Genomic DNA, 57,671 nt, shown 5'->3' with positions numbered 1-57,671 from the left:
GGCCAGCAGTGGCAGCGGCAATGGCACAAACAGCCCCAGGGCATTACCCAGCGCTGCCCCAATGAAAAATAAGGGTGTCACCTCGCCTCCCTTGAAACCCGTTCCCAGTGTCAGGGCCGTCAGCAGGAGCTTCAGGGCAAAGGCGTACGGCGGCAAAGGTCCCTGGAAAGCTGCCACAATGGTCGGAACGCCCAGCCCGATATAATCGGTAGTGCCTAGCAGCCATACCAGCACGGCCAGCACGGCCCCACCTACTACCGGCCGCAGGGGCGGCCAGGTAATCCAGCTCTTCGCGGCATTCCCAACCAAGTGCGTGGCGGCGGCAAACGTGCGGGCTACTACCCCGAATACCAACCCAGCCCCCACGGCCAGCAACAGATGCTGCAAAGTCGTAGCCGGGGGCAGCAGTACTGGGTAGGCGGTGTGCCCCACTCCCCAAGCTCGGGTTACCAAATCGGCTCCGGCGGCGGCCAGAAACGCGGGCAGTAGCGCGTGGTACCGGATTCGGCCCAGCAAAAAGACCTCCAGCCCAAACACCGCTCCAGCCAGCGGAGTACCAAATACAGAAGCAAACCCCGCACTGACGCCCGCAATCAGCAGAACCGGCCGTTCCCGGGCACGCAGCCGCAGCCAGCCCGGCAGTTGGTCGGCCAAGGCACCGCCCATTTGCACGGCGGTACCCTCCCGCCCCGCCGATCCACCAAACAAGTGCGTCAGTAGCGTACCCAGTAGCACCAGCGGCACCATCCGCAGCGGCACTTTAACCCGGGGCTGATGAATGGCATCAAGGATGAGGTTGTTGCCGGCTTCCACGCTGCGGCCCTGATAGTAGTACAAACTACCCACCAGCAGCCCGCCCACCGGTAGCAGCGCAATTATCCAGCGGTGCGCCTCCCGCCAGGCAGTTACCCACTCCAGCGCCACCAGAAAACCGGCCGAAGCAGTGCCCGCCAGCACCGCCACCGCAGCGGCCAGGGCTACCCATCGGGCCAGGTACAGCAGCTGTATCCGGTATTCGGCAAGCAATGCCGCTAAGCGAAGCTTCATAGAGAGCAATGACTGATGCGCCGGCCAAAAATACGCGGCGGCGGGTTACCAGGAACTGGCAGCCCAACGGGCACTGTTCAGGCGGAACTTGTATCTTCAAGCAGGACTTTGTTTCGCTTCGGTATGCTGCAGCTGTTCCCACGCTTTCGTACGGTTTTCCTATTGCTACCGACGGCGTTGGCTTGGCTGGCGGGCTGCGGCGACAAAAGCCCCACCGGTGAGCAAAACCCGGTGGTCACCACGCCCTACCCGTTGACGCTGCCGGCCAACCTGCCCCAGAACGCCACGGTGCCTTCTGATAACCCGCTGACGGTCGAGGGCGTGGACCTAGGCCGGAAGTTGTTCTACGAGGTGCAGCTTTCCGGTAATGGCACCCAATCGTGCGGGAGTTGCCACCAGCAGAGCCGGGCTTTTACCGATGCCCAGGTCCGGGCCATCGGGGCCGACGGCCGGCCGCATCCGCGCAATACCATGTCGCTGGTGAACCTGCTCTGGGAGAAAACGCTCACGTGGGACGGCGCAGCTACCTCACTGGAAACCCAGGCCCGCATTCCTATTGAAAACCCCGTGGAAATGCACCAGTCTTTGGCCGATGGTGTGCGCAGGCTGCAGAAAACCGAACTCTACCCTCCTCTGTTTCAAAAGGCCTTTGGCAGTAGCACTATCACGGAGGATAATGTGCTGAAAGCCCTGGCCCAGTTTGAGCGCACCCTCATTTCGGCCAATTCCCGCTACGACCGGTACCTGCGCAAAGAGATTTCCTTGTCGCCAACGGAGCGGGCCGGCGCGGCGCTGTTCAACAACCACCCGGGCGAGGTCAGCGGCATTTACATCCGGGGCGGAGCCTGTCATCACTGCCACATCAGCGAGAACGGCCTGTTCACCTCCCCCGATTTTTTCAACAACGGCCTCGACGCCACCTTTACCGACCTTGGCCGGGGAGGCGTAACCGGCGTGGCGGCCGACCGGGGCAAGTTTAAAGCGCCCAGCCTCCGGAATATTGCTCAAACGGCACCATACATGCACGACGGCCGCTTCCAGACCCTGGAACAGGTACTGGACCACTACAACGAGCATATACAAGTAAGCAGCCCCGGCGTCGACCCCAATGTGCTGTTGTCGAACACTCCTAACGGTACCCGCCTCGACCTCACCACGCAGGAGAAAACCCAGCTCGTTGCTTTCCTGAAAACACTCACCGACTCCACTTTCCTCACCGACAAGCGTTTTTCGGACCCATTCCGGCAGTAGCTTCCAAAAATCAGTAGGTTTGGCGGCTCATCCTTTCGCTACGTGCTGCTTCGTTCTTCTTCTACTTCCCGATTTGGTCCTGCGTCGCCTGCCGCTACGTATTTGCCGGCCTTCACCGGTATACGGGCAGTGGCGGCGTACTTGGTGTACCTGCACCATTTCAATCCCTTCGCCAGCAAGCCGGGTTTGGCTCCTTTGGCGGCACTGGTGATGGAATTTCACGTGGGCGTACCCATCTTCTTTGTGCTGAGTGGCTTCCTGATTACGCTCCGCTACGCCGCACTGCCGCTGATGCAGCCCCGGCAGTGGGTGTGCTACCTGCGCAACCGGTGGGCGCGCATCTACCCCGTCTACCTGTTACTGACGCTGCTCACGTACGCCGTTTCCCGGCAGCAGGGCACGTTTTATCTGCCAGAGCTACTTCAAAGCCTGACGCTTACGCAAGCCTTTTTTGATCAAACCAAGTACATCGGCATTGCGCAGGCTTGGTCCCTCACGGTTGAGGAATGCTTCTACCTGCTGGCTCCGTTGGTCTTTGTGCTAGCCCGGCGGTTTCCCCGGTTAGTGTGGGCGCAGCCGTTCGGTTTGCTGGGGCTGGGCATTGCTCTAGTAGTCGTGTGCGCGCCATACTACACAGCACTGCACGGTCTGTTCGGCAATTTTAAGTTTATGCTGCTGTTCACCTTCCTAGGCCGCTGTTTCGAGTTCTATGCGGGTATCCAGTTAGCGATTCTCTACCAGCAACGGCTGTTACCTACCGGCAGCCACCGGCGCCTGCGTACTCTGTCGGGCTTAGCCATCATGGGAACCTGCGTAGCCGGAATGGTGCTGATAAAAGGCGGCTACACCTACGGACAGGAGCACCCGCTGGGCGTAGTCCTGAACAATGTAGCACTGCCCGGCGGTATACTCGTATTCTTCATGGGCCTGTTAACAGAAGAGACAAGGCTGCGCCAGTTGCTATCTATCCCACTGCTCCAAACGCTTGGCAAAAGCTCGTACGTTTTCTACCTGATCCACATGGGCGTGGTACACAACTGGCTGGCCACTCATATCACCGCCAACGGGTTCCTTCTCTTTGGTCTTCTGATAGTCTTGGCTGTTCTCATTCACTATGGTATTGAAGAACCACTGAACCGCCGGCTACGCTCCTACTCTAACCTCTCCCCTGCCTCATGAAAATCCTAATATCATTCCTACTGGCCTCGTCGTTACTGGCCAGTTGCACCCTGCGTCCTCGTCCTGGCAACGGCCGCACCCTCAGCCCCGACCACGAAGCCGCCAACCCTGACCATTGGCCCCAAGACACCGTTCCGGCCGACTCAGTAGCTCCGTCCGTTCATTAAATATACTCAACAAAAAGCCCCGACGATTTCTCGCCGGGGCTTTTTGTTGAGTAGAACCTCATGAGGAAATTAGTCCACGTTATCGTGCAGGAAACGGTTGTCACCCAGCAATTCGTTGTCGTCGGACAGATTGAAGCGGCTGATGTTTTGCTCCGAGGAGGGCACCACATTTTCCAGTTTCACCTGCCGCCGCAGGTAGGCAGGAGTTTCCAGTTGATCCTTGATAGCATCGTTGCTCAACCCGTTGCTGAGTGCCTGTAGCCGCTGCCGCCGCTCCTCCGCGCGGGCATCCAGCGAAGGCCGCGGCAGGTGGTGCGTGGTAACCGGTTGCTGCGCCGGCGCAGGCTGCTGCGACAGTACGGGCTCCGCGGCCGGCATCGACGGGGCCGACACAACCGAAGGCTCGTAGCTTTGCGGGGCCGGAGCGTCGAGGATGTACTGCGTCACTGGCTGCGGGTCGGCAGCTACCGGTGCAGGCGTGCTAAAAGACGGTACTACCGGAGTGGGTGCAGCATCCTGCCGGTCCTTGTCAAAAATGTTGATCTGAGGATCGGGCTGCGCAATGGCAGTTTCCGGCTCACGGGCCACCACATTAGTAATGTTGTGGGCGTCGCGGGCGAAGCCGGTAGCAATAACCGTTACCCGGATGCTCTGGCCCAGCGTGGGGTCGATGCCGTGACCGAAGATAACTTCGGCATTCTGGCCCGCCTTCTCCTGGATGTACTCCGTAATTTCGGTCAGCTCATCCATTTCCAGCTCGGCCTGGTCACCCGACATGATGCTGAGCAGGATTTTCTGGGCACCGTGAATATCCGTGTTGTTGAGCAGCGGCGAAGCCAGTGCCTCCTCGGCAGCCCGCTGGGCACGGTTCTCGCCCTCCGTGATGCTGCTGCCCATTACGGCCGCTCCCGAGTCCTTCATGACGGTTTTCACGTCTTCAAAGTCCACGTTCACGTCGGCCGTAACGGTAATAATCTCGGCAATGGATTTGGCCGCTGTGCTCAGCACGTTATCCGCTTTGGCAAAAGCCGAGCGGATGGGCAGGTTCCCGAAAATCTCGCGCAGCCGGTCGTTGAGAATAACCAGCACCGTATCACAGTTGTCGCTCAGCTCCTTGATGCCGTGCTCCGCCTGCTGACGCTTCTTCTTCCCCTCAAACATGAAGGGAGCCGTTACGATGCCCACCGTAAGAATACCCAGCTCTTTGGCCACTTTGGCAATTACGGGCGCGGCCCCAGTGCCGGTACCGCCGCCCATACCGGCCGTAATAAACACCATTTTGGTACCGTTGCTGAGCAGTTCGCGGATTTGCTCCCGGCTCTCAATGGCGGCTTGCTTACCACGCTCAGGGTTGGCCCCAGCGCCGAGACCTTCCGTGAGGTCGGCACCGATTTGCAGACGGTTGGGCACTGTCGACGAAGCCAGCGCCTGCTTATCAGTATTACAGATGACAAACTCTACATCCTTAATGCCTTGGCTAAACATGTGGTTGACGGCATTAGAGCCACCACCACCTACGCCAATCACCTTAATGATGGACCGGGACTGCGCCGGAATATCGAAAGTAAAATTCATGTGCTGAGTCAATTAAAAATTAAAAATTATGAATTAAAAATTGAGCGCAATTCACTTGCCGCACGTCCAAAATCAGTGCTCATTTTTAATTTTTAATTCACAATTCTTAATTGACATTTAGTACTGTTTGTCGTCGAAGTCATCAATCAGCAACCCTTTGGTGCGGCTGATGATCTTCTGGAAAAAGTCGCCGGCACCCGACGATTTTTTGGCGGGCTCTGCCGCGGGTTGCGGGGCAGCTTGCTGCGGCTGGGGCGCAACGGGCTGCGGAGCTGCGGGAGCAGCTGCAACCGGGCGCGGCTCAGGCGCAGCCCGGTAGTAGTTCTGTTCCGGCTCGTCGTAGCCACGCTGGTTGTTGCGGTCATCGAGGGAGCGGTAGCCAGCCAGCACCAACCCCACCGTAGTGGCGTACATCGGCGACTTCACAGCCTCAATTTTGCTCTTGCCCAAGTGCTCGTTGGGGTAGCCGATGCGCGTATCCATACCGGTTACGTACTCGGCCAGCTGCACCAGATTTTGGAGCTGAGAACCGCCGCCCGTGAGTACAATACCGGCCGCCAGCTTATCCTGGAAGCCCAGGCGCTGAATTTCGGCGTACACCAGCTCGATGATTTCCTCCATCCGGGCCTCAATGATGTAGGCCAGGTTTTTCAGGCTAATTTCTTTCGGAGCCCGGTCGCGCAGGCCAGGAATGCTTACGATTTCGTATTCGGAGGCTTCCTCCGCAATGGCTTTGCCAAACTTTACCTTAAGCTGCTCGGCTTGGTTTTGCATCACCAGGCAGCCCTGCTTGATGTCGGAGGTAATGATATTGCCACCGAAGGGCAGCACTGCTGCATGACGAATGATGCCATCCTTGAACACGGCCAAGTCGGTAGTGCCGCCGCCAATATCAATCAGGGCCACACCTGCTTCCTTCTCCTCATCAGACAGCACCGACATGCTAGAAGCCAACGGCTCCAGAATCAGATTGTCGATTTCCAGCCCGGCTTTCGTCACACACTTGTATATGTTGTTGATAGCCGTGCTCTGCGCCGTGATGATGTGGAAATTGCCCTCCAGCCGCACACCCGACATCCCTACGGGGTCGAGAATCCCTTCCTCATAGTCAACCTTGTAATCCTGCGGCATTACGTGGATGATCTGGGAGCCGGGGGGCGTTACCAAGCGGTACATGTCGCTGGTGAGACGCTCCACATCAGCCTGGGTGATTTCGTTGTCCACCGAAGCGCGCGTGATGCTGCCGTTGTGTTGCAGGCTCTTGATGTGCTGGCCTGCAATACCCACGTTCACCACGCCAATATTGATGCCTGACTGTTCCTCCGCCTGCCGAATAGCCTTCTTGATGGCATCCACAGTTTTGTCGATGTTCGACACGATACCGCGCACCACGCCTTCCGACACAGCTTTGCCCATGCCCAGAATTTCGAGTTTGCCAAACTCATTTTTGCGTCCAACCAGTACGCAAATTTTGGTGGTACCAATGTCGAGGCCGACTACAATTTTATCGTGTTGCATGGGAGGAGGGGCGAGAGAGTTGCGGTTGGTTGCAGGAAAGGGTTGTCTAAGGCGCTTTAAGTTAGCGTTTTAGACGAATATTTTTATTCGCAGATTATCTGATCTTTGAACTCGACGTTGACGCGGTGGTACGTGTCCCACCCGAGTACCGGGGGAATTTGACGGTAAAATACCATCAGTTTCGCAAATTTTTCCGAAATATTCTCAGGAAAGCCAAATTCTACTCGTTGGTCGCCCACTTGCTGGGTGAAGGATATCTTACCCGCAGGGCTTACAAATACCTCCGCAACTTGGGCGCGCCAAAATGGTTTTTCGTCGATGTAGCGCAAAAACTCCAAGTACTGAGCTCCGGCGCTGTCCTGAAAAAAGCCTGCTGACAGTGGCTGCCCGCCCACGCGAGAAATAGGCACCACCCGGGCCGTGAACAGGGGCGAGAGGGGCAACTTATGACCTTCAGCGTCCAAATAGCTGTCCTGGCGGGAGTCGGCGTGTACGAGGCGGGCAATGGGCCGGTTCTGGCGCACGTCGGCGTGCAGATTACCGGCCAGGTCGCGGTACACCTGGGCATCTTTCACAAAGCTGTGGGCTTTCAGGCGGCCTTCCAGTTCCTTCAGGTTGATATCGGCTGGGTTGGCGCCTTCCAACTGGTCTTGGCCGTGGCGGGTGAGCAGGCTGGTTACTTCCCGCTCACTGATAAAGAAGTTATTGAACTCGTTGCTGATGGACACGGAAACCCCTCCTACCGGCCGGTTGGCCTGCCGGAAAGCGGCAAATGCACCCAGGCCCACCAGCACCAGCAGGCAGCCCGTAGCAAAAAGTAGGTTGTTGGCTTTACGCTTCAGCTCCATTCCAGCGAATATCCAAAATATTCTTTAAACGAGGAACAAGTTGGTCGATGTCCCCGGCACCCACGGTGGCTAATACGTCAAAATTCGGATTGGTTTCGGCATTCCGCAAAATTTCTTCTTTCGTCTGCAGAGATTTTTCTGGCGCTGTGATTTGGGATAAAATCAATTCCGACGTAACGCCGGGCATGGGTATCTCGCGGGCCGGGTAGATATCAAGCAACACCACTTCGTCAGCAAGACTCAGACTTTCAGCAAATCCCGGAGCAAAGTCGCGGGTGCGGCTGAACAGGTGGGGCTGGAAAAGCACCCGCAGCCGGCGGCCCGGATACAGGGCGCGCAGAGAACGAAGAAAGGCTTCAATTTCGCGTGGGTGGTGCGCATAATCATCCACGTACACCTTAGGCGCCGCGGGCGTGCCAGCGGTAAGCACAAACTCAAACCGGCGCTTTACGCCCTGGTAGGCCGCCACCGCCGCGCGCAGCTGCCCGGCTGAGAGGCCGTAAAGCTGGGCCACGCAGGCGGCGGCCAGCATGTTCTCCACGTTGTGGTAGCCGGGCACGGCCAGCGTCAGCCCTTCGACTGCCCCCTGCGGGCCGTGCAGGCTGAACCGAAACTGGTGGCCCTGGGCGGTAATATCGTCGGCGTACAGCTCGGGCCCCTGCTCTGGCGAAAGGCCGTAACGGATGACGCGCACTCCGGCCGGCACGGCGGCAGCCACGCTGGGGTCGGCGGTGTGGTTGATGATGAGCGTGCCGCCGAGCTGAATCTGGCCCACAAACTGCCGGAACGACTCCACTAGGGCATCCTTATGGCCGTAGATGTCGAGGTGGTCAGCATCGGTGCTGGTGACGATGGCCACCGTGGGGAACAGCGTCAGAAAGCTCCGGTCGTACTCGTCAGCTTCCACTACCACGGGGATGTCAGTGGCTGGTTGTTCGTTGCTCGTTGTTGGTTGTTCGGGCAACAGCAGGTTGGAGCCCAGGTTCACGCTGATGCCACCCAGAAAGGCGGCGCAGGGCACACCGGCGTGGTGTAGCAGGTGGGCCACCATGCTGCTGGTGGTGGTTTTGCCGTGGGTGCCGGCCACGGCAATGGTGGGCCGGCCCTGGGTGAGCACACCCAGTACCTGGCTGCGCTTCTGAATGTCATAGCCCTGCTCCCGCAGCCAAGCCCACTCCTGGTGGTCTTTCGGAATGGCAGGCGTCAGGACTACCAGCGTCTGCTCGCGGTTCTCGCGCACGGCCAGCGGAATATTCTCCACGGCATCCTCGTAGTGCACGGCAATGCCTTCGGCGGCCAGCTTTTCGGTGAGGGGCGTGGCCGTTTTATCGTAGCCGCTTACCTCATAGCCGTTGGCCCGGAACCACCGCGCCAGCGCCGACATACCGATGCCACCAATACCGAGGAAGAAGACGTATTTTTTCAAGGAGCCAGAAGCTTAGGAGTTAGAAGTCAGGAGCGGGCGGGCAGCAGCCGGAGCAGCTCGTCCACGATGGTAGCCGTGGCCCGGGGGTAGGCCAGCTGGCGAATGTTGGCGGCCAGTTGCTGCTGGCGGGCGGGGTTCTGCAGCAACGCCAGGGCCTCGTCGTAGAGCTGAACGCCGGCCTCGGCGTCACGCACCAGTATGGCGGCATCTTTCTGGGTGAGGGCCAGGGCGTTTTTGGTCTGGTGGTCTTCGGCCACGTTGGGTGAAGGTACCAGGATGCAGGGCTTGCCCGTGAGGCACAGCTCCGACACCGACAGGGCCCCGGCGCGCGAAATCACCACATCGGCCGCGGCGTAGGCCAAATCCATGCGGCGCACAAACTCCAGGGCCTTCAGGTTGTCGGCGGCGAAGGGAGCGGCTTGTTTCTCGGCTTCGGGGAAGTAGGTTTTGCCGGTTTGCCAAATGAGCTGCACCCCGGCATCGCGCAGGCGGGGCAGCGCGGCGGCCGTGGCCTGGTTGAGCGTGCGGGCCCCCAGGCTGCCCCCAATCACCAGCAGCACCGGCCGGTTGGCATCCAGCCCGAAAAACGTTAGGGCCTCGTTGCGCTGACCATCGGCAATTTCAGTACGCACGGGGTTGCCGGTGAGCACCAGCCGGTCGGCGGGAAAAAACTTCTCCATACCATCGTAGGCCACGCAGATGCGCTGCACGCGCCGGGCCATCAGCTTGTTCACGAGGCCGGCGTAGGAGTTCTGCTCCTGAATCAGGGCTGGAATACTGCGGGAGGTGGCGGCCATGAGCACCGGCGCCGAGGCATAGCCCCCCACTCCTACCACCGCGTCGGGCCGGAATTTCTCAATGATTTTGCCGGCTTTGCGCACGGCGCGCATCACTTTGATGGGGAACAGCAGGTTCTTGGGCGTAAGGCTGCGCTGCAAACCGGCAATATCCAGGCCCACAATGTTGTAGCCAGCCTCGGGCACGCGGGTCATTTCCATGCGGCCGTTGGCCCCTACAAACAGGATTTCGGCTTCGGGGTGGCGGCGGCGCACTTCGTTGGCAATAGCCACGGCCGGGAAAATGTGCCCCCCGGTGCCGCCGCCGCTGATGATTAGTTTCATGGAATTTGGTTTTTGGTTGGTGGTTTTTGGTTTTTGGCTCTTTCCTCTCATAAAGAGGCCAGAAACCATCAACTAAAAACTAAAAACCAGCTAGGCGTACTGCGTTGCGCGCGGGATGCGGGCAGTATCAGCGGGCTCGCCTACCATGGGACGGATTTCCCGCTCGCCCCGACTCACGGCCAGAATGATGCCGATACTGATACCCGTGAAGATGAGAGAGGTGCCGCCCATGCTCAGCAAGGGCAGTGGCAGACCCGTAATTGGGCCCAGGCCCACGGCCACGCCCATGTTTACCATGGCCTGCAGCACCAAGCTAAAGCTCAGCCCCGCCGAGAGCAGCCCCCCGAACGCGCCGTAACTGTTCATCACCGTTTTCAGCCCCCGATACAGAAAGGCTAGGTACAGGAACAGCACCACCACGCCCCCCACGAGGCCGTATTCCTCAATGATGATGGCGTAGATAAAGTCGGAGTACGGGTGGGGCATGATGTTGCGCTCCGTGCTCTTGCCGGGGCCCTTACCGAAAACACCGCCGGTGGCCTCGGCAATGTAGGCGTGTTCCAACTGGAAGGGTACGGGTTTGCTCTTATCGGTGAAATTCTCGATCCGCGACTTTACTGTTTTCAATCGTTGACCAGAGGCCAAACCCACTCCGCCCACTACAACCCCAATAGCTACCATTACCACCATCTGCTTGAGCGGAACCCGGCCAATGAACATCAGCAACAGGCAGGTAGCAAACAACAGCAGCGCTGTGGAGGCATTCGACAGGATAATCAGCCCACAAATGGCACCCACCCACAGCATTACGGGCAGCAAGGTGGTTTTGAAATCATCAACGTGTTGTTGACGACGGCTGAGCATACTGGCTAAGTGTGAGATCAGCGCCAATTTGGCCAAGTCGGAGGGCTGAAACGTTTGGTTAATAATTGGTATGGTTAACCAACGGGAAGCATCATTGAAGGTAGTGCCCCCAAAAAAGTAGGTAAAAAGCAGCAGCGGCACCGAGGCCAGCAGGGCGTAAAGCGAGAGACGGGAGTAGTAGCGGTAGTCGATGCGGTGGGCCAGCCACATGAAGAACAGGCCCACGAAGATCAGGCCCGTGTGCTTGATGAGGAAATACTCGGTGTTGCCGCCCATCTTTTTATACGCCAGCGTGCCCGTAGCCGAGTACACCACCGCAATGGAGATAAACGAAAACAGCAACACGATGCCCCACAGCACGGGGTCACCCTTCAGATTTTGCCGGAGCCAAGTGGTAATGCGTTCCATAGGCGGTGAAGTGGTGAAAGGATGAATGAGTGAGTTAACCGAACGTCATGCTGAGCGCAGCCGAAGCATCTCTACTGCTTCGTAGCAATGGTAATCCAACGAAGCGGGAGAGATGCTTCGGCTGCGCTCAGCATGACGTTCCGCTATTCGTTGGCTTCTTCGTTGGTTTGGTTATCGGTAAGCTGCTGCACGGCTTGGGCGAACTGCTGGCCCCGGTCTTCGTAATTTCGGAATAAATCGAACGACGCGCAGGCGGGTGAGAGCAGCACTACGTCGCCGGGGGCAGCCAGGGCAGCGGCGCGCTGCACGGCGTCGGTCATACTGCGGGTTTCCTCCAGGTGTGGCACTACCCCGCCGAAGCTTGCTTTGAGCTTCTCATTATCGAGGCCCAGGCAAATCAGGGCTTTCACCCGGTGTTGAGCCAACGGAATGAGTGAGGAGTAGTCGTTACCCTTGTCGGTGCCGCCGGCAATCCACACGATGGGCTGGCGGATGCCGTCGAGGGCAAACCAGGCGGCTTCCACGTTGGTGGCCTTGCTGTCGTTGATGAAGCGGGCCCCGCCTATTTCGCCCACGGGCTGCAGGCGGTGGTCGGCGTTGTGGAAGGTCGCCAGGTTCTGCTCAATCTGCTCGCAGCCCACGCCGGCCAGCCGGGCGCACAACAGCGCGGCCAGTATATTCTGGCGGTTGTGCTGCCCAATCAGGGGCGAGGCAGCCGTGCTGATTTGCTCCGTATCGTTGAAGTAGCCCGGCTGCAAGTCCACACACACGCGGGCTTCGTCCAGGTAGTAAGCACCCAAATGGTAGTCGGGGCGGTGGTGCAGACTGAACGGCAGCTGCCGCACCGGTCGTAGTGCCGCCTGAAAGTAGCGCTGGATGTTCTCGTCGTCGGCGTTGTAGATGAAGTGACCGGTGCTGTCTTGGTTGCGCATGATGCGCAGCTTGGCCAGAGCGTAGGCTTCCAGCGAGTAGTTGTACCGGTCGAGGTGGTCGGGGGTGATGTTGAGCAGCACCGAAATCCAGGGCTGGAAATCGTACGTGTCGTCGAGCTGGAAGGAGCTCAGTTCCACCACGTAGTAGTCGTACTGGTCGGCAATTACCTGCTCGGCCAGGGAGTAGCCCACGTTCCCGGCCAGGCCCACCTTCAAGCCCGCTTCCTTCAGCAGGTGGTAGGTGAGCAGCGTGGTGGTGGTTTTGCCGTTGGTGCCGGTAATGCAGATGCACTTAGCCTGGGTGTAACGGCCGGCCAGCTCAATTTCGGAAATGATGGGCGTACCCTTCTCGCGCAGGGCCTGAATCACGGGGGCCTTTTCCGGAATGCCGGGGCTTTTCACCACCTCATCGGCCGCCAGCACCTGCTCCAAGGTGTGCTGGTTTTCCTCGAAGGGAATACCGGCCGCCTCCAGCTTTTGCTTGTAGGCGGGCTGAATGGGGCTTTTATCGGACACAAACACGGTGTGGCCCTTGGCCTGCGCCAGCAGCGCAGCCCCTACCCCACTCTCGGCGGCTCCTAAAATGACGTAGTGCATTCTTTCAGTATTGAGTATTGGGTACTTAGTAGTGAGTACAGTGCGTAGCGTCAGGCAGCAAGAAATCAGGATAACACTTCCTGATTATACTAACTACTCAATACGCACTACTCATTACTCCGCAGGATTAGCGAAGTTTCAGGGTTACCAGCGTGAGCACCGCCAGCATAATCCCCACAATCCAGAAGCGCGACACGATTTTGGATTCGTGGTAGCCCAGCTTCTGGTAATGGTGGTGCAGCGGCGACATGCGCAGCAAACGGCGGCCTTCGCCATATTTGCGGCGGGTATATTTGAAGTAGCTCACCTGCACCATCACCGAGAGGTTTTCAATCAGGAACACCCCGCACAGCACCGGAATCAGCAGCTCTTTGCGCACGATGATGGCCAGCACGGCAATGATGCCGCCGATGGCCAACGAGCCGGTGTCGCCCATGAATACCTGGGCCGGGTATGAGTTGTACCACAGAAAGCCCACGCAGGCCCCCACAAACGCGGCGCAGAAGATGACCAGCTCCCCGGAGTTCGGGATGAACATGATGTCGAGGTAGTCGGCCAGCAGAGCGTTACCGCTCACGAAGGCGAAGATGGCCAGCGTAATACCGATGATGGCCGAGGTACCCGCCGCCAGCCCGTCGAGGCCGTCGGTGATGTTGGCCCCGTTGCTTACCGCCGTAATGATGACGATGACGATGGGAATATAGAAGAAAGCGTAGTACTCGTTGAAGAAGTCGCCGGCCGTGGCAAACAGGTCGCCGTAGTTCAGCTCGTTGTTTTTGAGGAAGGGCACGGTGGTAATCATCAGCTTCACATCCTGGTACACCGAGCTGGCATCCACGGCCGAGAAGGTGCCGTTGGGCAGCGCGTACTGGCGCACGGTTACGTCGTTGCTGAAAAACAGCACCCAGCCCACCGTAATGCCCAGGCCCACCTGGCCCAGAATTTTGAAGCGCCCGGCTAGGCCCTCCTTATCCTTCTTTACTACCTTAATATAGTCGTCCACGAAACCGATGAGGCCCAGCCACACGGTGCTCAGCAGCATCAGCACGATGTAGATGTTGTCGAGTTTGGCAAACAGCAGCACCGGCACCAGAATGGCCAGCAGAATGATGAGGCCACCCATCGTAGGCGTACCCTTCTTCTCCATCTGCCCCTGCAACCCCAGGTCCCGAATCGACTCGCCAATCTGCTGGCGCTGCAGCAACCGAATCAGCGGAGCGCCGAAGTACTGGGCAATAATCAGCGAGGTAACCACCGCCAGCGCCGACCGGAACGAGCTGTACTGAAACACGCCCGTGCCCGGCAGGTGATACGTTTTGTAGAGGTAGTTAAAGAGGTAATACAGCATGGCGCGAGGTCAGCAGTTGGCAGTCAGAGGTAGTCCAAGCTGCAAAGATTCGGTTTTTTGGGTGGCAGTCAAAGGAGGTTTTCTGTCATTGCGAGCGGAGCGAAGCAATCCTTCCTGTTCGCAGTGCCCAGAATCGACCCATTCAAAAGCCTTTTTCCCGGAGAGTTTCAGTAGAACGAGGGGCGGAACGGAGCGAAGGACGGATTGCTTCACTCTGCTCGCAATGACTCGGCCTATTTCCCCAGCAGGTCAAACATGGTGGCCAGCACGTGCTTATCATCGAAGTCGGACTTGACGCCCTGCACGTCCTGGTAGGTTTCGTGGCCTTTGCCGGCTACCAGCACAATATCGCCGGGGCCCGCCAACGCCACGGCGGTTTTGATGGCTTCGCGCCGGTCGGTGATGGTGAGCACCTTGCCCAGCGCCTCGGCGGGCACACCGGCCTGCATCTGGGCCAGAATTTCGTTGGGGTCTTCGAAGCGGGGGTTGTCCGAGGTCAGCACGGCACGGTCCGATAGCTCGGCGGCTAGCCGGGCCATGATGGGGCGCTTGGCCCCGTCCCGGTTGCCGCCGCAGCCCACCACGGTAATCACCTGTTGGCTGGGCTGGCGAATGTCGGCAATGGTCTGGAGCACATTTTCCAGCGCATCGGGCGTGTGGGCGTAGTCCACAATGCCGGTAATGCGGCTTTTCGGCGACACAATGGGCTCGAACCGGCCCGGGGCCGACGTGAGGCCCGACAGCACGGTGAGCACCTCGGTGGGCTCCTCGCCCAGCAGCACCGCCGCCCCGTAAATAGCCAGCAGGTTGTAGGCGTTGAACACCCCAATGAGACGGAACTGTACCTCACGGCCGTCCACTTCCAGGTGCAGGCCGTGCACGGCATTTTCGATGAGCTTGCCCCGGAACGTGCCGTTGCCGCGCAGCGAGTAGGTTTCGCGCCGGCCGCGCACGTTCTGCAGCATCACCGCCCCGCGCTTGTCATCGGCGTTGGTGAGGGCAAAGGCCGACTTCGGCAGCATGTCGAAAAAGCCCTTTTTGGCCTTCAGGTAGTTGTCGAAGGTGCCGTGGTAGTCGAGGTGGTCGTGGGTGAGGTTGGTGAAGATGCCGCCGGCGAAGTGCAGGCCCGTTACGCGGTGCTGCACCACTGAGTGGCTGCTCACCTCCATAAATACGTGCGTGCAGCCGGCCTTCAGCATGCGGGCCAGCAGCTCGTTCAGCCGAATGGCGTCGGGCGTGGTGTGGGTGCTCGGAATTACTTCTTCGTCAATCTGATTCTGTACCGTGCTCAGCAGCCCGCAGTGGTAGCCCAGCTCCCGGAACAGCTTGTGCAGCATGGTGGCGCAGGTGGTTTTGCCATTGGTACCGGTTACGCCCACCAGGTGCAGCTTGCGCGAGGGGTGGCCGTAAAACTCGGCCGCCATGCGGGCCATGGCCTCCGCCGAATCGGGCACCTGCACGTAGGTAGTGGCCGGATTCAGCTCGGCGGGCAGCTCCTCGCACACCACCACGGCCGCGCCCTGGCCCACGGCCTTCGGAATGAACTGGTGACCGTCGGTAGCCGTGCCGCGCAGGGCAAAAAACACCATGCCGGGTCCGGCCTGCCGCGAGTCGAGGGTGAGGCCGGTGAGGGCTACCTCGGCCGGCCCGTGCTGGGCCAGAACAGGTACGGCGGGCAACAGGGCGGAAAGGGATGTATGCAGCGTATTCAAAGCAAAGAGTTGACGAGTACGCGCCTCACGGCGCAGGAAATCAGGAAAAGGAGTCCCGCCGGCTAGGCTTTCGGCCGGGCCTTCACCCTAGCGGCGGCCGTTTCTTTTTTCGGCGGGGAGGGCCTGGTCGGTGCGGGTTTCGGGGCCAAACGGGGGGCCGTAGCTACCGGCCGGGCCGCGGGGGGCGGCGTGGCGGGCTTCGGCTGGGGCAGGCCGGCCGTTTCGGGCGCTTCGGCCCCGGGCAGTACTACCGGCACCGGGGCGGTGGGGCGGCCGCCAATGGGCTCCAGCTGCAGTACCACCGTGGTACCGGGCCGGGCCACCGAGCCCGCCGCCACCGACTGGGCCTTCACCCGGCCGCTGCCGACGGAGCGCACTCGCAGCCGGCGGTTTTCCAGCAGAAACAGCGCGTCGCGCAGGGTCAGGCCCTGCACGTTGGGCACCCGGCCGGGGCGCACGGCCATCGGCTTCAGGGTCAGGGTTTCCTTATCTGAGTCGTTCAGGGACGTGCGCACCCAGTCCTCGCCCGAAACGGCCCCGTCGTGGGTGACGCCCAGCTTCGAGAACATCATGCTCAGCTCGTCCTGCATACCGGCCTGCACCAGCGGCACCCGCGACTTATGCACCGGTGCGCGGGCCAGCAGCGGCCGTTGCGAGGCGGCGTCGCGGGCCATGGCCTTGTCGGCCAGCTCCCGGAACACGGGCGCGGCCACGTCGGCCCCGTAGATGCGGCCGTTCTTGGGCGAGTCCACCACCACAATGCACGAGTACTTGGGGTTGTCGGCCGGGAAGTAGCCGCAGAAGCTGGTGGAGTACACCTTGGTATAGGCCCCGTTCTTGAACTTCCAGGCCGTGCCGGTTTTGCCGGCCATCAGGTAGTCGGCGGTGCGGATGCCGCGGGCGGTGCCGTGCTCCACCACGCCTTCCATCATGGCGCGCACCTTCTGCAGGGTTTCATCAGAGCAGATTTTGGGATTGAGCACCTGCGTCTCAAACCGCTCCAGCACCTTATCAGCCTGCTTGATTTCCTTCACGATGATGGGCTGCACCTTCACGCCACCGTTGGCCACGGCGTTGTAGAAGGCCAGCGTCTGCAGCGGGGCCAGCTTCAGCTCGTAGCCGATGCTCATGGTGGTGAGCGAAGTGCGGCTCCAGCTCCGGTCCTGGGGGTCTTTGATATAGGGGCGGGCCTCGCCGGCCATCTGGAAGCCCAGCGGCTTATCCAGCCCGAACTTCTTGAGGTAATCGGTGTACTTGCTGGGGTTGCGGCCAAATACCCTATCCGCCAGCATCGCCACCCCAATATTCGACGACTTCTCGAACACCTGCTGCAGCGTGATGCGGCCGTAGGGGTGCGAGTCGGTTTTCACGGCCCCGCCAATCTTTTTGGAGCCGGTGTTGCCGGTGTTGATGGTATCGGTAAGTTGTAAATCGGGGTCTTCCTCGAAGGCGGCCATCATGGACGCCAGCTTGAAGGTAGAGCCCGGCTCGGTGCGGCCCTGGTCGGCAATGGCGTAGTTGTAATCTTCGCGGTACACGCCCTCGGCCACCTTGCCCAAGTTGGCCACGGCCTTGATTTCGCCGGTTTTCACCTCCATCAAAATCACCGTACCGTACTGGGCATTATTCACTACCAATGACTTGTACAGGGCATTTTCGGCTACGTCCTGCAGGTTGATGTCGAGGGTGGTTTTGATGTCGTAGCCGGGCTGGGGCTTCACCTCGGTACCGTCGTAGATGGGCTTGTTGCCGCCGGGCAGGCGCTCAAACAGGGCCTCGCCGTCCTTGCCGGCCAGGTGCTTGTTGAAGGTAAACTCCAGGCCCGCCCCGTTCTTGTCTTCATTAATGAAGCCGATGGTGCGCTGGGCCAGCCCGCCGAAGGGCCGGAAGCGTTTGTCCACTTTCTCAAAAATAGCCCCACCCCGGTTTTTGCCTTCCCGGAAAATGGGCCACTGGGCCAGCTCCTTCTTCTCCTGGAAGTTGATCTGGCGGGAGTTCAGCCGCAGGTAACGCATTTTCTCCCGCCGGGCACGGCCTAGTCGGCTTAGGTACTCTCCTTTGGTTCGGTCACCAAAAAACCGGGACAACAGCAGCGCCAATGAATCTGCCTTTGCTTGGTACAGCGCTTCACTGACCACGCTGGGGTCCCAAGCCACCCGGTAGAAGGGTAGCGAAGTAGCCATGATACTCTCGTTATCGGAGTAGATGTTGCCGCGGGTGGCAAACACCGGCTGGTACACAATGCGGCGCTCCTGCTCCAGGGCGCTCCACTTGGCTCCTTCCTTGAACTGCACCTGCGTGACGCGCCACACAATGGCCGCCGAAAACAGGCACACGCCAAGAAATGCCAGCCGGACGCGGGTTACAATGCTTTTTTTAACGTTTCCTTTCATTGCGGCGAGGCGTTGCGGAACGATTGGAAGTTTCAGTGTCAGACAGCGGCTCCCCGGTGGCATCAGTGCCGATGGGCACGGGCGGGGCCCCGATTTCCACGGTGTCGCCCACGGCGGGGCCGGCCACGCGGCGCAGGGAGTCGGCCTTGGCCCGGGCCACCAGTGCGGCTACCGAGTCGGCCGTGAGTACGGGCAGCATATCCAGCTCGGCCTCGTCGAGGTGGCCGGCGGGCACGGTGATGCGGAACGGCGGCGAGGAGCTTTCCACCAGCCCGTAGGCGGCCACTTTGCGGGCCACCTCGCTCTGCTTACTGGCCTCCATGTAGTCCGATTTCAGAGTGGTGTAGTCGGCGCGCAGGTCCTCGGTTTCCACCTTCAGCTTCTGAATGCTGCGGTTCATGCGAGTGGCGTAGTGCGTGTTGCCGATGTACACCAGGGTCAGGAACATGATGAACAGCAGCTTGGGCAGATAGCGCACCGGCAGCCCCTCCCGGAACAGGCCATCTACCCGCGTCACGCGCTCCAGCAGCGAAAACACGCTCCAGGAGCTGCGCTTCTCGGGCTCGGGGCGCGGCGGGCGGGGCGGCCGGGGCGCGCGCGGGGCCGGCTGGGGCTGCGGCTCCGGGGCGGCCACGGGCTCCAATACCGGCTCAGGAGCCAGTACGCGGGGCGTGTTGGCGCGGGGCTGGTTGGCAGGACGCAGGGTATTGGAGGCCATTGACTAGTTCGATTCTAAAAATCAGAGTTTAATGCCCACACGTAGCTTCGCCGAGCGGGCCCGGCTGTTCAGGGCAATTTCTTCGGCGGTGGCATCGATGGGCTTGCGGGTGAGCACCTCGAAGGGCACGTTGGTGCGCCCGAACAGGTCCTTCTCCACTTCACCATAGAATTTGCCCTTGGCCAGGAAGTTCTTCACCAGCCGGTCTTCCAGAGAGTGGTAGCTCATCACCACCAGCCGTCCGCCGGGGCGCAGCACCTGGGCCGTTTGCTCCAACATCTCGCGCAGGGCCGCCATTTCGTCGTTGGCTTCGATGCGCAGGGCCTGAAACACCTGGGCCAGGTACTTATTCTCCTTACCACGGGGCATTACTGATGCAATAGCCTTTTTCAGGCCCCCAATGGTGGTAATGCTCTGCCCACGGCGGGCGGCCACCACAGTAGCAGCCAGCGTGCGGGCGTTGGTAACCTCGCCGTACATGCCGAAAATGCGGTGCAGCTCGGCTTCGGAATAGTCGGCAATGATGTCAGCGGCGGAAATTTCATCACCGTCTGGGTTCATGCGCATATCCAGTGGCCCGTCGAACCGGGTGCTGAAGCCGCGCTCCGGGGTATCAAACTGGTGCGACGACACGCCCAAATCGGCCAGCAGCCCATCAACAGGCAGGGCATCATGCCGTTTCAGTTCAGCTTGTAGGTTACGGAAGTTGCTGCGGATGAAGGTAAACCCGGGCCGGGCCAGCTTGGCGGCCTCCTGCTCGGCGTCGGCGTCCTGGTCGAAGCTGTACAGGTGCCCACCCGGGCCCAGCCGCTCTAGGATGCGGGCCGAGTGCCCGCCGCCCCCAAACGTCACGTCCACGTAGCGGCCGCCGGGTTGCAGCTGCAGGGCCTCCAGGCACTCGGCCAGCATCACGGGGCGGTGGTAGTTGGTATCGTTGGCGTACTGGTTCAAGGCAACAGGTTAAGCCGCCAGCGGATTGCCGGCGGTGGGGTCGGTGGTCAGAAATTTTTGGGCCAGCTTGGAGAAGCTCTGCTGGTCCTTGATCAGGAAGTCGTCGTAACGCGCGGGGTCCCAGATTTCGCATCGGTTGCCCAGCCCCACCACAATGGCCTCCTTCTCGATGCCGGCGTAGCGGCGCATGGTGCCCGGCAGCATAAACCGGCCGATGCTGTCCAGCTCTACTTCCGTCATGCCCCGGAAAAAATTGCGCTGAAACTGCCGGTACTCCTCATTAAACTCGTCCAGGGCCATCACCTTCTCGTGAATCACGCGCCACGCGGCCCGAGGGTACAGCACCAGGCAGGGCTCGAAGCCGCGCACCAGCACCAGCTGGTTGCCGGAGGCTTCGGGCAGGTTGGCCTTCACCTTCGCCGGCAGCACCACCCGACCTTTGGGGTCGAGCTTGCACTCGTATTCGCCGGAGAGCAACTGGGACATGCAGGGAGCTGGTGAGAGGACATAGAAACGGGATATAGCAAAAGTACGCAACCCCTCGGAAAACCCCACCACAATTTACCATTTTCTACCACCGCCTAAAACCTCTCCTACTCGCTCTAAATGCGGTTTTCTTTCCCTCACTTTTATCAAACCCTTGCTTTGCGCCAAAATGGCAGCAGGGTAGGCGGAGGCGCTTTCTCATACTCAGCGGCATCCAACTGCCGGGCAAAGTTCCGGAATTTTGCACAGTTCGGCTCTACATTTCGCACCGGGGTATGTAGTGCGTAAGCTGTATATTTGCACGACTTATGAAACGCCCTTTGCTGCATCGGCTCTTCAGCTTCTGGCTGGCTTTGCTGGTCCTCACTTCCTCGGTGGGGCTCACGGTGCAGCAGCATACCTGCCGGCAGAGCGGCCGGCACACAGCGGCGGTAGTGTTCAGCCCGGCACGGCACGGCTGCCCGCCTCCGCAAGCGGCGCAGCATGCTTCTCATCAAACCGGCAAAGCCCAGTTTACCAAGGCCTGCTGCGAGTTTGGGGCTCACTTTCATAAGCTGGATGTGCCCTCGGCGCACCTTGCCTGGGTGAAGGCGCCGTTGCCAACTTTACTGCCCCAGTGGCCCACTAGCCCGGTATGGCTCGTAGTTGAGGTCACTCCGGCGCTGGCTCCACAGGGCTGGCACGCCTCCGATTCCTCGCCCCCATTGCGAGCAGGGCGGCAGTTGCTCACGTTTGTGGGCGTATTAGTAGTCTAGCGCTTTCTGAGCTTTCCTCGCTTCGAAGGATTCTTTGGTGTGCTCCGCTGTGAGCCGCCCATCAGAAACGCTAACATCCTGACTACAATGAATTTTCTTGCAAGCCCTAGCCGGTTTACCGCCGTTTTGGGCCTGATGCTTGGCAGCACCGCTGCCGTGGCCCAAACGCCCGACGCCTCGGTGGCACCCGTGCGCGGGCAGGTGCTGGATGGCACCACTAACTCGCCGGTACCGGGGGCCGTGGTGCGCTGGCTCAGCACGCCTACCAGCGCCACCACTACCGATGGGCAGGGCGCTTTCTCGCTGGTGCGGCCCGCCTCGCCCGATACCCGCCTCATCATCAACTTTCTGGGGTACCAGGCCGATACCGTGCAGGCCAGCGGCGGCTACGTGCGCGTAAACCTGCGCCGCTCCCAGGAATTGGGCGAGGTAAAGGTGGAAGGCCGGGCCCTCGCCTATTCCGGCCTCACGCCCACCAACACTCAGGTCATCACCAGCCGCGACCTGACCAAATCGGCCTGCTGCAACCTGGCCGAGAGCTTTGAAACCAATGCCTCGGTGGAAGTTTCAACTACCGATGCCGTGTCGGGGGCCAAGCAAATTCAGCTGCTGGGGCTGGACGGTGCGTATTCCCTGCTCACCATCGACAACCTGCCGGCGCTGCGGGGCCTCTCTACTCCCTACCGCCTGGGCTACCTGGCGGGGCCCTGGATTGAAAGCATCGACATCATCAAGGGCATGGGCTCGGTGGTGAATGGCTACGAGAGCATTTCGGGCCAGGTGAACGTGCGCCTGAAGGAGCCTGACAAAGCCGACCGGCTGCTGTTCAATGCCTACGCCAACGACCTGGGCAAATTTGATGTAAACCTGAACCTGGCTTCCCGCGTGAGCAAAAAGGTGAGTACCGCCCTGCTGCTGCACACCGACCACCTGGGCCGCCGCGTCGACCGTAACAATGACTCGTTTCTGGATTTGCCGCTGGCTACGCAGTTCAACCTGTTCAACAAGTGGAAGTACCTATCGGGCGAGGGGCTGGTGACGGAGCTGGGTTTAGGTGCACTGCGCGAAACCCGGCAGGGCGGGCAGTTGGGCTACCGGGAAGGCCAGCCCCAGCCGGGCCCATCCTACGGTACCACGCAGGAAACCAACCGCTACACGGGCTACGCCAAAACCAGCTACACCTGGCCCGGCCGCCCCTACCAGAGCCTGGGCCTGCTACTGAGCGGCACCAGCCACGACTTTACCTCCCGCTACGGCCTGCGCACCTACGACGGCACCCAGACCACTGGGCTGGCCACGCTGCTGTTTCAGAGCATCATCGGCACCACGGCCCACACCTACCGGGCGGGACTGAGCTTTCTGCACGATGATTACCGGGAGGTGTTCCGCACGGGCTTCACCTACGCCACCGAAACGCCGGCCGAGCGCTACGCCCGGGAGCACCGCAACCGCCTGGAGCAGGTGCCGGGGGCCTTTGCCGAATACACCTATCAGAACGCCCGCAACCTGACGGTGGTAACCGGCCTGCGCCTCGACTACCACAACCTGTACGGCTGGTTTCTCACGCCCCGCCTCAACGTGAAGTACGACCCGGCCAAAAACACGGTGCTGCGCCTAGCTGCCGGCCGGGGCCAGCGCACGGCTAACCCGCTGGCCGAAAACTCGGGCATGCTGGTCAGCTCCCGGGAGTTTGTTATCAGTCCCAACCTGCGCCCCGAAACGGCCTGGAACGTGGGCGGCTCGTTTACGCAGTACTTCAACGCCTTCGGGCGGCCCGGCACCTTCATCACCGACTACTACCACACCGAGTTTCAGAACCAGGTAGTATCGGACCCCTACACGGCGGCGGCCCAGCTGCTCATTGGTAACCTGGAGCCGGGCGGGCGCAGCTTCTCGCGCAGCTTCCAGACGGAGGTGCAGGTGGAGCCCGTGAAAGGCCTGCAGGCCAAGGCGGCCTACAAGTACCTGGATGTGCGCACCACCTACGATGGCCAACTGCTGCCCAAGGTGCTCACGCCCCGCCACCGGCTGTTTCTGAACCTGGGTTACGCCACGGCTTTTGATAAGTGGCGGGCCGATTTCACGGTGCAGGGCTTCGGCCGCCGCCCGCTGGCCCACGCGCCCGGCAGTATGGGCCACCAGCACGGCACGGGCGAAACCACCCTGCGCTACGCCCCACGCTATGCGTTGCTGAACACCCAGCTTACCCGGGCCTTCAAGCGGCTGGAGGTGTACGCGGGCGTTGAAAACCTCACCAACTACCGCCAGCCCAACCCCATCGACGGGGCTACGGCTCCCTTCGGCCCGAATTTTGACGCGGCCATGATCTGGGGCCCGGTGTACGGCCGCCTCACCTACGCTGGCCTGCGGTTCACGCTGCAATAACTCCGGCCAAAAATCTTTCCTACTGAATTTTAGCTTCAGCTTCCTTGTTTTCCATCGTATGAAAGTTCTGTCATCCTTCCTGCTCGCCTGCTCTCTGTTGCTGACTTCGGCCGCCTCGTTTGCCCAGCAAACCACGCCCAAAGCCAAGACCGGCACCGAAACCCTGGCGCTGAAAACCTCCGCCGTGTGCGACATGTGCAAGGCCCGCCTCGAAAAGTCGCTGGCCTACGAGAAAGGCGTGGAATCGGCCAAGCTGGATGTGCCCAGCAAGGTGCTTACGGTAACCTACCGGCCCGATAAAACTACGCCTGCGGCCCTACGCACCGCCGTGCAGAAAACCGGCTACGACGCCGATGAAGTAACGGCCGATGCCCGCGCTTATGACCGCCTGCCCGACTGCTGCAAAAAGACCAACAGTACCCACTAAGCACAAAAAGCCTCCCAGATGATGGGAGGCTTTTTTTATAATTTGTCAGTTTACCAGTCATCAGGCCGCTATGCTGGACAGCATGCGCACTTCAAACTGCAGATTGGCGGTGAAGGCCAGCGGGCGGTTCAGCCGACGCCGGTTTGTGCCGGATATTTCCAGCGTGAACCACTCGGAGCGCAGAAATTCCAGCAGGTTTGGCTGCCCCAGCAACTCCATTTCAATGTGATTAGGATGGACATTACGCGGGCCAAACGTGGCAATCGGAATTTTGCGGCTGTTGGCCGTCAGAAAGCAACTCCCGCTTTCCAAGGCTCCCAGCGTGGGCGTGCCCCGGCCGATGGCATGGTCGGGGTCGGGAATCCAGTCGAGCGTTGCCTCCCGAAGGGTAACCGCCGTAACGCCCGGATGCGTGAGAGATGCCAGGCAGGGCAAGGTACTCGGCAGCGTTGTTTCGCAGAGGAAAATCAGGTCCATTCCGGGGTCAATCCGGAGGTTGATGGCCCGGGTACTCAGGCCAAACGCAGACCGTAGGGAGCGGCGCAGCCCCTCATGCGTAGAGATGGTCAGGGCAACGCCTAAAATAACCGGAGGAGCCCCCGGCAATGTAGTGAGAGAAGCAGGTGCCATAGCAAATAGGTGCAGAGTGGTGGTTGGGCATTGAGGGGAAACAGAACGCCAACGATGGTAAGTAGCAGATACAGAGCGGAAACAAGAGCAGTATGTGTACGTGATAAGCTAACTAAAACACCCTGATAGTTTCGGGTAAAGTATAGCAAAGTGGCTGAAAAGTAGACCAGTTAGCCATTTTAGGAGTACAAAAATTGTTTTCTTTCAATAATTTATAAGACAAATCAATTTTATATTTCTATATTCACCACGTTACCTGCAATTAGCGCTTCATAGTATGAAGATTTCGTGCCTGCTTATCGATGATGATCCGCTTGTGCTGGACCTGCTACAGGCCTACGTGGCAATGACAGACATCCTGGACGTGAAGGCTGCCTTTACCGACCCGCTTGATGCCCACCGCTATTTGCTGGATAACCCCGTGCAGGTGCTGTTCTCGGATGTAACCATGCCCCACCTAAGCGGCATTGATTTGGTTCGGTCCCTGCATCAGCCCCCGTTGGTGGTGCTCATGACGGCGTACCCGCAGTATGCTATGGAGGGCTTTAACCTAGATGTTATTGACTTTCTGCTGAAACCCATTTCCCTTGACCGGTTTCTGAAGGCAGTTACCAAAGTAGCCGGCATTCTGCGGGTAAACCCCGCGGCGGCCGATGTGCAAAATGACACGCTCACCGGCTGGGGCTCGTTTTTCATTCGCACGGATGCGCAGTTTGTGCGCCTGCACTATCGGGAGGTGCTCTACATCGAAGCGCTGAAAGACTTCACCAAGATTAACACCGCCGACGGCCGCACCCACCTTACGTTGGTGAACCTGAAAAACCTGGAGGAGCAGCTGCCTCCGGGCATGTTTGTGCGCACGCACCGCTCGTACCTGGTAAACGCCTCCCGCATCGATTCCGTGAGCAACCTGGAGGTAAAAGTAGGCGGGTTTGCCCTCCCCCTGGGCCAGACCTACCGGGAGCGGGTAACGGAGCGTATTGTAAACCGCTCCCTTATTCGGCGGCAGCACTAGCGGTATTCGCATTCAACTGGCCCGCATTGCTCATGCTAGCAGCGGGCTGCTCCTCTAAAGCGGCCGGCAGTGTGAAATGAAAGGATGAGCCGCTGTCGGGCTGGCTCCGGAACCAGAACTCACCCCCATTGCGGTGCACAAACTCCCGGCACAGCGGCAGACCCAGGCCGGTCCCCTTCTCGCGGGCGGTGCCCGGCGTGGAGAAATAATTACCGGTTTCGGCGAGGCGGGCTTGGCTAGCCGGGTCAATACCCACGCCGGTATCCTGCACGGCAATTTCCCAGAACCGGGCCCGCTGCTCAAGTGAAATTCGGACGCTGCCGCCGGTTTGCGTAAACTTCAGGGCGTTGCTGAGCAGATTCCGCAACACCAGCCGGACCATGTTCACATCGGCACGAGCGGGGCACCAGTCGGGCATTTCGCAGCGCAGCTGAATTCCTTTGCGGTCGGCGTCGGTTTGAAATAGGGCCACGGTTTCTTCTACCAGTTCCTCTAACCGGATACGCTCGGGCCGGGCGCTGCCGCCCCCTTTCAGCTGCGACGCCGACCAGTTCAATAGGTTGTCCAGCATGTGCAGGGTACTATCGAGCATCCGCGTGAGCCGCTCCGATTGAGAGGCCAGCCGGTCGGCCGGCAACCGGCCCAGCTTCAGCAAGGCCAGCAGGGAGTATAGGGAGGTAAGCGGCCCGCGCAAGTCGTGGGAGATAATCGAGAAAAGGGTGTCCTTGGTCCGGTTGAGGCGGTCCAGCTCCTCTTTTTGCCGACTAATGGCCGCGTTTTTCTGCCGCAACAGGCGGTTGGTTTGCTGCTGCCGCCGCTGCGCCCGGTACAGCACCACTACCAGCAACAGCAGCAGCAATGCCCCAGCAGCCAGCAAATTCCGCAGGGTTGTTTGCCGCTGCAAGTTGGCCTGCTGCAATTGCCGCTCTTTCGTCAGCAGTTGAATTTCTTTTTCTTTTTTCTCCGTTTCAAAGCGGGTTTGCAACTCCGCTACCTGCGCCAAGTGCTGTTCGGCGTAGGCACTGTCCTGCAGGGCTGTGTATCGGAGCAGCGCCTGTAGGGCCGCCTGGGTTTGGCCCTGCCGACGATACAGGCTGCTTAACGAGCCATACAACTGCCCCAGCAACACATACGAGCCGGTTTGGCGAGCGGAAAGCAGGGCCGCCTGATAATTATGCTCAGCCGCCGAGCCATTGCCCAACGAATCGTACATGGTTCCCAGGTTGCGCAGGGCGGCGGCGCGCTTGCTAGGAACTGCCCCCGTAGGCAAGGCCTGCAATGCCCGCTCAAAATAGGCCGCCGCTACCTCCGAGTTGCGCAACGACTGATACACGCTTCCCATACCCGTCAGCGCCTCGCTGGCTAAGGTACTGTCGCGCTGCTGCTGGGCCCAGCCCAGGCTCTGCTGCAGATAGTACAGGGCCCGGCTTTGGTGTTGCTGCTCCCGGTGCGCGGCCCCCAGCAAGTTTAGCACGTGTGCTGCCCGAGTGGCATCGTGCGCCAGCTGCCAAGTGGCTAGGGCCTGTTCGTAGCTTTTCTGGGCTTGCGCCCAGTGCCCGCTCCGGCCGTGTAGTTCGCCTAACTGTTCCAGCACCTGCCCCTGCCCGGCCAGTTCGCGCTGCTGCCGGAACACCTGCAACGCGCGGCGGTAAGCCTGCCGGGCCTTTCCGGTGTCGCCCTGGCTTACCAATGCTTTCCCTAGCAACCACCCCGACCACGCCGCCCCCACACTACCGGTAGAACTCAGGCGCATTGCTTTGCGGTAGTGCTGCGCTGCTCTTTCAGGCTGACGCAGCGTGTACCAGGCCTGCCCCACTTGCCAGTGCAACTGTCGGATTCGGGCCGTATCCTGATGCTGGGTGGCAACGGGCAGCTCGCGGGCTACCTGCGCAACAACCCGATGGGCTTCCGCCGCCGGTAGCTCGCGCACCGTTGGAGCCTGACCAACCTGCTGAGTGGCTGGTGCCGCAGCCTGACTGTGAATTGCCCAAACACCGCTCAGCAGCAGGCTCAGCGCCCACGCCCGGTGTTGTAGCCTCCTTACAGTCCGGTAATACATGCGGGGCAATTACTGGTAGTGAAGCGCCGCGCAATGCACACAGCCCACAAGCCCAATATATAAAAAGAGCATTATACCCTGGCAGCCAGCTACAATCAGTAGGGTTTAGGCCAGCTCTTTGGCCTGCCACAAGCGCCACCACGGCAAATATGGCTGGTCGTGGTGTTCGTAGTGATACCCGAAAAAGTAGCAGCTCACAAAGGCCCACAGATGGTGCCGAAACTGGCTGCGGGACTTGTGCGGGTTACTGGGCGCGTGCTCACCGCGGTGCGGCAGATAGGTACCGAAGTAGAACAACTGCAGTGTGGCCAATACGGCGGGTAGCATCCAGAACACAATGACATTCTCCATCGGGAAGAATGCCTTCAGTACGTTGTACGTTATGGCCATCAATACCACCTGCGCCACCGTCACGTAATTCCAAGCGAAACGCGCAAACCACGGCAGAAAGCCCATGTGCTGGCCATCATGAAAATCGGGGTCCTCCTCGGTGGCTACGTGGCGGTGGTGGGCGTGGTGCTTGGGCAGCATCCGCGGAAACCAGTTGAAGGCAAAGAGCCCGGCCGTTAGCGTCCCAATGGCGTTGTTCAGCCGTCGGTTGGCACTTACTACGCCATGCATGGCATCGTGCGCAGTAATGAAAAGGCCCGTGTACAAATGGGTTTGCAGCAGCGCCAGCAGGTACGGCCACGGCGTGCGCCAGTCAGGCCGGAAATACGCCAGCAGAAACGTTAGCAGTCCAGCCCAGCTTAGCAATATCAGGCCGGCAACAGCCACGCCGCGCCAGCCCAGCGTGGCTGGTTTTACCCGCCGGGCCGAGGGGGCTACGTGCGGTACTGAAGGGGCAGCAGGCGAGAGAGGCATCCCGGAAGATACGGCTTAATACTGCAGCAGCCGGTCGCGCACCTGCTCCATCTGCCACATGGGCGTGCTGGTAGCTCCGCAAATACCCACCGTTTGGCCCGGCTGAAACCAGGATGGGCACAGTTCTTCTGCTTTCGAGATAAAGTGCGTGGCAGGGTTGGTGTCCTTGCACACTTGGTACAGCACCTTGCCATTGGAGCTTTTCGTGCCCGACACAAACACAACCTGATCGAACTGGGCCACAAACCGGCGCAAATCCTTGTCCCGGTTACTTACCTGCCGGCAAATAGTGTCGTTGGCCACCACTTGGTGCCCCCGGCCCTCCAGCTGTTCTTTAATCCGGTAAAACGAGTCGGTGCTTTTGGTAGTCTGGCTATAGAGCGTGATGTTCTGCGGCAGCTCGTGGCGCAGCAGCTCATCCAGGTTTTCAAACACCACGGCTTGGCCGTGCGTCTGGCCCAGTAAACCGCGTACCTCGGCGTGGCCGTGCTTACCGTAAATGAAAATCTTTTCCTGCCGGTCGAAGCTGCTTTTGATGCGGTTCTGTAGCTTAAGCACCACCGGGCAAGAAGCATCAATGAGGGTCAGGTTGTTGGTCAGGGCCATCTGGTAGGTGGCCGGCGGCTCGCCGTGGGCCCGAATCAGCACTGCCTCGTTGCGCAGAGCGGCCAGTTGCTCATAATCGATGATGCGCAGGCCCCGGTGTTGCAGGCGCTCAACTTCTTCATCGTTGTGCACAATGTCGCCGAGGCAATACAGATACCCCTGCTCATCGAGCAGGTCTTCGGCCATCTGAATGGCATAGATAACGCCGAAGCAAAAGCCGGAATTGGGGTCGATACGGACGCTCAGGTGGTGCGGCATAGCTAACGGACTAACTGCTGAGGCTGGTAGAAGGTTACGCTTGAGGCGGAAGATAGAACACAAACCGGAAAACTCAGCGGTAGGTTTGCGCTTCACTTACTTCAAAATGCTCCAAATGCCTTCCGTTGTTCCAGGTCTCGGATAACTCGTTCCTCAGCCGGCGAGGCTCGTAAAACCTCCTTATCGTGCCAAAAAGTGCCATCGTAGGGCTTCTTCTGAGCCTGTTTCAGGTCGTTGTAGCTGGCACCGGTGGTTTTGTAGCCTTTGCCGGCCGGCCGGGCCGTGTAGCGGTAAAAAAACAGGTTACCGTTGAGCGTAGTCGTGTCGGGCCGGTTCTGGTAGCGCAACACAATCTGCTGCTCAGCCCGAATGGCCTGCACCCGGCTCAGGGAGTCGCGGTGCGGGGCGAATTCGGTGGTCATGCGCATAGTTTGGGCATCCAGAGTAGTACCCTGCCGGAGCTGCAGCGTCATGAGATGGTCGATGGGCACCATGGCCTCAATGCGGCGCAGGGCAGCCGTGCGCCGGTCGATGTACAGCGTACCCTCCGGCACAAAAATATTCACGCCGGGGCGGCGGCTGAAATCAATAACAGCCGTTTCCTGGCCCTGATTTTCCAGAATTTCGCGCAGATGGAACGTGAATGTGCGGCTGCTGCCGGGGCTCAGCGGCACGGCCAGGGTGCGGCGGCTGGGCTTGGGGTCGAATACCGGAATCAGGCGCAGCGCCGCCGAGAAATTGGTCATTTCTACACCTGTATCCTCCTGCGCCGAGCCATAGCGGGCCTGCTCCAGCTGCCACCCACTAATACCCTGACCGTTGAAGCGCACATCGTAGAACGCATCCAGGAACTCGGTGTAGCGGCCGTTATGCTCCTGTTTCTGTCGATAGAAGGCTTTGCCAAACTCTTCTTCCTTCTGATGCCGAGCCAGCTTGGCGTAGGCGCGCTGCACCAAGTCGGCAGCCAGCTTATCGGGGTTGCGCACTTTTACTTCGGGCAGCGCCACGGTACTGGCCTTGAGTGTTACGGTAACGGGCGCGGCCGATGCCACCTCCAGTACCGTTGTAGTGTAGCCGAGGCTTACGACGGCCAGCTTCTGAGGGAGCTTGCTCACGCGCAGGCTAAACTCGCCGGCTTCATTGGTGGCGGTGCCGGGCTCGGCGCCGGGCGGGCCTACGTTGGCGTAGGGCACGGGGTGGCCCTGCTCATCCAGCACCCGGCCTTTAAGCACGGTTTGCTGGGCGGCAGCGGTGAATGAGCAAACTAAAGCAGTAGTGAGAAGAAAGGTGTTTTTCATAGCAACGTGCAGAGTAGTAGCTCGGGCTGAGCCCCCGAACCACGGATTGTGCATGCGTACAACGCACAAGTGGGCTGCCAAGATATACGCAGGCCCCACGCTCGGGCAGAACGTGGGGCCTGTACGGTGGAAAGGCGGTGGCTATTAGAGGCGGCTCAGACGCGCGGCTTCGGCCTCCGAGGTATGACCCCGCTGCACCAGAAAGTCGCGCACCAACTCAAACGATTCAGCATCCAGGCCCGACTTGGGATGTTGCAGCAGCGTGCTTACCAAAAACTGTCGGTCTTCATCCACGTGCTGGCTTAGACCCAGAAAGCTCGGCAGGTTGCTCTCTACGCTCAGGCGCAAAAACCGGATTTCGGCATTGTCGGCGTCAAGTTTCACGGCCTGGTCGAACAGCTTGCTGGCCTGCTGCACGTGCGTGAGCTTGCTGAGCATAGAAGCATCCCGGGCCCGAATGGCTTCTGCCGCTGCTTTGTACGCCAGCACCACGGCATCCTGCTTGTCGTAGGCAGCCATCAGCTTATGAAACTTCTCGCCGGCTTCTTTGCTGGCGGCGGCCTGCTGATAGTGGCGGCGCAGCTGCTGCACCGCGTAGGGGTTGGCTTCGGTTGACACGTAGGTGGAAAACGTCAGGAGTAAAACAAGAAATAAGAATCGGGCGAGCTTCACGCGCAACGGGGGTTGGTGGAAGAATAGCCGCAAAGCTAGCGGTTCTGCAACGGCGCAGTTCTTCTCCCCTACGGCAAGATGCCTGCCAATAGTTCCGGCGAAGGGCTACACCCGCGCCAGCCGGTACCGGAAATAGGACCCCAGCAGCAGCAGCAACTTGGTGTTGTTGGGCACCCGCACCCGCTCGCCCAGAATGGTAGTAGCCGGCAGCTGCCGGATTTTATGAAACAGCTTCAAATAGTACACATACGCCAGATACACCCCCAACCGGGCCGCCCGGGGCAGCTGCACTATACCCATGTAGCCCGCCTCAAAATCGGCCCGAATGTCGGCTTCAATGTCGCGCTTCACGGCATCCGTAAACCGCTCGTACTGCACACCAGGAAAATACACGCGGCCCCGCTCCTCGTAGTCGGAGCGCACGTCGCGCAGGAAGTTCACCTTCTGAAAGGCCGAGCCCAAGCGGCGGGCCGGCTCGCGCAGGCGCTCAAAAAGAGCGGCGTCGCCCTCGCAGAAGATGCGCAGACACATCAGCCCCACCACTTCCGCCGAGCCGTAGATGTACTGCTCGTAGAGCGACTGGTTGTAATTCCGGTCGTCGAGGTCCATTTCCATGCTGAACAGAAACGCGTCGATGAACTCTCGGTCGATGCCGTAGCGGCGCACCACATCCTGAAACGCGTGCAGCACCGGGTTCAGGCTCAGGCCAATTTCCAGGGCCTCGTAGGTTTGGCGCTTGAAGTCCGCAAACAGGGCGGCTTTGTCGTGGTCATGGAAGGTGTCCACAATTTCGTCGGCCCAGCGCACAAAGCCATACACGGAGTATACCGGCAGGTGAAACCGTTGGTCGAGGGTGCGAATACCGAGCGTAAAAGAAGTGCTGTACCGCCTGGTTATCAGCTTGGCGCAGGCCCGGCTGGTTTCGGTAAATAGGGCAACGTGGTCCATTCTGCTGAGTTACTGATTCTCCTTCTCCACTTCCTTCGCCACTACCTGGCCCGAAATCAGGGACGGGGGCACCCCGGGGCCGGGCACGGTAAGCTGGCCCGTAAAGTACAGATTCCGCACCTTTTTGCTTTTGAGAGCAGGCTTGAGAATGGCCGTTTGCCGCAGCGTGTTGGCCAGCCCGTAGGCGTTGCCTTTGTAGCTGTGGTAATCCTGCATGAAATCCTGGTGGGCGTAGCTACGCTTGTACACCACCGCGTCGCGGATACTAGTGCCGCAGTGCTTTTCCAAGCGGTCCATCAGCAGATTGTAGTAGTGCTCCCGGGTAGCCTCGGGGTCGGGCAAGTTGGGAGCCACCGGAATCAGCAGGAAGATGTTCTCACAGCCTTCTGGAGCTACGCTGGTGTCCGTCTGGCTGGGGGCCGACACGTAGAACAAGGGTCGGCTGGGCCACTTGGGGTCTTCGTAGATTTCCTGAGCATGCAGACTGAAATCCTCGTCGAAGAACAGGTTGTGGTGGCGCAAATTGGGCAGACGCTTATTGACGCCCAAGTAAAACAGCAACGACGACGGAGCCATGGTGCGGGAGTCCCAGTACGCCTCGTCGTAGGTGCGCCACTCGGGGGCCAGCAGGTGCTGCTCGGCGTGGTGGTAGTCGGCACCGGCAATGACCACATCGGCGGGCCGGAAGCCCTGGGCGGTTTGCACGCCGGTGGTGCGGCCATTCTCTACCACAATCTGCCGCACTTCCTGGTTGTACTCCAGCCGCACGCCCCGCTCCTCGGCTAGGCGCACCATGCCTTCCACAATTTTGTGCATGCCGCCCATGGGGTACCAAGTGCCCAGCGCCAGGTCGGCGTAGTTCATGAGCGAGTACAGGGCCGGGGTATTTTCGGAGGTAGCGCCCAGAAACAGAATCGGGAATTCCACCAGCTCCAGCAGACGCGCATCCTTGAAGAACTTGCGCACGTGCTTGTGCATGCTCTGCAGCAAGTCCAGCCGCACGGCGTCCACTACCAGGCGCGGGTCCATAAACTCCAGCAGGGAGCGGCCAGGCATGTGCACGAATTTACCGATACCTACTTCGTACTTGTAAGCCGCCTGCCGCAGAAACTCATCCAGCCGGGCCCCGCTGCCGGGCTCGTAGCGCTCAAATAGCTGCCGCAGCTCGCTCATGGCGGCCGGAATATCTACTGCCTCGGGCCCTTTGAAAATTACCTGGTACGAAGGGTCCAGCCGGACCAGTTCGTAGTAATCAGATACCTTTTTGCCGAAGCGGGCAAAGTACTGCTCAAAGATATCGGGCATCCAGTACCAGCTCGGACCCATATCGAAGGTAAAGCCTTCGGCCTTAAAGACCCGGGCCCGGCCGCCGGGTCCCTCGTTTTTTTCCAGAATAGTTACCTGATATCCGCGCTGGGCCAGGGAAGTAGCCGCCGCCAAGCCCGCAAAGCCGGCCCCGATGACAAGTACACGTTGAGAAGATAGAGTGGAAGCCAAGCAGTAGGAGTTGGGAGTATGGAGTGCAAGCTACAATCTGCCGGGCATACGCAATTGTTTAGCTTGCGGCCATATTTTCGGCATTTGGTCCATAAACAGACGGGCCGCAAACCACGCTACCTGGGATGGTAAACGTAATCTGCGGCCCGCGATACGCCCGGGGCGGGTCTGTACTCTCTCCCTATTCCCTACACGCCGGGGGCGTATGTCTTCAGCGCCTGCTTGAGTTCCTTGCGGGCGATGTGGATTCGGTTTTTCACGGTTCCAATCGGAATTTGCAGCTTCTCCGCAATTTCCAGGTATTTGTAACCGATGTAGTACATCATGAACGGAGTCCGGTAATCGGCCGACAGGCCGGCAATGGCTTCGTTGATATCTGCTACTACGAAATCGGAGGTGGCTCCGTTGTGCGTAATGTAATTTTCGTTGGTGTTGAAGTACTGGAAGTACTCCGTGCTGTCAATATTGCTATTGCGCTTGGTGATTTTGTTGTAATTGTTGATGAAGGTGTTGCGCATGATGGTGTACAACCACGCCTTCAAGTTGGTGCCCGCCTTGAACTTGTCTTTGTTCAGCATGGCTTTGAGCAAGGTTTCCTGTACTAGGTCCTTGGCATCGTCTGCGTCGCGCGTCAGGTTCATTGCCACGGGCTTCAGGGAGTAGGAAATCTTCTGTACTTGGTCGGTGAATTCCAGAGAGGTCATGCTGTTTAGCTTTTCGTGGCAAAAAGTTAAACAAATATACTCGAGTGTTTGGAAGTAGTACGTACCTACATCAATTTATTTTAGGTAATGCCCATATTTCGTACGTATCGCCACCCCAAACCTGCACAACCACCTATTAACCAATCAACTGCATCAATACGCTCATGCTAGCCAGATGCCTAACCATACAGTTTCAGCTATACCCGCCTGTTGAACCAGGGCCACTTACAGAGACAACAAAAAGCCCCGGCCGTTGCCTGACAAGCAGTACGACCGGGGCGTATTAATGGTTAACAATCAGCCGTTATCCTACCGTTAATTCGGGCTGGGCAACGCAGGCATCGTGGTTTATGAGCCCGGTAGCCAGTAAAATAAAATCGGTGATGAGGGCAAGGCGGCTCGCATTGGTGGGCAACTCAAACTCCAGCTGGGCAAGTGGTCCGTACAGAAACAGCTGAATATCGGGGCAAAGCTCGCTTAGGCGCTGCACAAAATCAGCTACCTCATGACGTTCCGGCACGGCTGTCAGCACCGTCAGCAAAGCGTACGGCTGGTAGGCACTGCACACCTGGGACAGCTCGGCCATCGGCAGATTCTGGCCCAAATACAGCACATGGTGTCCCCGGCTGCGGAGCACGTAGTTCATAAACAGCAGCGCCAGCTCGTGCATTTCGCCTTCCGGCAGAAACAGCACCCAGCGCCGGGCCGTGGCCGGCTGCACAGCAGGTAGCGCATCGGTTGCGGCCATCAGCTTCTGCCGAATCAGGTGGGTAACCAAGTGCTCTTGGGCCGGGTTGACAGTGCCCGCCTGCCACATTACACCAATGCGCTGCAGAAACGGATATATCACCCGCAAAACGGCCTGCTCAAACCCATACTGCTCCACCACTTGATTCAGAATGCATACCTGCCGGCTCTCGTTCATCTCGAGCATGGCGGCCAGCAGCCCGTTCACGTGGTGGCAGTAGCGGTCCGAGTGGTTTTCGTCGTCGCAGGAAATAACGGCCTTGCATAATTCCTGCTCTGAAAGTTTGGCGACCTGCGAAATACGGTAGCCCCGGCCGCACAGGGTGGCCACGTTGAGCAGGCGGCGCAGGTCATCGTCACAGTACGTGCGGATGTTGGTAGCGGTGCGCACCGGCCGCAGAATACCGTAGCGCTGCTCCCAAATGCGAATAGTGTGTGCCTTGATGCCCGAGAGCTGCTCCAGGTCACTGATTGAAAAATGGCCCACGATACTACCCCTCCTTGATATCCGAGTTAACAATGGCCCGACGCTGCGGGAGTACGCGCGTAGGCGCGGGCTGCCGCAACGCCAGCGCGTAGTATTTCGGTGACACCCACAGCAGTCCAAATTCCTCGCTACCGTCGCGGCCAGTGGTTTTATGGTGGATTTTGTGGGCCATGTTCAACGCCCGCAAATACGCGTTGCGCGACTTCCGCCAGAAGCGCATCCGGCCGTGAATCAGCACATCGTGCACAAAGAAGTACAGCGTGCCGTACGCGGCAATGCCCACTCCCATCCAAAACCGAAAATCCTTGTCGGCCGAGCCGTACATGATCAGCAGCATGGATAGGGAGCCGTAAAACAGGAAAAAGAAGTCGTTGCGCTCAAAGCGGTGCGGGTGCCGCACATGGTGCGAGCGGTGCAGAAACCACAGTGGCCCGTGCAGCACAAACCGGTGCATAAACCAGGCTACGAATTCCATTCCAATAAAAGTAGCCGTGGTTACGGCTACGGCTGCCAGCGTCGTCATAGAGGGCAAACCAACCTGATAGGAAGAAGTTTAAAACCAGATAAGGGAGAAAGGTACAAAAATTGGCAGGCCCCCAAAAACGATGCCCCGCTGGTTGGGGCCAGCGGGGCATCGGTTGATCGGCTTCGGGCGAGCAACGGTTAATTGTCCCACACAATTTTCTCCTTGCCGAGGAAGGCCGCAATGCCCCGGCGGCAATCATCGGAGCCACGGGCTTCGGCGTTGAGCCGCGCGGCGTAGCGGAGGCTGTCTTCCAAAGGCATTTCGGGAATGCGCGCCAGCATTTCCTTGGTGGTTTCCATGCTCTGGCCCGAGTTTTCAACGCACAGACGGCGGGCAAACCGGAACACATTAGCGGCCAACTCTTCGCGGGGCACCAAGAAATTCACCAACCCAAACTCCTGCGCCGTCTGTGCCGATACGGCGTCGCCGGTGAGTAACAGTTGCTTGGTGCGGGCCTCCCCTATTTTGCGCAGGAGGAACACGCTCACAATGGCCGGCAAAAACCCGATTTTCACTTCGGTGTACCCGAACTTGGCTTCCGGTACGGTGAAGGCAAAGTCGCAGATGGTGGCCAGGCCGCAGCCGCCGGCCAGGGCGTGGCCCTGCACCTCACCTATTACCACCTTTTTGAGGGTATAAATCTGGTGAAAGAGCTGCATGAGGTGGGTAGAATCGGCCAGGTTATCGGTGTAGCCGAAACCCTGCAGCTCCTGAATGTAAGCGAGGTCGGCTCCGGCGCAAAACACCTCCCCTTCGGCCCGCAGCACAATTACCTTGCAGGCTTCATCGTCTTCGGCGTATTCAAAGGCCAGCTTCAGCTCGGTTACCATCTCAGCGCTCAGGGCATTGCGCTTATCGGGGCGGTTGAGGGTAATATAGCCGATAGAGTCCCGGGCTTCATAGCGAATGAAGCGCAGGTCTTCCAGTTCCTGAGTGGGCATGTCTTCCATAATCAGGGAGTTGCAGTACGGTGAAAGAAATTCAGCGGGTACGGGAGTCCCAGGCAGGAACGGGTGCAGACGCTGACACAGAACGGGGGCGCGAAAACCAAACGTAGTAAAATCAGGGCTACGCTACTAGTGTTCTAGTATACACTATACTCCTATTAGGGGCACTTCGGTTTCGGCCAACACCGGCTAAGCTTCTGCCTATTGCGTTTGCTCCACGACAAAGGCCCCCTGCAGCGTCACATCGTGGGTTTGAAAGCCCGCAGCCCGCAGCACCGAATCCTGCCGAAGCACATACCAGCTTTTGCAGGAAGAGTCGAACACAACGGGGGCTTTGGTGCTGAACACCTCAGCCAGCTGCTGCGGCTGCACGCGGGCGTTGCGGCGCAGCACCACCGCCGTGAGGCCCGGCACAGGACCAGTGGCCCCGCTCAGCCGGCCACTTACGAAGGCCAGCTTGTGCCCTTGCCAAGTAGTGAGCGTGAGGCCCGGCTCCGCCACCACGGCCGGCACGGGGCAGCCTTGCCAGCCGGGCCGGTAGCTTACCCGGCGCGCTTCCCGCTGAATGATGCCGGGCACGATGCGGTAGGTTCGCTCGGTTTCGGTGAGCGGCAGGGAGTCAAGCGTGACTATTTCGGCGCTGGCACCTTGCCAGAAGCCCACCACTGAGCGCCGCGGAATACTGTAGATAACGAGTTGCTTGGTAGGCGTCAGCTGGTAGGCCGCCCACACCTTGCTCCCGGCAAACACGCCCAGCAGGGTACAAGCCAGAGCTAACCACGGCAATTTCTTCAGCGCGAAAAACAGCAACACTGCCAGAATCACGCCCCCAATCAGCCACACTTGCGGAGTAGTGACGTGAATGCCGGATATCAGCGCGTCGGGCATTATGCGGCCAATCCAGAATATATAGTTGTTGAACCACCGAATCAGCATTTCAAACACGTACCCAACAGCCTGTGGGCCGTAGTCGAGCACCTGTGCTACGTTGGGTAAGGCCAAAGCCACTAGTGCTACCAACCCCTTCAGGGCCAGTAGCCCCAGGCCCACGTACACCGCGCCGCTGGAAATGGGCACGGCAATCAGGTTGGAGGCCAGAAAGCTCAACGGGAACTGGTGGAAGTAATACAGCCCCAACGGAAAAGTAGCCACCTGCGCCGCCAAGGACAGGGCCGCAGCGGCCCACACATAGTGCAGAAAACTCCCCAGCCAGCTCCAGCTTTTCTGCACCGCTTTCGGCTGCCAGGGGCGCTGCTTATTCAGAAAATACGCCTTCGGGTTCAGCCAGCTCAGGATGCGCGGTTGCAAATACACAATACTCAGCACGGCCAGAAACGACAGTTGAAAGCCCACATCGCAGAGCAGATACGGGTCGTAGCAGAGCAGGCAAAACGCCGCCGCCGCCAGCAGATTGTACATGGAGGTTTGCCGGCTGAAGGCCCGGCCCAAGATGATAAACGAGAACATGACGGCAGCGCGTAGCACCGAGGCCGATAAGCCCGTCAGGAACGCGTAGCTCCAGATAACAGCCAGCCCCAGCAAGGCCGTAACCAGCCGGAACCAGGGCCCCCGCCGGCCCGGCAGCAGCCCCAGCAGCCACGTAACGGCCCCAAACAGCAACCCCACCTGCAACCCCGATACCGCCATGATATGCGTGGTACCCGTGTTGGCGTAGGCCTGCTTGGTTTCCTGATCCACCTCATCCTTGATACCCAGCACCAGTGCCGAGGCCAAGGCGTATTCCCGCTTGGCATGCACGTACTGCCGAAATATGCCATCCAGCACCCGCGCCGCCCGCATGGCCATAGCCCGCAGTACACTGGGCGGCTCCACAGCCACGCGCTGGTACTGGTCGGGGTGAATGAACTGCTGGTGATACACCTGATGGTACTGCAGATAGCGCCGGTAGTCGAACTCGCCGGGGTTGAGGGGGGCTTTGCTGGGAGCTGGCGCGCCCCGTACCACCCATACGTCGCCGTACTGCGGGGCAGCCAAGCCATCCTCGCGCGGAATACTCACCCGGATACCACCCTGCGCCGGCTGCCAGCGCCCCGCCACCCGCACCGCCGATACCCGCACGGTAGTGGCGTAGGTGGCGGGTCGCACCACCGTGTAATCATCCACCACGGCTCGGTAGTATTCGATGCGGGAGCCAAACCGGTACAGGTGGTCAGCGTTGCGGCTCTCGGTAGATTGCTGGGTTAGGGCCGCTCCAGCCACAAACAAAGCCAGCACCGCCAACAGGCCGGCTGTATCGGTGGGCCCCGGGGCTGGCTGCCGGGCGGCCCATAGCTGTACTACTACAAATAAGGCCGTCAGCGCCGCGGCCAGCCACCGCAAATCGGGCAGGGCCTCGCCGGCGTAGAGGTACAGCAGAATCCCACCCATCAGCGGCAATACTAGCCGAACCGCCGCGTTGGAAGCCCATTTTATTTCCATACCTACACACCCAATTAGTAACGTAATGAATAGCCGTAAGCTCGTCAGCAATGAGCAGGTAAAATGCTGAAAATGCTCTGAATAACAAAAGCCAGCGCGGCGCTTCTCTCATAGCAGAAGCGCCGCGCTGGCTCTCGATTTTCCAGGGCTAAAAGCTACAGCCTACTCCGGGCGTTGCCACACCATTTTGTAATGCTCAATACCGGCTTCCCAAAACGCCTCGCCAGCCTTCACAAAGCCATGCCGCTCGTAGAAGCGCACGGCATTTACTTGGGCGTTCAGGTATACCTCGGCCGTGGGGTGCGCGGCCTGCACATCCTGCAGCACCGCCGCCAGCAGGGCCGCGCCTACTTGTTGGTTGCGGTAGTCCGCCAACACCGCAAACCGCTCCAGCTTCACACCGTTGTCGGTAGTGCGCCAGCGGGCGGCCCCGCAGGGCATACCCGTTTCGGTTACTGCCAGATAATGCGTGGCATCGGTGCGGTCGTGCAAGTCATTCTCCAGGTCAGCAGGTACGTTCTGGCCCAGCACAAATACAGTATGGCGGATGGCCAGGGCGGAAAGTAGCTCCTGCTCGGTAGCAACGCGGTGGATGAGAATCACGGGAAGGCAGTAAGGAAAAGCTGACCGAAGCCAGCCAATGGTGAAAAAATGAGAAGTTGGCGGCTCCAAACATACGCAGCTTACTGCAGTCAGAAACGTAAAAAGGCGGCTACCTAAACTGGTAGCCGCCTTTCTCATTCTATCCACAGCAGTTTACTGCTCGTGGTTGACGGGTAATTCCCGGGTACCATCGTCCTCGCGGCGGGCGTCCGGGTGCTTGCCGGGGTCGTGGTGAGCCACTTCGTCCTGGCGGCGCTGGTAGCTGGGGCGGTACTCGCGCACGGGCCGGTTGGCCTGCTCCTTCTGCTGCTCCACGTCGAACTTGTCGTAGGCCTGCACAATTTGCTTTACCAGGCGGTGGCGCACCACGTCTTCGGCCGTCATTTCCACGAAGCCAATGCCGTTCACGCCCCGCAGAATGTCCAGAGCCTGGATTAACCCCGATTTTTGCTTGGTTGGCAGGTCAATCTGGCTCCGGTCACCGTTCACCATCACTTTGGCGTTCGGCCCCATACGGGTCAAAAACATCTTCAGCTGCGAAGGCGTGGTGTTCTGGGCTTCGTCCAACAGCACAAAGGCGTTGTTGAGCGTGCGGCCCCGCATGTACGCCAACGGCGCAATTTCAATGGTTTTGTTTTCGAGGTAGAACTTGAATTTCTCGGGGGGCAGCATGTCCTCCAAGGCATCATAAATCGGGCGGAGGTAGGGGTCTACCTTTTCCTTCATATCCCCAGGCAAAAAGCCCAGGCTCTCCCCCGCTTCTACCACGGGCCGCGAAATGATAATCTTCTTAACCTCCTTGTTTTTGAGAGCCCGCACGGCCAGCGCCACCGAAATGTAGGTTTTACCGGTACCGGCCGGACCCAGCGCAAACACCAGGTCGTTTTTGAGCACGGCATCTACCAGCCGTTGCTGGTTGGCCGTTTTGGCTTTAATCACGCCGCCTTTGGCCCCGAACAGAATAACGTCGGGCGAGGCCGCCATGCGGGCTTCATCCAGCTCCTCATCGGCGGATGAGAGAAACTGGCTTACCGTTTTGTCGGTAATCTGCCCGTACTGGTGGTAATGTTCTAGTAACGCCGACAGAATCTCGTTGATGCGGCTAATGACGGCCGTTTGGCCTTGAATTTTGATTTCGTTGCCGCGGGAAATGATTTTGCTACCCGGAAACGCCGCTGCCAGCTGCCGGATGTTTTGGTTATCGGGCCCCAAGAACTCAACCAAGGACACGTTTTCCAGGGTGATGATTTTTTCGACCAAACTGCGGGAATTTAAAAGCGGAAGGAATGAAAAGAGTGCCGGACGGATACAGCACGCATCGGTAAAAGCAATAACAACAAAAATCAGTAGTTCGTTGCTGCTGCCATTTTACGGCAAAAGGGCTACTTTTGCCGCCCCCACGGGGGCTTGGCAATAGTACGAATAACTCCCAATTTCCGGCCATGAGCTTGATTACGTTTCTGTCCGATTTCGGCTACCGTGACCATTATGTGGCGGCCGTGAAGGCGCGGATTCTGCAGCTCGCTCCTCAGCTTCCGGTGCTGGACATTACCCACGGTATCGAGCCTTTCAACATTGCGCATGCCGTGCACGTGCTAGGCGCCGTGTACCAGGATTTTCCGGCGGGCACCGTGCATTTAGTGGGCGTGAACGATCTGGGCGCGCCAAAAGCGGCCTGGCACGCGGCCCGGTTTCAGGGCCATTTTTTTGTTTCGGCTGACAACGGCCTGCTACCATTGCTGTGTGATGGTATGCCCGAGGAGCTGGTAACGTTGGGAGTCGGCCACATCGCCACCGCCTCCCCTACCCGAGACTTACTAGTGCCCGCCGCCGTGCATTTGGCCCAGGGCGGCCCACTCTCCGACCTCGGCCCCGCTACCACCGACACGTATCAGCTCCTCAACCGGCAGATGCGCCTGCAGGACAACCGCATCACCGGGCACGTAGTGCACGTGGACCACTACGGCAACCTCATTACGGATATTAGCCGCACGGCCATCGAAGTGGTAGGCCGAGACCGACCGTGCACTATTCATTTCGCCCGCGAAACCGTGCGCGAAATTGCGCCCCACTTTCAGGCGGCGGCTCCCGGTGAGGCCGTGTGCATTTTTAATAGCCAGGACCGCCTGTGCATTGGCATCAACCAAGGCAACGCCTCGGAGCTGCTCGGTCTGCACTTCGACTCACAGGTTGATGTACGGTTTGTAGGCGAGTAAGCTGTAAAACCTACTTTTTCGGCCCTAAATGCTCATTCTTAATATATTTATTTATTATGTTAAGTTTCAACTGCCAGTATGACAGAAACTCTCTTTTTATCTTTTGATGAAGCTAGTATGCTGATCCGCATTGTGCGCATGACGTTCCGGCCGGAACAAATACCGGCCTTTCTGCAGCTATTTCAAAACTCAGAGGCGCAAATCCGCCAGATGCCGGGCTGCCGATTCCTGGAGCTTTGGCAGGATCTGAATAATCCGGCAGTGTACTGCACGCACAGCCATTGGGAATCGGAAGAACACCTGAATGCGTATCGACGCTCGGTGTTGTTCGGTCAGGTATGGCCGGCTACCAAAGCCCTGTTTGCCGCCCCTCCCCTGGCTTTTTCCGTACAACCGACCGTGTTACCCCCTGCTTCAGGCAATCACGCTTCGTATATCTGAGAGCCTTCCGGAGGCTTTATTCTATCCCTTGCTTTTTCGCATGCCTACTCCCAACTACTTTGAATTTTACGGCCTGCCCGAGTCGTTCCGCGTGGATGCGGCGGCGCTGAAGCGGCAGTACTACGCGCTGAGCCGCGAGTATCACCCCGATTTTCACGCCACTGCCTCGCCTGAAAAGCAGCAGGAAATCCTTCAACTGGCCACGCTCAACACCAATGCCTACCGGGTTTTATCGGATGCAGACCAGCGCATGGCGTATATTTTGAATGCGCACGGCTTGCTGGAAGAAGGAAAACAGGAGCTACCCAGTGATTTTTTAATGGAAGTTATGGAGCTCAATGAACAGCTGATGGAGCTGGAATTTGAGCCCGACCCAGCCGTTGCTGCGCGCGTTGAAACCGAGGTTAATACTCTGAGCGACACCCTGGAAGCAGGTATTGAGCCAGTGCTGGTTGGGTACGAAGATTTGCCCGCCGAAGCCCGTCCCCAAGCCCTGGCCCAAGTGCGGACCTACTATCTAAAAAAGCGCTACCTGTTGCGCATTCGCGAATCTCTGGCTAAGTTTGCTGCCCGATCCTGAACAACGGACTGCGTTGTTCCTCTTGCCCAGATGGCGGAATCGGTAGACGCGTTGGTCTCAAACACCAATACCGCAAGGTGTGCCGGTTCGACCCCGGCTCTGGGTACAAAAAGCCTCTTAGCAACCGAGCTAAGGGGCTTTTTCTTTATCTGTCCAGCCAGGCTTTGAAGGTGGCTACCTTCTCGCGGCTTACCAGCACGGTATCGTTGTCGGGGGCGGCGGGCTTGAGGATGGTTTGCAGGCGGGAATTGGTGTAGTGGATGATGTCCTGAATGGCTTCGGCGTGGGCTAGGTAGGCCCGGTTCAGGCGAAAGAACTCCAACGGGTCCAGCATACCTTCTAGCTGCTCCAGCGTGTAATCCACCACAAAGCGGCGGCCTTCCCGGGTGTGCAGCAGGGTTACTTTTTCGAGGCTGGCGAAGTAGGCAATCTGCTCGACGGGAATAGCCTTCAGGTGCTCCCCTACCCGCACTACAAACCGGGTTTTATATTCTTTGGCGGGCTGGGCCTGGCGCAAAATCTGGGCGAGCAGGGCGGCATCCAGCTGGGGGCCGGCGGGTTGCTGCTGGCGGCGCAACTTGGTGAGGGCAGCCGTCAACTCCTCCGGGTCGATGGGCTTGAGCAGGTAGTCTACGCTGTTGACTTTGAAGGCGCGCAGGGCGTACTTGTCGTAGGCCGTGGTGAAGATGACCGGGCTGGTGATGGATAGTCGCTCGAACAACTCGAAGCTCAGCCCATCGGCCAAGTGAATATCCAGGAACAGCACATCGGGCGGGTTGCTCTGCAGCCGCTGCAGCAGCTCCATAGCCTCCGCAACCGACTCGGCCTGCCCCACTACTGTAACCGGCTGGGACTGCTTTTGCAGCAGGCCCGCCAGGCGAGTAGCGGCCAGGGGTTCATCCTCAATCAGTACGGCGCGGAGCGGGGCAGTGGAAGTCATGCGGCGAATGTAGGCGGAAGTAATGGCCGCCGAAATGGCCGCCGGCAAAAATGTAGCTGGAGCCGCTTAGTGCAGCTCCAGCAGCGGTAACGTAACGGTAAATTCAGCTTTCGACTGCTCTACCAGCACCGGGCGAGCCGTAAGGAATGCGTAGCGGGCCCGCAGGTTTTTCAGCCCTACCCCGGCCGATTCGCCATCGGCCAGGCGGCGGGCGTGACGGGAGTTGCGCACGGTGAGGGTGGCATTGGCCTCATCCAACACCAGCGTGATGCGCAACGGGTTGCGCTGGGAGGTGGCGTTGTGCTTTATGGCGTTTTCCAGCAGCAGCTGTAGGGCCAGCGGCGGCACCAGCCACTGGTCCAGGCTGCCGGGCACCTGCCAGTCTACTTGGAGCCCCTCGCCTAAGCGGGTGCGCTGCAGAAACAGGTAGGCCTCGGAGAACCGGATTTCATCGGCCAGCGGTACCACTTCCTGCTCCTGGCTATCCAGTACGTAGCGGTACACCTGGCTGAGCTGGCGGATAAAGCGGGAGGCACGGGCAGGGTCGTTTTCCTCCACCAAGGAGGTGAGGGCGTTGAGGGAGTTGAACAGAAAATGCGGGTCGAGCTGGCGGCGCAGGCTGTCCGCCTGGGCCTGGGCATTTTCTTTTTCCAGGCGTTGCGCCCGCACCGATACCTCCCGCCAGCTCAGCAGAAACGACCGGCTGTGCATGAACAACGACACGATGAGCGTGATGCCCAGCGGTATCACAAATACCGTCCAGCTGATGGAGCTGAGGGGCCGGTGGTGGTAGCCCACCCGAAACGCTGCCGACACCACAAAAATAACCACCGTAGACGCCAGCAGCGACGCGGCCACCGTTACCAGAAACCGGCGCAAGGGGTTCTGCGTCCAGTCTACATACCGGTTTAGCAGGTCGGAGGGCATGCCGTTGGCCAGCCACAGGCCCGTGGTGTAGAAGAAGTTGTAGCCGAACGTAACCAGGTAATCCTCGCTCCAGATGGAGCAGCCCCGGCAAAAGATAAAGCTCAGCCCCATCGACAGCGCCGTCATGATAGCCAGCATGCGCAGCCAGCGGTTCCACTGCGGATAATACTTGCTTAGCCCTTCGGAATATTCAACGGATTGCACGGCGAATGAGGTTGAGGCACGAAAAATAGGAAAACGATTGGTGCCGGCCGGCACCAATCGTTTTGGCAGAGGAGGTTATTGCTGGGCCGTGGCGGTTTCGTACTGCTTCAGGCGGCCCAGCAGCTGCCGCTCGCCCCAGTTGGGGGCCGCGGCCGAGGCGGGCGTGAAGGCGGCGTACCGGGCTTTGGCTTCCTGGTAGAGGGGCTTGGCGGCCTCGGCCCCACCCCCAAACATGGAGGGCGTGTAGTACACGTTGTTGGCCTGTACCAGGTAGATGCGGGGGTTAGCAGGGTTCAGCTTCTTGGCCTGGGAGAGGGTTTCGGTGACCATGCCGGAATATTTCATGGAGCGCAGCATGGGCGACACGCCCAGGCGGGCCTGGTAGATATAGGCCTGCAACACCAGCAGCTCCGATTCGTCGCCCTGGAGCTTACGGGCCTGGGCCAGGGCGGCTTCGGCCTGGTCGAGGTACTTGTCTTTCACGTCCCCATCTTCTTTGCTCACGAAGCAGGTGATGACGCGGGCGTAGGCCTGGTAGTAGCGGGGCAGCCAGTCTTTGGGGGCAACCAGGGCGGCGCGCTCCAGCTTGGCATCGGCCTGCTTGAGCTGGGCCGGGTCGCCGGTGCTCATCAGCTCCTGCACGGTAGCCGTGAGCAAGGCAGCGTAGGTGCCGGCCGGGGCGGCAACGGACGAGGAAGTGGGGCTGGCGGGTGCCGCGCTCTGGGCTACGGTGGCAAAGGAGGCGGCTACGCAGGCGAGGGTCAGCAGGGTCGTTTTCATGGCGGTAAGGGGGTTTGTGGTGGTTGATGTTTCAAAGGTGGGGCGCGGCCGGGGCCGCTGAAACTTGCCGTTACCGAAGCGTCGGATTAGCCGGATGAAGTGTCGGGGGCGGGGGCCTGACTGATTTGGAGGCACCGGGGTTTTGCGGCTATGGGATACTTCGCGTTGCCCGCGCACTGGCCACTGACGACCTCACAATAGCATCTGCCCTATTCACAATGGCGTCTGACCGGCTCACATTGCCTGCTAACCGTTGCACAACGGCTGCTGACGACTTCACAATAGCTGCTATCCGTTGCGCAAAGCCTGCTGACTTGCTGACAATAGCCGCTGACTACGTGGCAAGACCTGCTACCCTTGTGACAAGGGCCGCTGACCTGGTGGCAACGGCCGCTGACGAGGTGACAATGACTGCTGCCCTGCTGACAATGACTATTGACGAGGTGACAACGGCTGCTGACTTGCTGACAAGGGCCGCTGACGAGGTGACAATGCAAACTGACCACCTGACAAGGGCTGCTGTCAACCGCGCACTGCATCCTGTCGCCCTGACAATGGACTGTGAGGGCCGCGCCAGCGTTTTAGTGGAGGTTGGGGACGCCGGAGGAGCTACAGAAGCCCAGGCGAGCTGTGCACTTTCAGCTCGCCCTGCTGCGCTTGCGGAAGCAGTTTTAGCGTTTCGTTGAGTTGCTACATCAGCACGCGAGATGCTTCGCCTGCGGCTCTGCATGACGTTCTGCTGCTCTCTGCGTGACGTTCTGCTGGCTTGTAGCTGCCACTCCGAACGGCCGCGCACGACAACCGGTCCGACGGCTTGCAGCCGCCGGACCGGGACGTTTTCGGGTTCATTACTTGACCTACTCCGGGGCGGAGTTCAGGTCGGCGGGCTTGTTTTTGTTGATGGAGATGAATACGCCCAGGAACAGCATGCGGGGGGCGGCGGGGGTTACGGCGGTGCGGCCCAGGGTGCCATCGGGGGCGGCCTGGCTGGCGTAGCGGTAGCCGAACACGTTGGGGCGGCCCAGCACGTTGCTCACCGAGGCGTACACAATGGTGTACTGGTTCCAGAGGCGGGTGAGATAGCTCACGTTCAGGCTCAGGTCCTGGTAGCTGGGCAGGCGGCCCTGGTTGTAGCCGGGCTGGGTGGGGTTGTGGTAGCGGCGGGGGCTGCCGTAGCTGGCCGTGAAGCCTACCTGCGTGTGCAGCTGCTGTACCCAGTACTTGCCCACTACGCTTAGGTTGTGGCGGGCGGCGAAGGTGGGCACGGCCAGCACGGGGTCCTGGCGGGCCTGGCGGCGGGTATCCAGCAGGCCGTAGCTCACCCAGTAATCGGTGTTTTTGAGGGTGTGACGGTCGCGCCAGTACAGATCGAGGCCGCGGGCGTAGCCGGTGCCAGTGCTCTGGTAGGCCTGGGGGTTGAGAGGCTGGGCGGCATCGTACACGGTGAGGTGCTGGTAGGCTTTGTGGTAGGCTTCCAGGCGCAGGGTGCGGTTCTGGTGGCTGTACTGGTAGCTGAGCATGGCGTGGCGGGCCCGCTCGAAGCGCAGCTGCTGGCTCACTCGCAGCAGGTCGTTGGCGGGCGTCTGATAGAACAGTCCGTAGGCCCCCGATACGGTGCCGTTTTCGCCGGCCTGCCAGGCCAGGGCCAGGCGCGGCGCGGCGTTCCAGCGCCCCAGCACCCGGGAGTATTCGGCCCGGCTGCCGGTCCGGGCGGCCAGGCGGTCAGTGAGGCGAATTTCGGCTTCGGCAAAGGCGGCGGCCCGCTGCTCCCGGAAGTTGCCCGCACTCCACACGGGTGCTTCGGGGGTAGCCTGGAAGGTGCGGCGGTAGTGCTGGGCCAGTAGCTCGGTCCCCAGCTTCAGGCTCCAGCGCGTGCCGGCCGAGTCGTTGGTGAGCACCAGCCGGGCTACGGCACTTTCCTCCAGCTCCCGCAGGCGCACGTTATCGGGGCGCACCTGGTTGTCGTCGCGGGTGAGGGCGGCCCCGGTGTTCAGGCTCCAGCCGCGGTGCAGGGGGCTGCGGAAGCTGGCGTTGAGGTAGCCGTTGCCGTTGCGCAGGCCCACGGTTTGCTCGGTGGTCAGGGTGGCGTCGGGTTGGCGCAGGGCCAGGCTTTGGTGCTGCCACACGCCGTACACTTTTAGCATGCCGGCCTGCCCGGTGCGGTGGCGCAGGCTCAGGGAGCCGGCCAGGGCCTGCGGGGCCTGCTGCCAGCCGAAGCTCTGGGGTACGAGGCCGTAGTAGGGTTGCAGGTTGGTGTAGTCGGCCGTAACGGCCACGGAAGTCCGCTCCCAGCGGCGCACCCGGCTCAGGCTTCCCCCCACCGACATCAGGCTAACGCCGGTCTGGGTTTCGGGGGCCAGGTCGGTAGTATTCAGCTGCACCACGGCGCTCAGGGCCTGGCCGAACTCGGCGGAGTAGCCCCCGGTGCTGAACACGGTGCCTTTAAACAGGAAGGGCGAAAAGCGGCCCCGGGCCGGCACGCTGGGGATGGAGCCCCCATAGGGCGTTTGCACAGGTAGGCCGTCGAGGTAGGTTTTGGTTTCGCCGGCGGCCCCGCCCCGCACAAACAGCTTGCCCTCTTCGCCCACGCGGGTGGTGCCGGGCAGGGCGTTGAGGGCCCCGGCCACGTCGCCCAACGCACCGGCGGTGGTTACGATGTCGAGGGGGCGCAGCACGGCGCTGCGCTTTTCGTCGCTGGCCTCAAAGGCCCCAGCCGTGATGGTGACGCCGCCCAGCTGGTGATGGTCGGTGCGCAGACGCAACGTCAGGGGGGCGGGGCTGTCGGTGAGGGTGAGGGGCAGTGTGAGCGTCTGGAAACCCAGCAGACTTGCTTGCAGGGTGGCGGCCCCGGTCTGGGTAGTTTCGAAGCGGAACGCGCCCAGCGAATCGGTAGCGGCCCCATCGAAGGAGCCCTGCACGAATACGTTGACGCCGGGCAGGGGCTGGTTCCGCTCGTCGCGGACGGTGCCCTGGAGTAAGTGGATGGCCGTGGTTTGGGCTTGGGCGAAGGGCAGGGCGGCCAGCAGGCACAGCAGCAGGGAGTAGAGCAGTTTCATAGCGGGAGCAGCGAAGTGATGCCCGAAAGTGGGCCGCTGCCGCCACCGCTGAAACTTGCCGTTACTGAAGCGTCGGATTAGCCGGATGAAGCGTCAGGCCTACTCAGTTGGCCGGCTTTGTCGGCTCCGTCACTCCTATCATCACCCCAAAATCCCCATCCGTCTGCTGCCAGCCCTGGGCCGGCAGGTACGTGCGCGACACGTACCCATCCAGGTACAAGGCGTTGCGGCACCCCATCCGCTGGAACTCCTGCGCCAGCTCGTAGAACGTAACCTTCTGCCGCGACATCACCCACACCACCCGCCCATCGGGCCGCACGCCCACCCCATTGCGGATGTGGCGGTTGCCGGACTGCTCCCGAAACGCCGGGTGCAGCTGCCCCGCCAGTAGCAGCATGGGCCCCGATTGGGTAGCGTACTGCACCTGCCGCACCCGGCCAAACGAATCGGTGGGGCACACGCCGGCCCGCCGCTGCTTGGTGAGGTAGAACACGCCGTTGGGCCGGAGGTAGAAGTTGCCCCGGCCCCGGCTGGTATTCAGGGGCGTGCGCACCCGCCCGTTTTCAATGAACAACCCCACGGGCGCGTTGCCGGCGTGAAACATCCCGCCATTGCAGGCAAACGCCAGCTGCTGCCCCCGCTGCTGTAGCCAGCTACGCAGGCGGCCCAGGCTACGCAAAGGCTGCCCGGCCTCATCCTGCCAGTACAGGGCCACGCGCTGGCGGGCCGGGTCGGCGGTGTAGGTCAGGAAGCGGGGCGTGGTGGCCGGCTGCTCCGGGGTGGACGGGGAAGTGCAGGCGCTGAGCAGGCCCCCCACGGCTAGGTATAGGCAGTATCGCATGGAATAACTTCAGATTAACCGATAACAACGCGTATTCGTGTGTTATTATCCGCGCCACTGCACCGCTTGTCGTTCAACAAGAAGCGCAAATACGCGTCTCTACATCGTCGTGCTTACGCCTGTTGTAGCGTTAGCTAATCGGCAGCGTCAGCCGGAACTCGGTGCCCTCAGCCAAGCCGGACTCTACGGTTAGCGTGCCCCGGTGGCCGTTCACCACGATATCGTGGGCCAAGGAGAGGCCCAGGCCGGTGCCTTCGCCCACGGGCTTAGTGGTAAAGAACGGTTCGAAGATGCGCTGCTGTACCTCCGGGCTCATGCCGGCCCCGTTGTCGCGCACCCACAGTTGCAACTGCCCATCGGACAGGCGGCTGCTGCCTATTTCCACGGTGGGCACGTAGACCGGACCGGCGCTGAGCTGGCGCTGGCGCACGGCGTACAGGGCGTTGGTGCATAGGTTCAGCAGCACCCGGCCCAGGTCCTGGGCTACCACGGCGGCTTCGGGCAGCTCCTCATCCAGAACCGTCCGCAGCTCGGCCGCGAAGCCGGGAAACTGCTGCTGTACGGCCGCATAGGCCAGTTGCAGGTTTTCCTGGGCCAGCTGGTTGAGGTTGGTGAGTTGCCGGGGCTGCTGGCCGGTGCGGGCGTGCTCCAGCATGCCTTTGATGATGGCCGTGGCCCGCTGCCCGTGCTGGCTGATGTTCTGCAGGTTCTGCTTGAGCCCGTCGAGGATTTCCCGCTCCAGCCGTCCGTTGCGGGCCAGCTGCTGGGCCCCGTTGATTTCGTCCACCAGAGAGGTACTCACGTCGGCAAAGCGCTTCACAAAACTCAGGGGGTTTTGCAACTCGTGAGCTACCCCGGCGGTCAGTTCGCCCAGAAACGCCATTTTCTCGCGCTGCACCAGCATTAGCTGGGCCTGTTTCAACTCGGCCAAAGAGGTCTGCAGGGCCGCGTTGGTGCGTTGCTGCTGCCGGTCGTGACGCACCAGCAGGGCCAGCAGCAGCAGCAAACCCGCTACTCCGGCCAGCAGCCCATAAGTCTGGTAGCGGTTATGCAGGGCCTGCTGGGCGGCGGCGGTCTGCTGGTCGCGCTGACGTTGCTGGTAATCCACGTTCTGCAGGCGCATCACTTTTTCCTGCCCGAACAGTGTATCCTTCATGGCTACCAGCACTTTTTGGTAGCGGAAGGCGCTATCCAGCTGGCGGCGCTGCTCAAACTCCTGGGTCAGAATAACGCTGGCATTGAGCACGCCCCGCAGAAAGCCGTTGGCTCGGGCCGCCTGCGCCCCCAGCCGGGCGTAGTAAATGCTGGAATCGGGCTGGTGGAGCTGCTGGTACAGGGCGGCCATGCCCAGGTAAGAGAAATTCAGGCTGCGCAAATGCCGCCGCCGCTTCGATTCGGCTATGCTGCGGCGGTAATACCCCAGCGCCTCCGAAAACTGCGCCTGCTTACGGGCCACATTGCCCAGCCCGTACAGGATGTAGTTGGTGGAGGAGTGCAGCCGTTGGGCCAGGGCGTAGGCCCGGTTTTGATAATAAGCCGCCGAATCCAGCTGGTTGTACAGGTCGTAGGCCAGCCCGATGTTGCTCAGGTCCACCACAATGCGCCGCTTGTCGCCCAGCAGACTATCCAGCCGTAGCCCTCGGAAATAGTAGGACAGCCCCAGCTGCCGGTCGCGCAAATACACGTAAATGATGCCGATGCTGCGCATGTTCTGGGACTGCAGCGTGGTGTCGTGCAGCTGCTCGGCCAGCCGCAACGACGACTGAAACAGCTCCAGGGCCCGCGCCAGGTTACTCTCGCGCAACGCGGCCCCAAGGCGGTTCAGGGCGGCTCCTTCGCCGGCGCGGTTGTGGGTGCGGCGGGCCAGCGCCAGCGCCTGCCGCGAGTAGCGGGCCGCCGCCTCCGTATCGGAAGCCCACAGCTGGTCGCTGATGCGGCACCAGAGCTGAATGCGGCTGCTGTCGGACTGGGGCTGACGCTCCAAGGCCTGCAGACTATCGAGGGGGGAATGCCACAGCGGCTTGCGGGCCTGAGCGGTTACCAGCATGGGTAGCCACGCCAGCGCCAGCACCAGCAGGTAGCGGGCGTGGGTATTCAGCCTGAAAGCAATAGGCAATGGGTAGGGCACAGTGCGAGGGAGCAGACCAGATGCGCCATACTTGGCCCACCTGAACAGTTACAAATATTCATCAAAAAACTTGAATCTTTACTCCCCTCCTTGCTGGCTGCTGGCTGCAACTTCTGTAGCCAAGCACTACTCCGTTTCCTCGCCTAAGCTCGTCATAATGATTTTGTTGCCCACGCGCCCTGCTGCCGACCTCACCGCTGAGGTAGACCTTCTATTAAGCTTTGTGCGGGAAATTGGATTGGAGGTGCGGGAGACTTCTATTCAGCAGCCTACTTTTTTGCCGGGCATTCTGCTGGAACACGGGTGCCTGCTCATCGACCGGAGTAAGCTGCTGTACCCCGGCGACATTCTGCACGAAGCTGGCCACTTGGCTGTAACTACAGCTGCCGAACGACCCTGCACCGGCGGCAACATCACGGAACACCACCCGGAAAAAGAGGGCGACGAGTTGGCGGTGCTGGCCTGGACCTACGCGGCCTGCTGCCATTTGGGGCTACCGGCGGCCGTGGTATTTCACCCGGATGGCTACAAGGGGCAGGCCGAATGGTTGGTGCAGCAGTACGAATCAGGCGGCTACCTGGGCCTGCCGCTGCTAGTATGGATGGGGCTGACCACCACGGCCGAGTTTCCCCGCATGCACAGCTGGCTGCGCGCTTAGCGCAGGCTACCGGTTTCGTTATTTCTACCGCTTCTCACTTCCTCTTTCATGACCCTGACCTGGCAGCTTCTGTCTTTTGCCAACCTAACCACCACGCAGCTGTACGCCTTGCTGCAGCTGCGCTCCGAGGTGTTCGTAGTGGAGCAAACCTGCCCGTTCCAGGATATGGATGGTCAGGACCAGGCGGCGCTGCATCTGTTGGGCTACGCACCGGATGGGCAGCTAGCCGCCTACGCCCGGCTATTTGCAGCGGGCATCACGTATCCCGAAGCCAGCATTGGCCGGGTGGTGGTGAGCCCGCGCTACCGCCGCTACGGTCTGGGCCGGGCGCTGCTGCACGAGGCCATTGCCGCCGTAGAGCAGCAGTTTGGGCCCCAACCCATCCAGATTGGCGCGCAGCAGTATCTGCAGACCTTCTACGAAAGCTTTGGTTTTCAACAGGTTGGCAACGGGTACCTGGAAGACGGTATTCCGCACCTACATATGATTCGCAGTCAGGATATGCGGCCGGCATCTGGCCGTGCTTAGCTGTTTCCAAAGTAACCACGCCTGTTCTACGGCAAGCCGCCTTTGAGTTGCTAATACTCATTGGGCAAAGCGGTTAATGAACTGGTCACGCCCGGCTACCTGAATTCTGTTCACACCTGTGCAACTATAATTCCAGTAAGCCGTAGTGCGGAAGTTTTGTAAGACTGCCACTCATGCATCGTGCACTGAGTGACCTACCAGGGAAAATTAAGGCCCAAACACGCCTGCTTCCATTTCTGCTCTCTCTGTTTACCGGTTTTTTCACCTCCGCGCTATATGTACTCCTCCGCTTTTCCCGTCGATTATCAACGGCTGTTCCATTCTCTGCCCGATAACTTCCTGCTGATTGCCCCGGATGCGGACGCTACCATCGTGGATAACACTGACCGGCACGTGGCAGTGTCGTTGAAGAGCCGGGAGGCAGTGGTGGGGAAAGCCTTTTTTGAGGCTTTTCCAGCGGCTGATGAGGAGTCGGCGCGCATCATCCGGGAGTCGCACGAGCACGTGCACCGCTACCGGGAGGCGCATACCATGCCCCTGATTCGCTACGATCTGGAAGACCCCACCACCCCAGGTCAGCTACAGGAGCTGTACTGGGAAGCCACTCACTACCCTGTTCTCAATGAAAATGGTGAGTTGGCTTTCATTCTGCAACGTACCCAGGATGTAACGGAGCGGCATCTGGCGGAAATTCGTAATCAGGAAATGCAGCGGGCCTTGGACGAGCAAAACGAGCGGACCCGTTTCATCATTGAATCGTTGCCGGTAATGATTTGGACAGCCCTGCCCGATGGTAGCCGGGACTTCTTCAACTCCCGCTGGCTGCAGTTTACCGGCAAGCCCCAGGAGGAGCAGATGGGCCGGCAATGGCTCCAGAACCTGCACCCCGACGACCAGGACCGGGTGTGGCAGACCTGGCAGGACTGCGTGGCTTCGGGCCAGCCCTACCAGGTAGAGTATCGCCTGCGCCGCCACGACGGTCAGTACCGCTGGGTATTGGTGCGGGCCCAGCCCCGCTTGGCCGCCGATGGCAGCCTGCTGATGTGGGTGGGGTGTGGCACCGATATTCACGACCAGAAGCAGATGGTGCAGGAACTGCTGGAGCAGAACGAGCAGCAAGCCCTGCTTTCCGACCAGGCGTACGAGGCGTTTCAGCGGGTACAGCAGCAGCGCGAGACGTTCTACAACCTGTTTATGCACACGCCGGCCCTTATCTGCATTCTGCGCGGCCCCCAGCACCGCTACGAGTTTGTGAACCCGAAATACCAGCAGCAGTTCTCAGACCGCCAGCTGACAGGCCGCACCGTGGCTGAATCCCTACCTGAACTGGTAGACCAAGGCTTTATTACGCTGCTGGACAATGTGTACAACACCGGCGAAGCCTTTATCGGGGATGAAGTGAAGATTGCCATTATGCAGGCCTCGGGGCAGATGAAAACCCAATACTTCAACTTTACCTACCAACGCCTCGAAGAAAACGGTCAGCCGGCGGGCATTACCGTGTTTGCCTACGATGTAACGGATTTGGTGGAAGCCCGGCAAGCCCTCGAACAACCCGGTACCGATAGCTAGGCCCAGTAATTGCTTCGGCTACCGAACAACCGGAGCCAGCAGCTTAACGCACGTCTTATGGAGCTAACCAGTCTGGATTTTCAGCAGGCCCGCATCAAGCAGGTGCTGTTCAAGTCGCGGCTGCGCTCTGTAGTGTACGGAGTGCGGGAGCCGGATGAAAGCCTGTTTCAACTGGCCGACAATCCTTTTGGCGCGTGGCTGGCTACTACAGTGCGGCCGCAGTATGGCGCCACCGTACCGTACCAGCGCCTGGAGCAGGAGCTGCAACAGATGCTGCGCACCGGTAAAGCACTGGTACAGCAATACCAGCAGGGCAAGCTGGAGGAGTCGAGGGCCGGGCTGGAGCAGCTGGATGCCCACGCCGCCCACATTGAGTTGCTGCTGCAGGACCTGGAAAAAGTGGTGTGAGCCTGCCTCGTAGTCCCGTACTTTGGACTATGAAACGCTCCTTTGTCCTGCTGGCGCTAAGTCTGCTGGTGTCTTCGGCCGCTCCGGCCCAAACCATTACCCCCAAAGTGGCCAAGGTGCTGCGCCACGTTCGGCCGGCCGATATTCAGGCCCATATCCGGTACCTGGCCGATGACCGGCTGCGGGGCCGCAAGCCCGGTACGCCCGGCTACCAGCTGGCCGTAGAGTACGTAACCACCCAGCTCCGCACCTTTGGCGTGCAGCCCGCCGGCGAAAATGGAGGGTTCACGCAGCGCGTGCTGCTGCGGCGCGCCACCGTGCAGCCGGGAGCCACCATCACCTACCAGCCTGCCGGAGCTTCCCTGATGCTGGCCGCCACCGAGGTGCACGTGTATCCGCACCCCGAGCAGCCTCGGGCCCAGCTAGCTGCTACCGGGTTGGTGTTTGCCGGCTACGGTATTTCGGCTCCCGACCAAGGCTACGACGACTACCAGAACCTGGATGCGCGGGGCAAAATTGTGGTGATTGTGCGGGGTGCGCCCCGGCAGTTTCCCAGCACCGTAGCCGCCGCCAGCCAGGACCAGATGCTGCAGGTGCAAACGGCGGCGCAGCACGGGGCCGTGGGCGTGCTGTTTGCCAGCTCCCGCCCGGCAGCTACCTCATCGGCGGCCACCCAGCCCTTGTCGGCTACCAGTGTGCTGGGGCCCGATGGCCGCGTGGCCGCCGCCCGCACCTTCATCAGCGGCAGTGGCGTGGAGCTTACGGGCACTCTATCGGCCGCGGGGCTGCAGGCCCTGCTGCTCAATGCCGCCACCGACACCGGCCGCGTACTGAGCCGCCTGCGCCAGGGCCAGCCGGCCCCGGTGGCCCTGCGCGGCACGCTGGCGGCCAGCTGGCAGTCGGCGTATCAGGATGTGGATTCTTACAATGTGGTGGGTACCATTCCGGGCTCCGACCCTGCGTTGCGCACTGAGTACGTGGTGCATTCCGCTCACCTCGACCATTTGGGCGTGGGCACGCCCGTGCAAGGCGACTCCATTTACAACGGTGCCCACGACAATGCCTCGGGTGTAGCCTCGGTGCTGGAAATTGCCCGGCTATACTCGCGGCTGAAACACAAGCCCCGGCGCAGCATTCTGCTCGTGTTGCAAACCGGCGAAGAATTGGGCCTGTTGGGCTCGGCCTATTTTGCGGCCCGGCCCACGGTGCCCAAAACCCAGCTGGTAGCCGACATCAACACGGATATGCCCACCATCATTGCCCCGCTGCTGTCGGTGGTGGCGCTGGGGGCGCAGCACTCCACCCTGGCGCGGCCCGTGGCTGAGGCGGCCAACTTCCTGCACCTGACGGTGGAAAACGACCCGGAACCCGAGCAAAACCGCTTCATCCGCTCCGACCAATATAGTTTCGTAAAGCAGGGTATTCCGGCACTGCACATCAAATACGGCAACAAAACCGCTGATGGGAAGAACAATTTGGCCGAGCAGGTGCAGAAGTGGCGGGCCGTCACCTACCACAAGCCCCAGGACGATATCAACGGCACGTTCGACTTTGAGGCCGGCTGCCAGTACGTGCGGCTCAATTTTCTGATTGGCTATCTGGTAGCCCAGGACTCGCAGCGCCCCACCTGGAATGCCAACGACTTTTTCGGGCAGCGGTTCGGCAGCCCACGGCCCTAGTTCGTAATCCGCAATGAACGTGGGATGGAATAGTAAAATTTATATGTATCGCGCCCTTTTTTGAACAAAATTTCGGAATATTATGCCTCGGCAGTGTTTCAGCCTCCCGGCTTGCTGCTAAGGCTGCTATCCGACGCTAACCCACGCTCCGGCACCCGATACCAGATGATTATCTACGGCTACCGTTCCTCCCACCTCCTCACCGAGCCCGTAGCAGGCGAGTGCCTTGCCTGTTCTGGCACCAACACGTTGCGCATGAGCGTATTTGGCCGGTATGCCCACGTGTACTGGATACCGCTTTTCCC

The 57,671-nt window shown here is 60.1% G+C and carries 51 protein-coding genes and 1 tRNA gene (2 of these 52 only partly in view); 17 read left to right on the top strand and 35 right to left on the bottom strand.

Annotated elements, in window-relative coordinates:
• On the bottom strand, window positions 1-1,047 hold the 5' portion of the coding sequence (locus LF252_RS01770; RefSeq protein WP_226266729.1) for a chloride channel protein. The gene continues 228 nt to the left of window position 1, outside the view; 1,047 of the gene's 1,275 nt are visible here — the first part of the coding sequence; its start codon is at window positions 1,045-1,047; its stop codon lies beyond the left edge, outside the window.
• Between the two features lie 123 nt (window positions 1,048-1,170).
• Between LF252_RS01770 and LF252_RS01765 the strand changes: the two genes are divergently transcribed.
• Genes LF252_RS01765 through LF252_RS01755 form a run of 3 tightly spaced genes read left to right on the top strand, consistent with a single transcriptional unit; the run spans window position 1,171 to window position 3,644 of the window.
• Entirely contained in the window at window positions 1,171-2,298 is a 1,128-nt protein-coding gene (locus LF252_RS01765) for a cytochrome-c peroxidase (RefSeq protein WP_226266727.1), read from the top strand.
• A 42-nt stretch (window positions 2,299-2,340) separates the two neighbouring features.
• A complete protein-coding gene (locus tag LF252_RS01760) occupies window positions 2,341-3,477 on the top strand; it encodes an acyltransferase family protein (RefSeq protein WP_226266725.1) in 1,137 nt (378 codons plus the stop codon).
• Entirely contained in the window at window positions 3,474-3,644 is a 171-nt protein-coding gene (locus LF252_RS01755) for a hypothetical protein (protein WP_226266723.1), read from the top strand. The genes LF252_RS01760 and LF252_RS01755 overlap by 4 nt, the downstream gene beginning before the upstream one ends.
• 69 nt (window positions 3,645-3,713) lie before the next feature.
• Here LF252_RS01755 and ftsZ read toward each other — a convergent pair whose 3' ends face one another.
• The 13 genes from ftsZ to mraZ form a co-directional block, all read right to left on the bottom strand.
• Window positions 3,714-5,219, bottom strand: coding sequence for a cell division protein FtsZ (ftsZ, locus tag LF252_RS01750; RefSeq protein WP_226266712.1), 1,506 nt, complete (start codon window positions 5,217-5,219; stop codon window positions 3,714-3,716).
• Window positions 5,220-5,336: 117 nt separating this feature from the next.
• Complete coding sequence (gene ftsA, locus LF252_RS01745) at window positions 5,337-6,737, bottom strand: cell division protein FtsA (RefSeq protein ID WP_226266710.1); 1,401 nt, start codon at window positions 6,735-6,737, stop codon at window positions 5,337-5,339.
• 83 nt (window positions 6,738-6,820) lie between these two features.
• Entirely contained in the window at window positions 6,821-7,585 is a 765-nt protein-coding gene (locus LF252_RS01740; protein ID WP_226266708.1) for a cell division protein FtsQ/DivIB, read from the bottom strand.
• Window positions 7,569-9,011 carry a UDP-N-acetylmuramate--L-alanine ligase gene (gene murC, locus LF252_RS01735; RefSeq protein WP_226266706.1) on the bottom strand — a complete coding sequence of 481 codons (1,443 nt, stop codon included), beginning with the start codon at window positions 9,009-9,011 and terminating at the stop codon, window positions 7,569-7,571. The genes LF252_RS01740 and murC overlap by 17 nt, the downstream gene beginning before the upstream one ends.
• Window positions 9,012-9,037: 26 nt before the next feature.
• Complete coding sequence (gene murG, locus LF252_RS01730; RefSeq protein WP_226266704.1) at window positions 9,038-10,132, bottom strand: undecaprenyldiphospho-muramoylpentapeptide beta-N-acetylglucosaminyltransferase; 1,095 nt, start codon at window positions 10,130-10,132, stop codon at window positions 9,038-9,040.
• Window positions 10,133-10,222: 90 nt separating this feature from the next.
• Window positions 10,223-11,404, bottom strand: coding sequence for an FtsW/RodA/SpoVE family cell cycle protein (locus LF252_RS01725; RefSeq protein ID WP_226266702.1), 1,182 nt, complete (start codon window positions 11,402-11,404; stop codon window positions 10,223-10,225).
• 143 nt (window positions 11,405-11,547) lie between these two features.
• Complete coding sequence (gene murD, locus LF252_RS01720) at window positions 11,548-12,933, bottom strand: UDP-N-acetylmuramoyl-L-alanine--D-glutamate ligase (protein WP_226266700.1); 1,386 nt, start codon at window positions 12,931-12,933, stop codon at window positions 11,548-11,550.
• Window positions 12,934-13,060: 127 nt separating this feature from the next.
• On the bottom strand, window positions 13,061-14,281 hold the full coding sequence (gene mraY, locus LF252_RS01715; RefSeq protein ID WP_226266687.1) for a phospho-N-acetylmuramoyl-pentapeptide-transferase: 1,221 nt from the start codon (window positions 14,279-14,281) through the stop codon (window positions 13,061-13,063).
• Window positions 14,282-14,514: 233 nt separating this feature from the next.
• Complete coding sequence (locus tag LF252_RS01710; protein WP_449555721.1) at window positions 14,515-15,984, bottom strand: UDP-N-acetylmuramoyl-L-alanyl-D-glutamate--2,6-diaminopimelate ligase; 1,470 nt, start codon at window positions 15,982-15,984, stop codon at window positions 14,515-14,517.
• Between the two features lie 71 nt (window positions 15,985-16,055).
• Window positions 16,056-18,386, bottom strand: coding sequence for a penicillin-binding protein (locus LF252_RS01705; RefSeq protein ID WP_226266683.1), 2,331 nt, complete (start codon window positions 18,384-18,386; stop codon window positions 16,056-16,058).
• On the bottom strand, window positions 18,370-19,104 hold the full coding sequence (locus tag LF252_RS01700; RefSeq protein ID WP_226266681.1) for an FtsL-like putative cell division protein: 735 nt from the start codon (window positions 19,102-19,104) through the stop codon (window positions 18,370-18,372). The genes LF252_RS01705 and LF252_RS01700 overlap by 17 nt, the downstream gene beginning before the upstream one ends.
• A gap of 21 nt (window positions 19,105-19,125) precedes the next feature.
• On the bottom strand, window positions 19,126-20,055 hold the full coding sequence (gene rsmH / locus LF252_RS01695; protein WP_226266679.1) for a 16S rRNA (cytosine(1402)-N(4))-methyltransferase RsmH: 930 nt from the start codon (window positions 20,053-20,055) through the stop codon (window positions 19,126-19,128).
• 9 nt (window positions 20,056-20,064) lie between these two features.
• Entirely contained in the window at window positions 20,065-20,541 is a 477-nt protein-coding gene (mraZ, locus tag LF252_RS01690) for a division/cell wall cluster transcriptional repressor MraZ (protein WP_226266677.1), read from the bottom strand.
• Between the two features lie 308 nt (window positions 20,542-20,849).
• On the opposite strand from mraZ, the gene LF252_RS01685 reads away from it, so the two are divergent.
• The 3 genes from LF252_RS01685 (at window position 20,850) to LF252_RS01675 (ending at window position 24,108) form a co-directional block, all read left to right on the top strand.
• Entirely contained in the window at window positions 20,850-21,296 is a 447-nt protein-coding gene (locus LF252_RS01685; RefSeq protein WP_226266675.1) for an HYC_CC_PP family protein, read from the top strand.
• 87 nt (window positions 21,297-21,383) lie between these two features.
• Complete coding sequence (locus LF252_RS01680) at window positions 21,384-23,681, top strand: TonB-dependent receptor (RefSeq protein WP_226266673.1); 2,298 nt, start codon at window positions 21,384-21,386, stop codon at window positions 23,679-23,681.
• Between the two features lie 58 nt (window positions 23,682-23,739).
• A complete protein-coding gene (locus LF252_RS01675; protein WP_226266671.1) occupies window positions 23,740-24,108 on the top strand; it encodes a heavy-metal-associated domain-containing protein in 369 nt (122 codons plus the stop codon).
• 60 nt (window positions 24,109-24,168) lie between these two features.
• Here LF252_RS01675 and LF252_RS01670 read toward each other — a convergent pair whose 3' ends face one another.
• On the bottom strand, window positions 24,169-24,738 hold the full coding sequence (locus LF252_RS01670; protein ID WP_226266670.1) for a hypothetical protein: 570 nt from the start codon (window positions 24,736-24,738) through the stop codon (window positions 24,169-24,171).
• A gap of 277 nt (window positions 24,739-25,015) precedes the next feature.
• Here LF252_RS01670 and LF252_RS01665 point away from each other — a divergent pair, with 277 nt between their 5' ends.
• Window positions 25,016-25,753 (top strand): LytR/AlgR family response regulator transcription factor, encoded by a 738-nt coding sequence (locus LF252_RS01665; RefSeq protein ID WP_226266669.1) that lies wholly within the window; start codon window positions 25,016-25,018, stop codon window positions 25,751-25,753.
• Here the strand turns inward: LF252_RS01665 and LF252_RS23205 are convergent.
• The 14 genes from LF252_RS23205 to LF252_RS01595 form a co-directional block, all read right to left on the bottom strand.
• Window positions 25,734-27,812 (bottom strand): tetratricopeptide repeat protein, encoded by a 2,079-nt coding sequence (locus tag LF252_RS23205; protein WP_226266668.1) that lies wholly within the window; start codon window positions 27,810-27,812, stop codon window positions 25,734-25,736. The two genes, LF252_RS01665 and LF252_RS23205, sit on opposite strands and share 20 nt — an antisense overlap.
• Window positions 27,813-27,917: 105 nt before the next feature.
• Window positions 27,918-28,676: a fatty acid desaturase gene (locus LF252_RS01655; RefSeq protein WP_226266657.1), complete on the bottom strand. Its 759-nt coding sequence runs from the start codon at window positions 28,674-28,676 to the stop codon at window positions 27,918-27,920.
• A 15-nt stretch (window positions 28,677-28,691) separates the two neighbouring features.
• The gene (locus LF252_RS01650) at window positions 28,692-29,540 is read right to left on the bottom strand and encodes a 4-hydroxy-3-methylbut-2-enyl diphosphate reductase (RefSeq protein WP_226266655.1); all 849 of its coding nucleotides are present in this window, start codon (window positions 29,538-29,540) and stop codon (window positions 28,692-28,694) included.
• A 101-nt stretch (window positions 29,541-29,641) separates the two neighbouring features.
• Window positions 29,642-30,838: a carboxypeptidase-like regulatory domain-containing protein gene (locus LF252_RS01645; RefSeq protein ID WP_226266653.1), complete on the bottom strand. Its 1,197-nt coding sequence runs from the start codon at window positions 30,836-30,838 to the stop codon at window positions 29,642-29,644.
• 144 nt (window positions 30,839-30,982) lie between these two features.
• Window positions 30,983-31,456 (bottom strand): hypothetical protein, encoded by a 474-nt coding sequence (locus LF252_RS01640; protein ID WP_226266651.1) that lies wholly within the window; start codon window positions 31,454-31,456, stop codon window positions 30,983-30,985.
• 159 nt (window positions 31,457-31,615) lie between these two features.
• On the bottom strand, window positions 31,616-32,458 hold the full coding sequence (locus LF252_RS01635) for a phytoene/squalene synthase family protein (protein ID WP_226266649.1): 843 nt from the start codon (window positions 32,456-32,458) through the stop codon (window positions 31,616-31,618).
• A gap of 9 nt (window positions 32,459-32,467) precedes the next feature.
• On the bottom strand, window positions 32,468-33,955 hold the full coding sequence (locus LF252_RS01630; protein WP_226266647.1) for a phytoene desaturase family protein: 1,488 nt from the start codon (window positions 33,953-33,955) through the stop codon (window positions 32,468-32,470).
• 188 nt (window positions 33,956-34,143) lie between these two features.
• A complete protein-coding gene (locus LF252_RS01625) occupies window positions 34,144-34,659 on the bottom strand; it encodes a sigma-70 family RNA polymerase sigma factor (RefSeq protein ID WP_226266645.1) in 516 nt (171 codons plus the stop codon).
• A gap of 304 nt (window positions 34,660-34,963) precedes the next feature.
• Window positions 34,964-35,893, bottom strand: coding sequence for a MerR family transcriptional regulator (locus tag LF252_RS01620; RefSeq protein ID WP_226266643.1), 930 nt, complete (start codon window positions 35,891-35,893; stop codon window positions 34,964-34,966).
• Between the two features lie 4 nt (window positions 35,894-35,897).
• Complete coding sequence (locus tag LF252_RS01615; RefSeq protein ID WP_226266641.1) at window positions 35,898-36,416, bottom strand: sterol desaturase family protein; 519 nt, start codon at window positions 36,414-36,416, stop codon at window positions 35,898-35,900.
• A 140-nt stretch (window positions 36,417-36,556) separates the two neighbouring features.
• Complete coding sequence (locus LF252_RS01610; RefSeq protein ID WP_226266639.1) at window positions 36,557-37,369, bottom strand: enoyl-CoA hydratase/isomerase family protein; 813 nt, start codon at window positions 37,367-37,369, stop codon at window positions 36,557-36,559.
• Window positions 37,370-37,567: 198 nt separating this feature from the next.
• Entirely contained in the window at window positions 37,568-39,805 is a 2,238-nt protein-coding gene (locus LF252_RS01605; protein ID WP_226266638.1) for a ComEC/Rec2 family competence protein, read from the bottom strand.
• A gap of 162 nt (window positions 39,806-39,967) precedes the next feature.
• The gene (locus LF252_RS01600) at window positions 39,968-40,408 is read right to left on the bottom strand and encodes a GNAT family N-acetyltransferase (RefSeq protein WP_317197832.1); all 441 of its coding nucleotides are present in this window, start codon (window positions 40,406-40,408) and stop codon (window positions 39,968-39,970) included.
• A gap of 153 nt (window positions 40,409-40,561) precedes the next feature.
• Window positions 40,562-41,668: a PhoH family protein gene (locus tag LF252_RS01595; RefSeq protein WP_226266636.1), complete on the bottom strand. Its 1,107-nt coding sequence runs from the start codon at window positions 41,666-41,668 to the stop codon at window positions 40,562-40,564.
• 182 nt (window positions 41,669-41,850) lie between these two features.
• On the opposite strand from LF252_RS01595, the gene LF252_RS01590 reads away from it, so the two are divergent.
• From LF252_RS01590 to LF252_RS01575, 4 genes are all read left to right on the top strand, one after another.
• Window positions 41,851-42,624: an SAM hydrolase/SAM-dependent halogenase family protein gene (locus LF252_RS01590; RefSeq protein WP_226266625.1), complete on the top strand. Its 774-nt coding sequence runs from the start codon at window positions 41,851-41,853 to the stop codon at window positions 42,622-42,624.
• A 78-nt stretch (window positions 42,625-42,702) separates the two neighbouring features.
• Window positions 42,703-43,065, top strand: coding sequence for a putative quinol monooxygenase (locus tag LF252_RS01585; RefSeq protein ID WP_317197831.1), 363 nt, complete (start codon window positions 42,703-42,705; stop codon window positions 43,063-43,065).
• Between the two features lie 40 nt (window positions 43,066-43,105).
• Window positions 43,106-43,645, top strand: a complete 540-nt coding sequence (locus LF252_RS01580) for an iron-sulfur cluster co-chaperone HscB C-terminal domain-containing protein (RefSeq protein WP_226266623.1) — start codon at window positions 43,106-43,108, stop codon at window positions 43,643-43,645.
• 24 nt (window positions 43,646-43,669) lie between these two features.
• Window positions 43,670-43,751 (top strand) — tRNA-Leu (locus LF252_RS01575).
• A gap of 39 nt (window positions 43,752-43,790) precedes the next feature.
• Here LF252_RS01575 and LF252_RS01570 read toward each other — a convergent pair.
• From LF252_RS01570 to LF252_RS22945, 6 genes are all read right to left on the bottom strand, one after another.
• Window positions 43,791-44,585 (bottom strand): LytR/AlgR family response regulator transcription factor, encoded by a 795-nt coding sequence (locus LF252_RS01570; RefSeq protein WP_226266621.1) that lies wholly within the window; start codon window positions 44,583-44,585, stop codon window positions 43,791-43,793.
• A 66-nt stretch (window positions 44,586-44,651) separates the two neighbouring features.
• Window positions 44,652-45,716 carry a sensor histidine kinase gene (locus tag LF252_RS22950; RefSeq protein ID WP_226266619.1) on the bottom strand — a complete coding sequence of 355 codons (1,065 nt, stop codon included), beginning with the start codon at window positions 45,714-45,716 and terminating at the stop codon, window positions 44,652-44,654.
• 75 nt (window positions 45,717-45,791) lie between these two features.
• A complete protein-coding gene (locus LF252_RS01560; protein ID WP_226266618.1) occupies window positions 45,792-46,496 on the bottom strand; it encodes a hypothetical protein in 705 nt (234 codons plus the stop codon).
• An 857-nt stretch (window positions 46,497-47,353) separates the two neighbouring features.
• Window positions 47,354-49,552, bottom strand: coding sequence for a TonB-dependent receptor (locus LF252_RS01555; protein ID WP_226266615.1), 2,199 nt, complete (start codon window positions 49,550-49,552; stop codon window positions 47,354-47,356).
• 103 nt (window positions 49,553-49,655) lie between these two features.
• Window positions 49,656-50,393 carry a phosphodiester glycosidase family protein gene (locus LF252_RS01550; protein ID WP_226266613.1) on the bottom strand — a complete coding sequence of 246 codons (738 nt, stop codon included), beginning with the start codon at window positions 50,391-50,393 and terminating at the stop codon, window positions 49,656-49,658.
• 130 nt (window positions 50,394-50,523) lie between these two features.
• Complete coding sequence (locus tag LF252_RS22945; RefSeq protein WP_226266612.1) at window positions 50,524-52,521, bottom strand: ATP-binding protein; 1,998 nt, start codon at window positions 52,519-52,521, stop codon at window positions 50,524-50,526.
• Between the two features lie 157 nt (window positions 52,522-52,678).
• On the opposite strand from LF252_RS22945, the gene LF252_RS01540 reads away from it, so the two are divergent.
• The 6 genes from LF252_RS01540 to LF252_RS01515 all read left to right on the top strand — a co-directional run.
• On the top strand, window positions 52,679-53,179 hold the full coding sequence (locus LF252_RS01540; RefSeq protein ID WP_226266610.1) for a hypothetical protein: 501 nt from the start codon (window positions 52,679-52,681) through the stop codon (window positions 53,177-53,179).
• Between the two features lie 48 nt (window positions 53,180-53,227).
• Entirely contained in the window at window positions 53,228-53,707 is a 480-nt protein-coding gene (locus LF252_RS01535) for a GNAT family N-acetyltransferase (protein ID WP_226266608.1), read from the top strand.
• 276 nt (window positions 53,708-53,983) lie between these two features.
• Window positions 53,984-55,279 (top strand): PAS domain-containing protein, encoded by a 1,296-nt coding sequence (locus LF252_RS01530; protein ID WP_226266606.1) that lies wholly within the window; start codon window positions 53,984-53,986, stop codon window positions 55,277-55,279.
• 57 nt (window positions 55,280-55,336) lie between these two features.
• Entirely contained in the window at window positions 55,337-55,687 is a 351-nt protein-coding gene (locus LF252_RS01525; RefSeq protein WP_226266604.1) for a hypothetical protein, read from the top strand.
• Between the two features lie 29 nt (window positions 55,688-55,716).
• On the top strand, window positions 55,717-57,366 hold the full coding sequence (locus tag LF252_RS01520; protein ID WP_226266603.1) for a M28 family peptidase: 1,650 nt from the start codon (window positions 55,717-55,719) through the stop codon (window positions 57,364-57,366).
• Window positions 57,367-57,426: 60 nt separating this feature from the next.
• Window positions 57,427-57,671: the 5' end (the start) of a hypothetical protein gene (locus LF252_RS01515; RefSeq protein ID WP_226266601.1), read on the top strand. It continues 487 nt past the right edge of the window; the window shows 245 of its 732 coding nt (coding positions 1-245); its start codon is at window positions 57,427-57,429; its stop codon lies beyond the right edge, outside the window.

Source organism: Hymenobacter pini, from assembly GCF_020421205.1.
Taxonomy (GTDB): domain Bacteria; phylum Bacteroidota; class Bacteroidia; order Cytophagales; family Hymenobacteraceae; genus Hymenobacter; species Hymenobacter pini.
Note: the sequence above shows the minus strand (reverse complement) of the source record. Positions and strands in the feature narration are given on the sequence as shown.

Bases quoted from the DNA above. Each gene is read 5' to 3' on its own strand.
- LF252_RS01645 (WP_226266653.1), bottom strand. From the start codon at position 30,838: ATGAAAAACACCTTTCTTCTCACTACTGCTTTAGTTTGCTCATTCACC.
- LF252_RS01655 (WP_226266657.1), bottom strand. From the start codon at position 28,676: ATGCCTCTCTCGCCTGCTGCCCCTTCAGTACCGCACGTAGCCCCCTCG.
- LF252_RS01765 (WP_226266727.1), top strand. From the start codon at position 1,171: ATGCTGCAGCTGTTCCCACGCTTTCGTACGGTTTTCCTATTGCTACCG.
- LF252_RS01650 (WP_226266655.1), bottom strand. From the start codon at position 29,540: ATGCCGCACCACCTGAGCGTCCGTATCGACCCCAATTCCGGCTTTTGC.
- LF252_RS01605 (WP_226266638.1), bottom strand. From the start codon at position 39,805: ATGGAAATAAAATGGGCTTCCAACGCGGCGGTTCGGCTAGTATTGCCG.
- LF252_RS01530 (WP_226266606.1), top strand. From the start codon at position 53,984: ATGTACTCCTCCGCTTTTCCCGTCGATTATCAACGGCTGTTCCATTCT.
- murG (WP_226266704.1), bottom strand. From the start codon at position 10,132: ATGAAACTAATCATCAGCGGCGGCGGCACCGGGGGGCACATTTTCCCG.
- LF252_RS01675 (WP_226266671.1), top strand. From the start codon at position 23,740: ATGAAAGTTCTGTCATCCTTCCTGCTCGCCTGCTCTCTGTTGCTGACT.
- LF252_RS01570 (WP_226266621.1), bottom strand. From the start codon at position 44,585: ATGACTTCCACTGCCCCGCTCCGCGCCGTACTGATTGAGGATGAACCC.
- LF252_RS01560 (WP_226266618.1), bottom strand. From the start codon at position 46,496: ATGAAAACGACCCTGCTGACCCTCGCCTGCGTAGCCGCCTCCTTTGCC.
- LF252_RS01625 (WP_226266645.1), bottom strand. From the start codon at position 34,659: ATGACCTCTCTGGAATTCACCGACCAAGTACAGAAGATTTCCTACTCC.
- LF252_RS01740 (WP_226266708.1), bottom strand. From the start codon at position 7,585: ATGGAGCTGAAGCGTAAAGCCAACAACCTACTTTTTGCTACGGGCTGC.
- LF252_RS01700 (WP_226266681.1), bottom strand. From the start codon at position 19,104: ATGGCCTCCAATACCCTGCGTCCTGCCAACCAGCCCCGCGCCAACACG.
- LF252_RS01590 (WP_226266625.1), top strand. From the start codon at position 41,851: ATGAGCTTGATTACGTTTCTGTCCGATTTCGGCTACCGTGACCATTAT.
- LF252_RS01680 (WP_226266673.1), top strand. From the start codon at position 21,384: ATGAATTTTCTTGCAAGCCCTAGCCGGTTTACCGCCGTTTTGGGCCTG.
- LF252_RS01665 (WP_226266669.1), top strand. From the start codon at position 25,016: ATGAAGATTTCGTGCCTGCTTATCGATGATGATCCGCTTGTGCTGGAC.
- mraZ (WP_226266677.1), bottom strand. From the start codon at position 20,541: ATGTCCCAGTTGCTCTCCGGCGAATACGAGTGCAAGCTCGACCCCAAA.
- LF252_RS01525 (WP_226266604.1), top strand. From the start codon at position 55,337: ATGGAGCTAACCAGTCTGGATTTTCAGCAGGCCCGCATCAAGCAGGTG.
- LF252_RS01540 (WP_226266610.1), top strand. From the start codon at position 52,679: ATGATTTTGTTGCCCACGCGCCCTGCTGCCGACCTCACCGCTGAGGTA.
- LF252_RS01555 (WP_226266615.1), bottom strand. From the start codon at position 49,552: ATGAAACTGCTCTACTCCCTGCTGCTGTGCCTGCTGGCCGCCCTGCCC.
- mraY (WP_226266687.1), bottom strand. From the start codon at position 14,281: ATGCTGTATTACCTCTTTAACTACCTCTACAAAACGTATCACCTGCCG.
- LF252_RS01615 (WP_226266641.1), bottom strand. From the start codon at position 36,416: ATGACGACGCTGGCAGCCGTAGCCGTAACCACGGCTACTTTTATTGGA.
- murD (WP_226266700.1), bottom strand. From the start codon at position 12,933: ATGCACTACGTCATTTTAGGAGCCGCCGAGAGTGGGGTAGGGGCTGCG.
- LF252_RS01550 (WP_226266613.1), bottom strand. From the start codon at position 50,393: ATGCGATACTGCCTATACCTAGCCGTGGGGGGCCTGCTCAGCGCCTGC.
- LF252_RS01610 (WP_226266639.1), bottom strand. From the start codon at position 37,369: ATGGAAGACATGCCCACTCAGGAACTGGAAGACCTGCGCTTCATTCGC.
- ftsA (WP_226266710.1), bottom strand. From the start codon at position 6,737: ATGCAACACGATAAAATTGTAGTCGGCCTCGACATTGGTACCACCAAA.
- LF252_RS01580 (WP_226266623.1), top strand. From the start codon at position 43,106: ATGCCTACTCCCAACTACTTTGAATTTTACGGCCTGCCCGAGTCGTTC.
- LF252_RS01705 (WP_226266683.1), bottom strand. From the start codon at position 18,386: ATGAAAGGAAACGTTAAAAAAAGCATTGTAACCCGCGTCCGGCTGGCA.
- LF252_RS01635 (WP_226266649.1), bottom strand. From the start codon at position 32,458: ATGGACCACGTTGCCCTATTTACCGAAACCAGCCGGGCCTGCGCCAAG.
- LF252_RS23205 (WP_226266668.1), bottom strand. From the start codon at position 27,812: ATGTATTACCGGACTGTAAGGAGGCTACAACACCGGGCGTGGGCGCTG.
- LF252_RS01670 (WP_226266670.1), bottom strand. From the start codon at position 24,738: ATGGCACCTGCTTCTCTCACTACATTGCCGGGGGCTCCTCCGGTTATT.
- LF252_RS01585 (WP_317197831.1), top strand. From the start codon at position 42,703: ATGACAGAAACTCTCTTTTTATCTTTTGATGAAGCTAGTATGCTGATC.
- ftsZ (WP_226266712.1), bottom strand. From the start codon at position 5,219: ATGAATTTTACTTTCGATATTCCGGCGCAGTCCCGGTCCATCATTAAG.
- LF252_RS01755 (WP_226266723.1), top strand. From the start codon at position 3,474: ATGAAAATCCTAATATCATTCCTACTGGCCTCGTCGTTACTGGCCAGT.
- LF252_RS01685 (WP_226266675.1), top strand. From the start codon at position 20,850: ATGAAACGCCCTTTGCTGCATCGGCTCTTCAGCTTCTGGCTGGCTTTG.
- LF252_RS01725 (WP_226266702.1), bottom strand. From the start codon at position 11,404: ATGGAACGCATTACCACTTGGCTCCGGCAAAATCTGAAGGGTGACCCC.
- LF252_RS01535 (WP_226266608.1), top strand. From the start codon at position 53,228: ATGACCCTGACCTGGCAGCTTCTGTCTTTTGCCAACCTAACCACCACG.
- LF252_RS01520 (WP_226266603.1), top strand. From the start codon at position 55,717: ATGAAACGCTCCTTTGTCCTGCTGGCGCTAAGTCTGCTGGTGTCTTCG.